The 57397-nt window shown below is 69.4% G+C and carries 52 protein-coding genes; 27 read left to right on the forward strand and 25 right to left on the reverse strand.

The features are described from left to right. The first annotated feature begins 508 nt into the window (after positions 1 to 508). Together ACFY3N_RS07520 and ACFY3N_RS07525 are read left to right on the forward strand one after the other, a co-directional pair. The gene (locus ACFY3N_RS07520) at positions 509 to 1600 is read left to right on the forward strand and encodes a metallophosphoesterase (RefSeq protein WP_390815687.1); all 1092 of its coding nucleotides are present in this window, start codon (positions 509 to 511) and stop codon (positions 1598 to 1600) included. A 183-nt stretch (positions 1601 to 1783) separates the two neighbouring features. Beyond that, complete coding sequence (locus ACFY3N_RS07525; protein WP_390815688.1) at positions 1784 to 2653, forward strand: hypothetical protein; 870 nt, start codon at positions 1784 to 1786, stop codon at positions 2651 to 2653. A gap of 68 nt (positions 2654 to 2721) precedes the next feature. On the opposite strand, the gene ACFY3N_RS07530 is transcribed toward ACFY3N_RS07525, so the two are convergent. After that, a complete protein-coding gene (locus tag ACFY3N_RS07530) occupies positions 2722 to 4137 on the reverse strand; it encodes a VWA domain-containing protein (RefSeq protein WP_390815689.1) in 1416 nt (471 codons plus the stop codon). A 111-nt stretch (positions 4138 to 4248) separates the two neighbouring features. Further along, positions 4249 to 6045: a phosphomethylpyrimidine synthase ThiC gene (gene thiC, locus ACFY3N_RS07535; RefSeq protein WP_390815690.1), complete on the reverse strand. Its 1797-nt coding sequence runs from the start codon at positions 6043 to 6045 to the stop codon at positions 4249 to 4251. A 254-nt stretch (positions 6046 to 6299) separates the two neighbouring features. On the opposite strand from thiC, the gene ACFY3N_RS07540 reads away from it, so the two are divergent. Then, positions 6300 to 7700: a YibE/F family protein gene (locus tag ACFY3N_RS07540; RefSeq protein ID WP_390815691.1), complete on the forward strand. Its 1401-nt coding sequence runs from the start codon at positions 6300 to 6302 to the stop codon at positions 7698 to 7700. Between the two features lie 67 nt (positions 7701 to 7767). Here ACFY3N_RS07540 and ACFY3N_RS07545 read toward each other — a convergent pair whose 3' ends face one another. The 4 genes from ACFY3N_RS07545 to ACFY3N_RS07560 all read right to left on the reverse strand — a co-directional run bounded on the left by ACFY3N_RS07545 (position 7768) and on the right by ACFY3N_RS07560 (position 10004). After that, complete coding sequence (locus ACFY3N_RS07545; RefSeq protein ID WP_390815692.1) at positions 7768 to 8202, reverse strand: SsgA family sporulation/cell division regulator; 435 nt, start codon at positions 8200 to 8202, stop codon at positions 7768 to 7770. Positions 8203 to 8300: 98 nt separating this feature from the next. After that, positions 8301 to 9131 carry an IclR family transcriptional regulator gene (locus ACFY3N_RS07550; protein WP_390815693.1) on the reverse strand — a complete coding sequence of 277 codons (831 nt, stop codon included), beginning with the start codon at positions 9129 to 9131 and terminating at the stop codon, positions 8301 to 8303. Between the two features lie 193 nt (positions 9132 to 9324). Beyond that, positions 9325 to 9537 (reverse strand): DUF5326 family protein, encoded by a 213-nt coding sequence (locus tag ACFY3N_RS07555; protein WP_020271174.1) that lies wholly within the window; start codon positions 9535 to 9537, stop codon positions 9325 to 9327. Positions 9538 to 9686: 149 nt separating this feature from the next. Continuing rightward, positions 9687 to 10004: a cupin domain-containing protein gene (locus tag ACFY3N_RS07560; protein WP_217127460.1), complete on the reverse strand. Its 318-nt coding sequence runs from the start codon at positions 10002 to 10004 to the stop codon at positions 9687 to 9689. A 60-nt stretch (positions 10005 to 10064) separates the two neighbouring features. Here ACFY3N_RS07560 and ACFY3N_RS07565 point away from each other — a divergent pair, with 60 nt between their 5' ends. The 6 genes from ACFY3N_RS07565 (at position 10065) to ACFY3N_RS07590 (ending at position 15162) form a co-directional block, all read left to right on the forward strand. Continuing rightward, positions 10065 to 10442 carry a phage holin family protein gene (locus ACFY3N_RS07565; protein WP_390815694.1) on the forward strand — a complete coding sequence of 126 codons (378 nt, stop codon included), beginning with the start codon at positions 10065 to 10067 and terminating at the stop codon, positions 10440 to 10442. Positions 10443 to 10447: 5 nt separating this feature from the next. After that, positions 10448 to 10939 carry a low molecular weight protein-tyrosine-phosphatase gene (locus ACFY3N_RS07570; protein WP_390815695.1) on the forward strand — a complete coding sequence of 164 codons (492 nt, stop codon included), beginning with the start codon at positions 10448 to 10450 and terminating at the stop codon, positions 10937 to 10939. After that, complete coding sequence (locus ACFY3N_RS07575) at positions 10936 to 12105, forward strand: cystathionine gamma-lyase (protein WP_390815696.1); 1170 nt, start codon at positions 10936 to 10938, stop codon at positions 12103 to 12105. The genes ACFY3N_RS07570 and ACFY3N_RS07575 overlap by 4 nt, the downstream gene beginning before the upstream one ends. A 216-nt stretch (positions 12106 to 12321) precedes the next feature. Next, complete coding sequence (locus tag ACFY3N_RS07580; protein ID WP_390815697.1) at positions 12322 to 13227, forward strand: LysR family transcriptional regulator; 906 nt, start codon at positions 12322 to 12324, stop codon at positions 13225 to 13227. An 86-nt stretch (positions 13228 to 13313) separates the two neighbouring features. Continuing rightward, positions 13314 to 13796: an NUDIX domain-containing protein gene (locus tag ACFY3N_RS07585; protein ID WP_390815698.1), complete on the forward strand. Its 483-nt coding sequence runs from the start codon at positions 13314 to 13316 to the stop codon at positions 13794 to 13796. Positions 13797 to 14295: 499 nt separating this feature from the next. Next, positions 14296 to 15162: a GNAT family N-acetyltransferase gene (locus ACFY3N_RS07590; protein WP_390815699.1), complete on the forward strand. Its 867-nt coding sequence runs from the start codon at positions 14296 to 14298 to the stop codon at positions 15160 to 15162. A 268-nt stretch (positions 15163 to 15430) separates the two neighbouring features. Here the strand turns inward: ACFY3N_RS07590 and ACFY3N_RS07595 are convergent, their stop codons facing one another. Continuing rightward, positions 15431 to 16639: an MFS transporter gene (locus ACFY3N_RS07595; RefSeq protein WP_390815700.1), complete on the reverse strand. Its 1209-nt coding sequence runs from the start codon at positions 16637 to 16639 to the stop codon at positions 15431 to 15433. Between the two features lie 141 nt (positions 16640 to 16780). On the opposite strand from ACFY3N_RS07595, the gene ACFY3N_RS07600 reads away from it, so the two are divergent. Both ACFY3N_RS07600 and ACFY3N_RS07605 read left to right on the forward strand, forming a co-directional pair. Beyond that, on the forward strand, positions 16781 to 17245 hold the full coding sequence (locus ACFY3N_RS07600) for a MarR family winged helix-turn-helix transcriptional regulator (protein WP_390815701.1): 465 nt from the start codon (positions 16781 to 16783) through the stop codon (positions 17243 to 17245). 9 nt (positions 17246 to 17254) lie between these two features. Beyond that, positions 17255 to 17707, forward strand: coding sequence for a GNAT family N-acetyltransferase (locus ACFY3N_RS07605; protein WP_390815702.1), 453 nt, complete (start codon positions 17255 to 17257; stop codon positions 17705 to 17707). Between the two features lie 65 nt (positions 17708 to 17772). Here ACFY3N_RS07605 and ACFY3N_RS07610 read toward each other — a convergent pair whose 3' ends face one another. Then, positions 17773 to 19161 carry a serine hydrolase domain-containing protein gene (locus ACFY3N_RS07610; RefSeq protein WP_390815703.1) on the reverse strand — a complete coding sequence of 463 codons (1389 nt, stop codon included), beginning with the start codon at positions 19159 to 19161 and terminating at the stop codon, positions 17773 to 17775. A gap of 23 nt (positions 19162 to 19184) precedes the next feature. Further along, on the reverse strand, positions 19185 to 20663 hold the full coding sequence (dnaB, locus tag ACFY3N_RS07615) for a replicative DNA helicase (protein WP_390815704.1): 1479 nt from the start codon (positions 20661 to 20663) through the stop codon (positions 19185 to 19187). A gap of 460 nt (positions 20664 to 21123) precedes the next feature. Between dnaB and ACFY3N_RS07620 the strand changes: the two genes are divergently transcribed. Further along, positions 21124 to 22461, forward strand: a complete 1338-nt coding sequence (locus tag ACFY3N_RS07620; RefSeq protein WP_390815705.1) for an MATE family efflux transporter — start codon at positions 21124 to 21126, stop codon at positions 22459 to 22461. Positions 22462 to 22541: 80 nt separating this feature from the next. Here the strand turns inward: ACFY3N_RS07620 and rplI are convergent, their stop codons facing one another. The 4 genes from rplI to rpsF form a co-directional block, all read right to left on the reverse strand. After that, positions 22542 to 22988, reverse strand: coding sequence for a 50S ribosomal protein L9 (gene rplI, locus ACFY3N_RS07625; RefSeq protein ID WP_361750473.1), 447 nt, complete (start codon positions 22986 to 22988; stop codon positions 22542 to 22544). An 18-nt stretch (positions 22989 to 23006) separates the two neighbouring features. Further along, on the reverse strand, positions 23007 to 23243 hold the full coding sequence (gene rpsR / locus ACFY3N_RS07630; protein ID WP_003949403.1) for a 30S ribosomal protein S18: 237 nt from the start codon (positions 23241 to 23243) through the stop codon (positions 23007 to 23009). Between the two features lie 42 nt (positions 23244 to 23285). Continuing rightward, positions 23286 to 23867, reverse strand: coding sequence for a single-stranded DNA-binding protein (locus tag ACFY3N_RS07635; RefSeq protein WP_266474217.1), 582 nt, complete (start codon positions 23865 to 23867; stop codon positions 23286 to 23288). Between the two features lie 76 nt (positions 23868 to 23943). Continuing rightward, entirely contained in the window at positions 23944 to 24234 is a 291-nt protein-coding gene (gene rpsF, locus ACFY3N_RS07640; RefSeq protein WP_019324683.1) for a 30S ribosomal protein S6, read from the reverse strand. A 318-nt stretch (positions 24235 to 24552) separates the two neighbouring features. Between rpsF and ACFY3N_RS07645 the strand changes: the two genes are divergently transcribed. The 3 genes from ACFY3N_RS07645 to ACFY3N_RS07655 all read left to right on the forward strand — a co-directional run bounded on the left by ACFY3N_RS07645 (position 24553) and on the right by ACFY3N_RS07655 (position 27255). Beyond that, the gene (locus ACFY3N_RS07645) at positions 24553 to 24855 is read left to right on the forward strand and encodes a hypothetical protein (RefSeq protein WP_390815706.1); all 303 of its coding nucleotides are present in this window, start codon (positions 24553 to 24555) and stop codon (positions 24853 to 24855) included. Positions 24856 to 25019: 164 nt separating this feature from the next. Then, positions 25020 to 26141 (forward strand): peptidoglycan bridge formation glycyltransferase FemX, encoded by a 1122-nt coding sequence (gene femX / locus ACFY3N_RS07650; RefSeq protein ID WP_390815707.1) that lies wholly within the window; start codon positions 25020 to 25022, stop codon positions 26139 to 26141. Between the two features lie 82 nt (positions 26142 to 26223). After that, positions 26224 to 27255: an alanine racemase gene (locus ACFY3N_RS07655; protein WP_390815708.1), complete on the forward strand. Its 1032-nt coding sequence runs from the start codon at positions 26224 to 26226 to the stop codon at positions 27253 to 27255. Positions 27256 to 27332: 77 nt separating this feature from the next. Here ACFY3N_RS07655 and ACFY3N_RS07660 read toward each other — a convergent pair whose 3' ends face one another. Together ACFY3N_RS07660 and ACFY3N_RS07665 are read right to left on the reverse strand one after the other, a co-directional pair. After that, the gene (locus ACFY3N_RS07660; protein WP_390816054.1) at positions 27333 to 28841 is read right to left on the reverse strand and encodes a glycosyltransferase family 87 protein; all 1509 of its coding nucleotides are present in this window, start codon (positions 28839 to 28841) and stop codon (positions 27333 to 27335) included. Between the two features lie 98 nt (positions 28842 to 28939). Beyond that, positions 28940 to 31561 (reverse strand): transglycosylase domain-containing protein, encoded by a 2622-nt coding sequence (locus ACFY3N_RS07665; protein WP_390815709.1) that lies wholly within the window; start codon positions 31559 to 31561, stop codon positions 28940 to 28942. Positions 31562 to 31957: 396 nt separating this feature from the next. Here ACFY3N_RS07665 and ACFY3N_RS07670 point away from each other — a divergent pair, with 396 nt between their 5' ends. The 4 genes from ACFY3N_RS07670 to ACFY3N_RS07685 all read left to right on the forward strand — a co-directional run bounded on the left by ACFY3N_RS07670 (position 31958) and on the right by ACFY3N_RS07685 (position 35709). Further along, positions 31958 to 32641 (forward strand): PadR family transcriptional regulator, encoded by a 684-nt coding sequence (locus ACFY3N_RS07670; protein WP_390815710.1) that lies wholly within the window; start codon positions 31958 to 31960, stop codon positions 32639 to 32641. Positions 32642 to 32685: 44 nt separating this feature from the next. Further along, complete coding sequence (locus ACFY3N_RS07675) at positions 32686 to 33768, forward strand: inositol-3-phosphate synthase (protein ID WP_030857072.1); 1083 nt, start codon at positions 32686 to 32688, stop codon at positions 33766 to 33768. A 78-nt stretch (positions 33769 to 33846) separates the two neighbouring features. Beyond that, positions 33847 to 35109, forward strand: a complete 1263-nt coding sequence (locus ACFY3N_RS07680; RefSeq protein ID WP_390815711.1) for an MFS transporter — start codon at positions 33847 to 33849, stop codon at positions 35107 to 35109. Positions 35110 to 35232: 123 nt separating this feature from the next. Next, entirely contained in the window at positions 35233 to 35709 is a 477-nt protein-coding gene (locus ACFY3N_RS07685; RefSeq protein ID WP_390815712.1) for a hypothetical protein, read from the forward strand. A 102-nt stretch (positions 35710 to 35811) separates the two neighbouring features. On the opposite strand, the gene ACFY3N_RS07690 is transcribed toward ACFY3N_RS07685, so the two are convergent. Beyond that, positions 35812 to 37278: a CCA tRNA nucleotidyltransferase gene (locus ACFY3N_RS07690; protein ID WP_390815713.1), complete on the reverse strand. Its 1467-nt coding sequence runs from the start codon at positions 37276 to 37278 to the stop codon at positions 35812 to 35814. 198 nt (positions 37279 to 37476) lie between these two features. On the opposite strand from ACFY3N_RS07690, the gene ACFY3N_RS07695 reads away from it, so the two are divergent. From ACFY3N_RS07695 to trxA, 7 genes are all read left to right on the forward strand, one after another. Continuing rightward, a complete protein-coding gene (locus ACFY3N_RS07695; protein ID WP_390815714.1) occupies positions 37477 to 39852 on the forward strand; it encodes a DUF6049 family protein in 2376 nt (791 codons plus the stop codon). Between the two features lie 44 nt (positions 39853 to 39896). After that, a complete protein-coding gene (murJ, locus tag ACFY3N_RS07700; RefSeq protein ID WP_390815715.1) occupies positions 39897 to 42239 on the forward strand; it encodes a murein biosynthesis integral membrane protein MurJ in 2343 nt (780 codons plus the stop codon). A gap of 141 nt (positions 42240 to 42380) precedes the next feature. Further along, positions 42381 to 44102, forward strand: a complete 1722-nt coding sequence (locus tag ACFY3N_RS07705; protein WP_390815716.1) for a protein kinase family protein — start codon at positions 42381 to 42383, stop codon at positions 44100 to 44102. 31 nt (positions 44103 to 44133) lie between these two features. Beyond that, complete coding sequence (gene sigM, locus ACFY3N_RS07710; protein ID WP_390815717.1) at positions 44134 to 44859, forward strand: RNA polymerase sigma factor SigM; 726 nt, start codon at positions 44134 to 44136, stop codon at positions 44857 to 44859. Continuing rightward, positions 44856 to 45773 (forward strand): anti-sigma factor family protein, encoded by a 918-nt coding sequence (locus tag ACFY3N_RS07715; protein WP_390815718.1) that lies wholly within the window; start codon positions 44856 to 44858, stop codon positions 45771 to 45773. Before sigM ends, ACFY3N_RS07715 begins: the two co-directional genes overlap by 4 nt. A gap of 214 nt (positions 45774 to 45987) precedes the next feature. Further along, positions 45988 to 46956, forward strand: a complete 969-nt coding sequence (gene trxB, locus ACFY3N_RS07720; RefSeq protein ID WP_390815719.1) for a thioredoxin-disulfide reductase — start codon at positions 45988 to 45990, stop codon at positions 46954 to 46956. A gap of 44 nt (positions 46957 to 47000) precedes the next feature. Further along, positions 47001 to 47339 (forward strand): thioredoxin, encoded by a 339-nt coding sequence (gene trxA / locus ACFY3N_RS07725; protein WP_390815720.1) that lies wholly within the window; start codon positions 47001 to 47003, stop codon positions 47337 to 47339. Between the two features lie 87 nt (positions 47340 to 47426). Here the strand turns inward: trxA and ACFY3N_RS07730 are convergent, their stop codons facing one another. From ACFY3N_RS07730 to rpmH, 9 genes are all read right to left on the reverse strand, one after another. Continuing rightward, positions 47427 to 48044 (reverse strand): GNAT family N-acetyltransferase, encoded by a 618-nt coding sequence (locus ACFY3N_RS07730; protein WP_390815721.1) that lies wholly within the window; start codon positions 48042 to 48044, stop codon positions 47427 to 47429. Between the two features lie 328 nt (positions 48045 to 48372). Beyond that, positions 48373 to 49455, reverse strand: a complete 1083-nt coding sequence (locus ACFY3N_RS07735; protein WP_390815722.1) for a ParB/RepB/Spo0J family partition protein — start codon at positions 49453 to 49455, stop codon at positions 48373 to 48375. Next, positions 49452 to 50528: a ParA family protein gene (locus ACFY3N_RS07740; protein WP_390816055.1), complete on the reverse strand. Its 1077-nt coding sequence runs from the start codon at positions 50526 to 50528 to the stop codon at positions 49452 to 49454. Before ACFY3N_RS07740 ends, ACFY3N_RS07735 begins: the two co-directional genes overlap by 4 nt. A gap of 347 nt (positions 50529 to 50875) precedes the next feature. Continuing rightward, entirely contained in the window at positions 50876 to 51592 is a 717-nt protein-coding gene (gene rsmG / locus ACFY3N_RS07745; protein ID WP_390815723.1) for a 16S rRNA (guanine(527)-N(7))-methyltransferase RsmG, read from the reverse strand. A gap of 122 nt (positions 51593 to 51714) precedes the next feature. Beyond that, positions 51715 to 52227 carry a protein jag gene (locus tag ACFY3N_RS07750; RefSeq protein WP_390815724.1) on the reverse strand — a complete coding sequence of 171 codons (513 nt, stop codon included), beginning with the start codon at positions 52225 to 52227 and terminating at the stop codon, positions 51715 to 51717. A gap of 15 nt (positions 52228 to 52242) precedes the next feature. Continuing rightward, positions 52243 to 53505 (reverse strand): membrane protein insertase YidC, encoded by a 1263-nt coding sequence (gene yidC, locus ACFY3N_RS07755; RefSeq protein ID WP_390815725.1) that lies wholly within the window; start codon positions 53503 to 53505, stop codon positions 52243 to 52245. Positions 53506 to 53508: 3 nt separating this feature from the next. After that, a complete protein-coding gene (yidD, locus tag ACFY3N_RS07760) occupies positions 53509 to 53883 on the reverse strand; it encodes a membrane protein insertion efficiency factor YidD (RefSeq protein ID WP_390815726.1) in 375 nt (124 codons plus the stop codon). Further along, positions 53880 to 54251: a ribonuclease P protein component gene (rnpA, locus tag ACFY3N_RS07765; protein WP_390815727.1), complete on the reverse strand. Its 372-nt coding sequence runs from the start codon at positions 54249 to 54251 to the stop codon at positions 53880 to 53882. The genes yidD and rnpA overlap by 4 nt, the downstream gene beginning before the upstream one ends. A 21-nt stretch (positions 54252 to 54272) precedes the next feature. Further along, complete coding sequence (gene rpmH / locus ACFY3N_RS07770) at positions 54273 to 54410, reverse strand: 50S ribosomal protein L34 (protein ID WP_003956500.1); 138 nt, start codon at positions 54408 to 54410, stop codon at positions 54273 to 54275. A gap of 378 nt (positions 54411 to 54788) precedes the next feature. On the opposite strand from rpmH, the gene dnaA reads away from it, so the two are divergent. After that, positions 54789 to 56738, forward strand: coding sequence for a chromosomal replication initiator protein DnaA (gene dnaA, locus ACFY3N_RS07775; RefSeq protein ID WP_390815728.1), 1950 nt, complete (start codon positions 54789 to 54791; stop codon positions 56736 to 56738). Positions 56739 to 57397 lie beyond the last annotated feature (659 nt).

Here is a 57397-nt window from a genome sequence, read left to right on the forward strand (position 1 = left end):
AGGGCCCCGCTTCCGGGGAACGCCGGGGCGGTGCAGGGCCCCGCTTCCGGGGAACGCCGGGGCGGTGCAGGGCCCCGCTTCCGGGGAACGCCGGGGCGGTGCAGGGCCCCGCTTCCGGGGAACGCCGGGGCAGTACAGGGCCCCGCTTCCGGGGAACGCCGGGGCGGTGCAGGGCCCCGCTTCCGGGGAGGGGGCCCGTGCGGACAGGGCCGGGCTCCGCGGGGACGGTTCCGTCTCCGGAGGAGGACGCGCGGGTGTCTTCCGGGACACCCTTCCGAGGGAAACGGGCCGGGCTCCCGGAAGAGGGCGGGCCGGCCGGTGGCGGAAGGTGTGCGGCCGGGGCCGTCGAAGACCCGATCAAACAGGGCGAAAGCCGCGGCGAGCCGAAGTCTTGCTCTGATTCACCACCCCTGGGTCATCACACGGCGCGATCCGCATTCCTATGATGGGCCCACGACACCGCGGGCCGCTGCGACCAGGCAGTCCGACGCGGTGCAGAAGCGGCGCGATGGTGGAGGGGTCGATGACTCAGGGGGCCGGTCAGGGACCCGAGGTGGAGCGGACGGCGACGCTGCGCGACTTCCGGGTGCCCGCGTACGTCCACGAGACCGGTCCGTACGCCCAGAGCACGCACCCCGGCGACGTCGTCCCGCCCTCGGAGGAGGCCTACCCGGAGGGATACACACCCACCCAGCGGGACCTCCCCGTCATCAATCGGGGTGACACTGTTCAGGTGACCGTCGACCCCGCGTCCGTCCCCGCCCCGCAGCCCGCCACCGGCCAGGGACCGCTGTACGTGGTCGGCGACGTCCACGGCTACCTCGACGAGCTGGTGGCCGCCCTCCAGGAGCAGGGCCTGCTCGACTCGGCGGGCCAGTGGTGCGCCGGCACCGCGCGGCTGTGGTTCCTCGGCGACTTCACCGACCGCGGCCCGGACGGCATCGGCGTCATCGAACTCGTGATGCGGCTGTCCGCCGAGGCCGCCGCCGCCGGCGGCTACTGCAAGGCCCTGATGGGCAACCACGAGCTGCTGCTGCTCGGCGCCAAGCGGTTCGGCGACACCCCCGTCAACTCCGGCGCGGGCACCGCCACCTTCCAGGCGGCCTGGCTGCTCAACGGCGGGCAGAAGACCGACATGGACCGCCTCCAGGACCACCACCTGCAGTGGATGGCCCGTCTCGACGCCGTCGAGGAGGTCGACGGCCATCTGCTGCTGCACTCCGACACCACCGCCTACCTCGACTACGGCCGCTCCATCGAAGAGGTCAACGACACCGTCCGCGAGACGCTCACCCGCAACGACGCCGACGAGGTCTGGGACCTGTTCCGCAAATTCACCAGGCGGTTCTCCTTCCGCGACGAGGGCGGCGCCGACGCGGTGCGCTCCCTGCTGGATACGTACGGCGGCACCCGGGTCGTTCACGGCCACAGCCCGATTCCTTATCTGACGGGCGAAGTCGGTTCCGAGGACGGCGAGGACGACAGCGGCCCCGTGGTCACCGGACCTCATGTCTACGCCGACGGACTCGCCATCGCGATGGACGGCGGGGTCACCATGGCCGGAAAACTGCTGGTCCAGCAACTGCCGCTGGGCGCTTGAGGTTTCGGCGGGCCGTGACCGTGCGGCCCGCAACCGCACCGTGCACGTGCCAATTTCGGTAAACCCCCTGTCACCGCGCGCCGTCACCGCTCTACCATCGGCTTATCCGTAGCAGGCTCCCCTCCGTTTCTGCCCGACGGCTCGTCAGCATGCCGAGCCCCAAGCCCTACGGAGCATCGGGGGATGCACATGAACAGCGTTCCGCAGCACCTGCTGAGCGAGGACCGCCAGGAATACGAGCGGATTCTCGATGAGGCGCTGCGCTCCGCACCACACCACCCGGAACTGGCCGCGGTCGGACAGCGGCTCAACTCGGAACAACTGCGCACGATGGCGCTCAACGCCACCGCGGTCATCACGGCGGCCGCGGCGACCGAGTACCAGCACTATGTGAAGGTCCGCGAGGAACTGCGCCGGCCGCCGGCGTCGTCCGCCCCGTCCGTCCGCGAGTCCGGTTCCACCGAACCGGGCACGAACGCGGTGGGTCTCGCCGCCACCGTGGGAGAGGTCGCCGAGACCGCCGGGGCCGGCGCCGTCGCCGTCGTCGCCGTCCTGGCACCCGTCCTGGCCGGAACCGCGGCCGCGATCTTCCTGCTCGTCGGTTACGTCCTGCGGATGCTCGATCCCGGCGCCGCGTTCGCCCGGACCATGCTCACCACGGGGTGGGTGTTCGGCGCGGTGACGGCGGTCGCCGTCCTCGTCGCCGCCGTGGGCCTGCTGCTCACCGCGCTGCGCAACAAGCCCTCGGCGCTCGGCGGGCCGTACCGCGAACTCGACGGGGAGGTGACCCGGGCCAGGGACGCCTGGCGCGAGGCCCTGCTGAAGCGGGGGATCCTGCCGTTCCTGCGGGACGCGCTCACCGACCCGGCGACGGTCACCGCGCTGCAGCACACGGCACCGCCCCCGCCGGCCGGCCGCATCCCGCACCTGGGGTACGACCGGCCGGGGTTCTCCAGCCCGCAGGAGGGGGCGGCCCGTGGCACACGGCCGAGCTACTCCAGTCCGGACTACTCGAGCCCGGACTTCGGGGGACCTGAGCACCAGCCGGAGTAGCCGGGCGGCCCGTCCGCCGGCTCGCGCTCTCCGTACCGGGGACGCGAGCCGGGTGGCCGGGCCGGGGCTCAGAGGATCCCCGCCCGTCCCGCGGCCTTGATCCACTGCGGGAACTCGGACAGCAGACGGTCGTACAGCTCCGCGTCCGGCACCGTGCTGATGTCGTCGACGGCGAAGAACCCGACGTTGTCGACGCGGCGTCCCGGCAGTGTGTCGAACCGTTCCAGCACGCCGTAGTTGGACCTGCCCAGCCCCACGAACTGCCAGAAGACGGGTTCCTCCACCGCCTCGCGGAGCTCGTGCTCGATCTCCTTGTTGCGGTAGACGCCGCCGTCGGAGAAGAACAGGACGAGCGTCGGAGCGGACGCGGGATCGTCCCGGACGAACGCCCGCACCTCGGCGATGACCTTCTGCTCCTCGTTCTGGATGCCCACGTCCCGCATGTCGACCTGGCTGGGCTCCAGCCCTTTCTTCCGCCCGCGCCGGAAGAGGCCCATCTCCCCCACGCGCACATGCAGCCGCAGCCACTCGGGAAGCTCCCCGAGCCGCAGGTCCGGCAGTCGGGCCGGGTTCGAGGCGAAGGTCCAGGCCTGCATCTCACCGTCGTCGTCCAGCTGCGCCGCGACCGCCGCCATCCGCTCGACGACATCGGCCACGACGCCCTTGGAGTACAGGAAGGACATGGATCCGGAGGCGTCGAGCACGAGGACGACACGCGCGGTGACCTCGGCGGCCCCGTGCTTGCGCAGACTGACCGCGACCTGCTCCTTGCGCAGCGACAACCGCTTGCGCATGTCGACGGGCAACCGCTCCTCGCCCTTGGTGAGCCGCGGGGCACCGGGGTGGGAGTGGGGCGCGGGGGGCTGCTGGGCGGGCTGGGCGGGAGGAACGGGCGAGGGCGGCGGGGTCGGGGCTGCGGTGGCCGCGGGGGAGGTGGACGGGACCGGGGGCGCGTCGTCCACGGTGATGCCGAAGTCCGTGGCCAGGCCCGCGAGTCCGGAGGCGTACCCCTGCCCCACCGCCCGGAACTTCCACGTCCCCTGCCGCCGGTACAACTCGCCGCCGATGAACGCGGTCTCCGTCCCCGCTGCCATGTCGAACCGGGCCAGTTCGGTCCTCGCCCCGGCGTCGAACAGTCTGAGCACCAGTCCCGGCACCTGCCCGAACGTCCCGCCGTCCGCCGACGCGCACAGCACGATCCGCTCGACCGCCCCCTCCACGGCGCCCAGATCCACCTCCACGGTGTCGGTCGCGTCCCGCGCGCCGCGCTGTTTCCCGAGATGCGTCACGGCGCCGGACGCGTGACGAGGCTGGTTGTAGAAGACGAAGTCCCCGTCGTCCCGCACCCGCCCGGCCTCCGTGAGGAGCAGCGCCGAGGCGTCGATGTCGGGTACACCGGCCCCGGCCACCCACGCGAGCTCCACGCGCACCACGCGGGCAGCGACGGGAAGATTGGACCCCTTGCTCATCGGACTCGCTGTCATGCGGCCAGTCTGCCCACTCGCCCCGGCGAAGGGGAGGGGCGAGCGCACCTGCCGCTCCGCGCGGGCGGCACCCGTCGCGGGCACCGCCCTCGCGCAGCCTGCGGCGAACGCTCAGTCCGCGATCGGCAGGTACACGCGGTTGCCCGCCTCCGCGAACTCCTTCGACTTCCGGGCCATCCCCTCCTCGATCTCGTCCCGGCTTCCGCCGTGCTCACGACGAATGTCCTGAGAGATCTTCATCGAACAGAATTTCGGACCGCACATCGAGCAGAAGTGGGCCGTCTTGGCGGGTTCCGCCGGCAGGGTCTCGTCGTGGAACTCGCGTGCCGTGTCCGGGTCGAGGGCGAGGTTGAACTGGTCCTCCCACCGGAACTCGAAGCGGGCGTCGGACAGCGCGTCGTCCCAGTCCTGGGCGCCCGGGTGTCCCTTGGCGAGGTCGGCGGCATGGGCGGCGATCTTGTAGGTGATGACGCCGGTCTTGACGTCGTCGCGGTTGGGCAGGCCCAGGTGCTCCTTGGGCGTGACGTAGCAGAGCATGGCCGTGCCCCACCAGGCGATCATGGCGGCGCCGATGCCGGACGTGATGTGGTCGTACGCGGGCGCGACGTCCGTCGTCAGCGGGCCGAGCGTATAGAACGGGGCTTCATCGCAGATCTCCTGCTGGAGGTCGATGTTCTCCTTGATCTTGTGCATCGGGACATGTCCCGGGCCCTCGATCATGGTCTGTACGTGGAAACGCTTCGCGACCGTGTTGAGTTCCCCGAGCGTGCGCAACTCCGCGAACTGCGCCTCGTCGTTGGCGTCCGCGATGGACCCGGGCCGCAGGCCGTCGCCGAGCGAGTACGTGACGTCGTACGCGGCGAGGATCTCGCAGAGCTCCTCGAAGTTCTCGTACAGGAAGGACTCCTTGTGGTGCGCCAGGCACCACGCGGCCATGATCGAGCCGCCGCGGGAGACGATGCCGGTCTTGCGGTTGGCGGTGAGCGGCACGTACGCCAGGCGTACGCCCGCGTGGACCGTCATGTAGTCCACGCCCTGCTCGGCCTGCTCGACGACCGTGTCCTTGTAGATCTCCCAGGTCAGTTCCTCGGCCCGGCCGTCGACCTTCTCCAGGGCCTGGTAGAGCGGCACGGTGCCGATGGGGACGGGGGAGTTGCGCAGCACCCACTCGCGGGTGGTGTGGATGTTCCGGCCGGTGGAGAGGTCCATGACCGTGTCGGCGCCCCAGCGGGTCGCCCAGGTCATCTTCTCGACCTCCTCCTCGATGGAGGACGTCACCGCCGAGTTGCCGATGTTGGCGTTGACCTTCACCAGGAACCGCTTGCCGATGATCATCGGCTCGGTCTCCGGGTGGTTGACGTTGGCCGGCAGCACCGCCCGGCCCGCCGCGATCTCCTCACGGACCACTTCGGGGGAGACGTTCTCCCGGAGCGCCACGAACTCCATCTCAGGCGTGATCTCGCCGCGTCGCGCGTATGCCAGCTGCGTGACCGCCCGGCCCGCCCGGCCCCGGCGCGGCAGGCGCGGCCGCCCGGGGAACACGGCGTCCAGATTGCGCAGGCCCCCGCGCGGAGAGGTGTGCTTGATCCCGTCATCCTCGGGACGGACGGGACGGCCCGCGTACTCCTCCGTGTCCCCGCGGGCGGTGATCCAGTTCTCCCGCAGCGGATCCAGGCCCCGGCGGACGTCGGTGTCGACGAGCGGATCGGTGTACGGGCCCGACGTGTCGTACAGCGTGACCGACCGCCCGTTGGTGAGGTGCACCTGGCGGACCGGCACCCGCAGGTCGGGACGGGTGCCCTCGACGTACGCCTTGTGCCAGCCGACGGACTTCCCGGCCTCCCCGTTCGCCGACGTCTCCGTCGGGTTCTGCGTGGAGGCAGGCGTGCGTGCGTCCTTGTTGGTCATGAGACCTATCTCCCTACGCCGGCATTACCCGGTAACAGGTTCGGCGGTCGACGCAGCGGTTTCCGTCTGCCGGCGTTCCGTGTGAAACATCACTCGGCTTCGGTGATGTTTCCCGTGAAACGTCGCTGGGACGGAGGTCAGCGCCCTCTCAGCCCGGTGCTCCGAGCTCCCGCGTGTACAAAAGCGCCTCCACGCTAGCGTCATTTCTGGCGCGGTGAACAGAGGGCCCATCCCGTTCTTGCGATGATCGGGCGGTGAGCCCCACTCAACCTCCTCCGTACCCACCGCCCGAACCATCGCGCGCGCCCGGCGCCGCGGGCGGCGGTGGTCACGGCCACTCGCACGGGCACAGCCACAGTCACGGCCCGGCGGCGCCCGTCTCCCAGCATCTGCGCAAGGTCATCGCGGCGATCCTGATCCCGTTCGCGGCGGCGGTGCTGATCGGACTCGCCGTGCTGTGGCCGGGCGGTGCCCCGGCGCACGAGCGCACCGGCGTCGGCTTCGACCGGCAGACGGAGCACGCCACGGTCGTCAAGGTGGTCGAGCTGAGCTGTCAGTCCGTCAACGCCTCCGGAGGCGTCCCGACCGGCGACACCTCCACCGCCGAGGGCTCGTCCGCCCAGCAGCAGGCGGACGGCACCTGCAAGAGGGCGACGATCCGGGTCGACACCGGTGACGACAAGGGCCGTACGTTCGACGAGATCGTGCAGCCGGACCAGTCCCGGCAGCTGAGCGAGGGCCAGAAGGTCGTGGTCGCCTACGAGCCCTCCGCGCCCGAGGACCTCCAGTACTCGGTCACCGACATCGACCGGCGCTTCCCTCTGGCGCTGCTCGCGGGCATCTTCGCGCTCGCCGTCGTGGCCGTGGGGCGGCTGCGTGGCGTCATGGCGCTGGTCGCGCTGGTGATCAGCTTCCTGGTGCTCAACTTCTTCATCCTGCCCGCGATCCTGCAGGGGTCGAATCCGCTGGTCGTCGCGGTGGTCGGGGCGAGCGCGATCATGCTGGTCGCCCTCTACCTCTGTCACGGGCCGTCGGCGCGCACCTCGGTGGCGGTGCTCGGCACACTGATCTCGCTGCTGTTGATCGGCATCCTGGGCTCGGTGTTCATCGGCTGGGCCGCGCTGACCGGCAACACCGACGACAACACCGGTCTGATCCACGGGCTGTATCCCGAGATCGACATGAGCGGTCTGCTGCTGGCCGGCGTCATCATCGGGTCACTCGGTGTCCTCGACGACGTGACGGTCACGCAGACGTCCGCCGTCTGGGAGCTGCACGAGGCCAATCCGTCGACGGGCTGGCGCGGGCTGTACCGCGCGGGCATCCGCATCGGCCGCGACCACATCGCGTCCGTGGTCAACACGCTGGTCCTCGCCTATGCGGGTGCCGCGCTGCCGCTGCTGCTGCTGTTCTCCATCGCGCAGAGCAGCATGGGGACGGTCGCCAACAGCGAGCTGGTCGCGGAGGAGATCGTGCGTACCCTGATCGGCTCGATCGGCCTGGTGGCCTCGGTGCCGGTGACCACGGCCCTGGCCGCGCTGGTGGTCTCCGCCGACCGCCCGACGGATCAGATCCGAACGCAGGGGAACGGAACGGCACAGGGGACCGGGCAGGCCGCGGGGCGCGGCGGGCGGGGCAGGCGCCGCAAGCGCTGACGTCCCGCGGGGCGGGCGGAGCGCGCTGAAGCGTTCCGCCACCGGCCCACCCGACCGGCGTAACGCTTCAGCCGGCGCCCTGCTCCGCGAGGATGCGGTCCAGCGCGTCGTCGAGGTGGGCGTCGAAGTCGGCGAGCGCCCCCTCCTGCCCCAGCGGCACCAGCTTGTCGGTGCGGTCGAGGAAGGCCACGAGCGGGGCGGTCGACGAACGGAACAGCGCCTGGTCGCTGCCGACCTGAAGCCGGATCAGCACCTCGCCCAGCGCGTCGGGGTCCACCGGCGAGACGCGTACGTCGCCCTCCCCGCACGGCCGGCCGACGCCGTCGATCAGCAGTTCCCGGCCGAACGCCCACGTCACGGGAGCGTCCCCCGGCAAGTGGAAGGTCAGCCGTACGGCGTAGGGATCACAGGTGTCGTAACGGAGCTCCACCGGGATGCGGAAGGACAGTTCCTCCGACACGAGAAAGCTCATCATGACCTCTGCCTGTACGGATTCGCGCATCGCCTACCCCGTCATTCGCCGCGGACTGGCCGGGCATGGACCCTGACACCAGAGGGAATCTTGCTGAACGTACACAGCAGATCACAAGGAGTGAGTTTTCAGATACTGATAGACAGCGTGAGCGACCCGACGAGACGCCCCATCTCGGCCTGGAGTCGCCGTGCCGCGGGGACGAGCCGGTCGGCCTGGTGTGCGGGCAGCGAGATGGCCATCGACGCGGCCGTGTTGCCGACGGTGATGGGGATCGCCGCACAGACCGTCCCCAGGACATACTCCTGGCGCTCCATCACCAGTTCCCTCCGCCGCGTCCGCTCCAGGCGCCTCAGCAGGCTGTGGTCGTCGCGCACGGTGTACGGCGTGACGGGCCGCACGGGATGGCGGTCGAGGTGGTCGCGGCGCGCCTCCTCGTCGAGCTGGGAGAGCAGGCACTGTCCGATCGCGTGGGCGTGCCCGGTCTCCCGGAAGTCGGCCCACTCCGCCACCGCGGGATGGGCGGGGGACTCGGAGACGCAGACGACGTCGATCTCGCCCTCGCGGTACACGGCGTAGTACACGGGAGCGCCGATCGCGTCCCGCCAGCGGGCGAGGGTGTCGACCACCGTGCTGCGACGTTTCTGCGCCGCTGCGCCGCTGCTCAGCCGTTCTGCCGCCTCCCCCAGGAAGAACAGCCCCTTGTCGCGGCGCAGATAGCCCTCGTGCACCAGGGTGCGCAGCAGGTGGTAGGTGGTGGGGAGCGCCAGTCCGGTCTCCCGGGCCAGTTGTTTGGCGGGAGCCCCGTAGTCGTGTCCGGCGACGGTCTCCAGCAGGCGCATGGCCCGCTGGACGGAGCCGATGAGGGTCGCGGTGGGCGGTGGTGCGGTGGGCGCCGGCGAGCGGGGCTGCGGAGGGACCGCGGTCAGCTGCGCGGAGCCGGTGCCAGTCGTGGCCAAGGGTCACTCCCGAAACGCGAGGGGGCAGCCCGTGCGGGGAACACGGGTGGGGGTCGCCGCTCGCGGGGATCGCCCCCGCGTCGAGTTCCGGACTCTAACGGGCTGTCACCGCATGCAGACGGCCCGCCGGAGAAACTTCCCCCGCCCGAGGGAACCGGTGATTCCTGTTACCGCTTCACCGGTCCCCCTGGGCTCACCAGTCGCTGCGCGACGAGGAACTCGATGTGAACTTCCGGACGACGTAGATCAGTCCGCCGACCAGCGCCACGAAGACCAGCACCTTGAAGAGCAGCCCGATCACGAAGCCGACCACGCTCGCTATCAGCCCACCGAACACGACCAGGGCGATGACCGGCACCGCGATCCACTTCACCCACCACGGCAGTCCCGTGAAGATCTCTCGCATCGCCCTCGTCCTTACTTCTCCGCCCGCCGAGTGCCGGGTCGCGTCGATGATGTCCTGCACTCGATGCTAGGGCGGCGGGTGCTCCGGCGGGGGCCTCGGACCCCTCGTCCTCCCCTGACCGATCCCCTAGGGAACCCCGGTCCCGTCCCTCAGCTCTCGGGGGGAGAGAACACCACCAGGACCCGCAGGTCCTCGCTGATGTGGTGGAACTTGTGGGCCACGCCGGCCGGTACGTAGACGACGCTGCCGCGTGCCACCTGGGTGGTCTCCATGCCGACGGTGATCGCCGCGCGGCCGCTGACGACGAAGTACACCTCGTCCTGGCCGTGCGGCTGCTGCGGGTCCTGGGACCCGGCGTCCAGGGCGTAGAGGCCGACCGACATGTTCCGCTCACGCAGGAACTGCAGGTACGCCCCGTCGTTGGCGGCTCGTTCCGCCTCCAGTTCGTCCAGCCGGAATGCCTTCATCGTCCTGTCCCGCCCCTGCCTCGCTGCCCAAGCCCGATCGTGTCTGCCACGATCAGACACATGATGAATTTCCTAGTCAAGACGATCGCCAACGCGGGTGCCCTGGCGGTCGCGGTGTGGCTGCTCGACAAGATCACCCTGACCGGTGACAGCACGGGCAAGGAGATAGGCACTCTGCTGCTGGTCGCACTGATCTTCGGACTGGTGAACTTCCTGGTCAAACCGCTGGTACAGCTTCTGAGCCTCCCCCTGCTGATCCTGACGCTCGGGCTGTTCACCCTGGTGGTGAACGCTCTGATGCTGCTGCTCACCTCCTGGCTCGCCGACCGGCTCGACCTGAGCTTCCACGTGGAGGGCTTCTGGACGGCCGTACTGGGCGGTCTGATCATCTCCGTCGTCTCCTGGGCTCTCCACGTCGTCCTGCCCGACGGGGACTGAGCGCGATGACCTACCGCGTCTGCTTCGTCTGCACCGGCAACATCTGCCGCTCCCCGATGGCCGAGTCCGTCTTCCGCGCCCGGGTGGCGGAGGCCGGACTCGACGATCTGGTCGAGGTGGACAGCGCCGGCACGGACGGCTGGCACGAGGGCGAAGGCGCCGATCCCCGCACGGTGACCGTGCTGCGGGAGAACGGCTATGACACCGGCCACACGGCCCGGCGGTTCGACCCGTCCTGGTACGCCCGCCTCGATCTCGTCATCGCGCTCGATTCCGGCCACCTCAGGGCGCTGCGCCGCCTCGCGCCCACGGACCGGGACGCCGACAAGGTGCGTCTGCTGCGCTCCTACGATCCGGCCGCCGACGACGATCTCGACGTACCGGACCCTTACTACGGGGGCGCGGACGGATTCGACGCGTGTCTTGAGATGGTGGAGGCGGCGAGCACCGGACTGCTCGCCGCGGTACGTGAGCGGGTGGAAGGACAGGCGGCATGAACAATTCGACGACGGGCGCGGGCCACGGGCCGGCGCTGCCGGACGGGGCGGGCGACGGCACCCGCGCGGTACGGGCCGGGCTGCCCGAGCCGGTCAAGCACGAGCCGACCCTGCCCGGACCGGTGTTCGCCGCCCACTTCCATCTGCCGGGTGACCCCACCGGCCCGTACACCTACGGCCGGGACGAGAACCCGACCTGGACACTGCTGGAACGGGCCATCGGCGAGCTGGAGGCACCCGGCCAGGACGACGTCGAGGCCCTGGTGTTCGCCTCGGGCATGGCAGCGATCTCCTCGGTGCTCTTCTCCCAGCTGCGCGCCGGGGACGCGGTCGTCCTGCCGGACGACGGCTACCAGGCCCTGCCCCTGGCGCGGGCCCAGCTGGAGACGTACGGCATCGAGGTGCGGACCGCGCCGACGGGCGGCGACGCCCAGCTCGAGGTCCTCGACGGCGCGAAGCTGCTGTGGATCGAGACGCCCTCGAATCCGGGGCTCGACGTGTGCGACGTGCGACGGCTCGTAGAGGCAGCGCACGCGCAGGGTGCCCTGGTCGCCGTCGACAACACCCTGGCGACGCCGCTCGGCCAGCGCCCGCTGGAGCTCGGCGCCGACTTCGCGGTGGCCAGCGGCACCAAGCAGCTCACCGGGCACGGCGACGTGCTCCTGGGGTACGTCACCGGCCGGAACGCCGAGGCCATGGCCGCCGTCCGCCGCTGGCGCAAGATCGTCGGTGCCATCCCGGGACCCATGGAGGCCTGGCTCGCGCACCGTTCGATCGCCACGCTCCAGCTGCGCGTCGAGCGGCAGAACGCCACCGCGCTGACGCTCGCCCAGGCACTGCGGGAGCGGTCCGAGGTCACGGGGCTGCGGTATCCGGGGCTGCCCGACGATCCCTCGCACAAGATCGCCTCGCGGCAGATGCGACGCTATGGGTGCGTGGTGTCCTTCACGCTGCCCACGCGCGCGCGTGCGGACCGTTTCCTCGACGCGCTGCGGCTCGTGGACGACGCGACCAGCTTCGGCGGCGTGCGGTCCACGGCGGAGCGGCGCGGGCGCTGGGGCGGGGACGCGGTGCCGGAGGGCTTCATCCGCTTCTCCGTGGGTGCCGAGGACCCGGAGGACCTGGTCGCGGACGTCCTGCGGGCCCTGGACGAATCAGCCGGCTGACCGGCCGGGCCGGCCCGCTCCCGGCACACTGCGGCGGACGGTCCGAGCCTCCCCCCTCGTGGCTCGGACCGTCCTCGGTTCCACGCGCGAAGAACCGCCCGACCAAGGCTAGTTGACTCAGTGTCAGTGTCCAATCACAGTAACGACAGCGACCTATCGACTTATTTATGGTTGGGCGTCCGGGCCCGGAGCGGGGCCGGCGAGGGAGGGTGTGGCGTGGATCTGGCCTTGCTACGGACCTTCGTGACCGTGCACCGGGCCGGTTCCTTCACCCGTGCCGCCGCCCTGCTCGGCCTCTCCCAGCCGGCCGTCACCTCGCAGATACGGACGCTGGAACGGCAGCTGGGACGGCCCCTGTTCCTTCGGCAGGCGCGCGGCGTGACACCGACGACCATCGGGGACGAGCTCGCCCACAAGGCGGCGCCGCATCTCGACGCCCTGGTGGAGATAGCCGAGTCCGGGTTGGAGGAGGACTCCTCCTTACGGACGCTGCACCTGGCCGGCCCTCCGGAGTTCACCGCCGGACGGGCCCTTCCCGCGCTCACGGAGCTGACCGGGGAGGACGGCCAGGGCTTCGCCCTGCGCGCCTCCTTCGGCACCGCCGAGGAAGTCCTCGAGGGACTGGCCGCCGGACATCATGATCTGGCCATCAGCACGGTCCGGCCACGCGGCGCCCTGCTCTCGGCGACCGCGCTCTGCGACGAGGAGCACGTTCTGGTCGCCGCCCCGCGCTGGGCCGAGCGAATCGGCCCGGGCACACTCCGCCGCACGGATCCGTCGGCCCTGGAACACGTCCCGGTGGTCGAGGTGCACGAGTCGCTGCCCTTCGTCACCCGTTACTGGGCCTCCGTCTTCGACTCCCGCCCCGTCACCCCGGGCACCGTCGTCGTCCCGGATCTACGCGCGGTGCTGACCTGTGCCGTTGCGGGAGCCGGGCTGGCTGTGCTGCCCCGCTACCTCTGCACGGACGCGCTCGAGCGGGGCGACGTGGTGCCCCTGCACGAGCCGACGGTGTCCCCGCTGCGCACCTACTTCCTGGTGGTCCGTACCGGCACGCTGGCGATGCCGCACATCGCCCGGGCCCACGAATGGCTGGAGCGGGCGGCCACCGGCTGGTGCTGACCCGCCGGGGCGGTGCCCACCGCGGGATGCCGGCCGCCGCCCTCTCACGATGTTTCACGTGGAACCAGCCGGGCCACATTTCCTCCATGACCGTCCGACCCGTGGTCAAGCGCACCGCCCGAGCCGTTCTGCTGGACGGCGAGAACCTGATTCTGATCAAGCGCACCAAACCCGGTATGGATCCCTACTGGCTCACCCCGGGCGGCGGAGTGGAGCCGGGGGACTCCACCGTGGTGGACGCCCTGCACCGGGAGGTGTACGAGGAGCTCGGCGCGAAGATCACCGATGTGGTGCCCTGTTTCGTCGACACCGTGGAGCACATCGGCGAGGACGGCGGCGCCACCGGCGTGAAGGTGCAGCACTTCTTCGTCTGCCGTCTGGAATCCATGGACCCGTCCCTGCGGCACGGCCCGGAGGTCGACGAACCCGTCGGCGAGTACGAGATCGTCCGTGTGCCGTTCACCCGCGTCGGGATCGCCTCCGTCCACCTGGTACCGCTGTCGCTGCGGCACTACCTGGACGGCAACATCGAGGGCGTACGGGCCATGCACGCCCCCGACCTGGGGTGACGCCCGGCCCTTACGCGGCCCGCAACAGATCGCAGGCTTCCCGGAGGTCCTGCCCGTGGAGGAGTGGGTCGCGGAGCCGGTCAGATACCGGTCCGCGTCGACCGTGGCGGAGACCGGCACCACGCCGAACAGGTCCTTGTCCGGCCGCCTGTACGGCGTACTCCGGGGGACCGATGAGGCCGGAGGAGATCATCCGGTCGAGGGCCACCGCCCCGGCTTTCAGTCCCCGTCGCCGCGAGATCTCCGCGGGAACCGAGCCGCCGGGGAGCAGGGCGCCGTCGAGCTCGAAGAGATGAAGTCTCGCCATGAGCGACGAGGTCAAGGGGCCCCGCTCCCCTCGTCTCCCGGCGGAAGGGAACAGCCGCGCGGCGTACTCGCATGTTTCACGTGAAACGTCGCGCGTGCGCGCTCCGCCCGTGACCACGACATGACCAAAAGCTCGCACGAGTCTCCTGAAACGGGTGGACGCCGAAGCCCCCTGTCGGACAGCCTGACCTGCGTGCCGACACCTTCTCTTACCTCTCTGCCCATCCGCCGTCTGACGCTCCGCGACCTCATCGCATGCGCCGACTTGTCCGAGGACCGGGGGTGGCCACGGGAGGAGCACAAGTGGGGCCTCCTCCTTGCGGCCGGGAAGGGGTACGGAATCGACGACCCCGACGGTGGCCTGGTGGCCGCCTGTGTCGTCACCGAGTACGGGCCGCGGGAACAACCCGCTCTCGCGGCCGTCGGCATGGTCCTGGTCGCGGAACGGTACGCCCGCCGGGGCGTGGGACGCCGGCTCATGCGTCACGTCGTCTCCACGATGGGCACCACACCCCTCACCCTGCACGCGACCCCCTACGGCCGGCCGCTCTACGAGGAACTCGGCTTCAAGGTCATCGGCCGTGCCGAGATGCTGCGTGGCCACTTCGTCCCCACGGGTGAGGGGCCGGAGGTCGCCACCCGGGCCGCGACCGCGGAGGATCTCCCTGCGGTCATCCGGCTAGACGAGGAGGTCTTCGGTGCCGACCGGACGCACATCGTCACCCGCCTGCCCGCCTTCGCCGATCAGCTGCGCGTAGCCGAGGAGGACGGACGGATCACCGGTTACGCGGCCGCCTGGCCCAACATGGACACCCATGTCGTGGGCCCGCTCATCGCCCGCGACACGGCGACGGCCGAGGCACTGCTCGCTTCGCTCGCCGCCCGCACCGGCCGCCCGCTGCGCACCGACATCGATGTGCGACAGGAAGAACTGCTGAGCTGGGCGAAGGCACACGGGCTCGCGTCCGTCGCGTTGAACACCGTCATGGCCTACGGGATCACGGAGCTGCCCGGGGACCGGAGCCGGCGGTTCGCCCCGGTGACGGTCGCTGCGGCCTGACGCCCACCGGACCGACGACGCCGGCCCCTGACGGTCCGCTGGCGGGCCTGTGGTGGCCCGGGCCGGCCGGAGCAGCGCGATCCGGGACACCGGTTAGGGCCTGCCGGAGAATAACGTGCAGGCGGCCAGCGCGCTGACCTGCAACGTCAGGCTCAAAAACCCGCAGGTTATTCTCCGGCAGGCCCTTACGGCGCCGGCGTGCGGGGCCCCGCCCCAGCGGAGTGATGTTCGGGGACGGTCCCGGCCCCGTACCTGCCGGTCCTGCGGGTCAGTGGGGGACGGCGGTCCGCCGCTCGGTGGGCACCGGGCCGGTGAGCGCGGTGCCGGGCGGGGTGTCGCGGCGCTCGAGAGCGGCCGAGACGAACGCCAGCACCAGGGCACTCGCCGCGAGAACGGCACCGACCCAGTTGGGTGCGGTGTAGCCGAGGCCGGCCCCGATCACGAGGCCGCCGAGCCAGGCGGACAGCGCGTTGCCGAGGTTGAAGGCGCCGATGTTCAGGGCCGAGGCCAGGGTGGGAGCGCCGTGCGCCTGGTCGAGGACCCGCTTCTGCAGGGGCGGCACCGTGGCGAATCCCAAGGCGCCGATGAGGACGAGGGTGGCGGCAGCGGCGATCTTGTCGTGCGCGGTCAGGGTGAAGAGGGCGAGGACGACGGCGAGGGCGCCCAGGGAGAGGTACAGCATGGGCATCAGGGCGCGGTCCGCGTACCTGCCGCCGATGAGGTTGCCGCCGACCATACCGAGGCCGAAGAGGACCAGCAGCCAGGTCACGGAGCCGTCGGCGAAGCCGGCGACGTGCGTCATCATCGGTGCGATGTAGGTGACGGCCGCGAAGACACCACCGAATCCGAGGACGGTCATCGCCATGGCGAGCAGGACCTGGACGTTCTTCAAGGCGGCCAGTTCGTGACGCAGACGCACGCCCTCGGCCTTGGGCGTGTCGGGGACGAGCCCGGCGATGCCGGCCAGGCCGACGACGCCGAGGGCTGCGACGACGCCGAAGGTGACCCGCCAGCCGATGGACTGGCCGACGAGCGTGCCCAGCGGAACACCGACGACATTGGCGACGGTCAGTCCGGTGAACATCAGGGCGATGGCTCCGGCCTTCCTGTCCGGGGCGACCAAGCCGGCCGCGACCACCGAGCCGATGCCGAAGAAGGCCCCGTGGGCCAGTGAGGCGACCACCCGCCCGGTCAGCATGAGGCCGAAGGACGGGGCCAGCGCGGAGAGCAGGTTCCCCGCGATGAACAGCCCCATCAGCAGCATCAGCATCCGCTTGCGGGAGATCCTGGTGCCGAGCACGGTCATCAGCGGGGCGCCGAACATGACGCCCAGCGCGTAGCCGGTCACCAGGTAGCCGGCGGTGGGGATGGAGACGCCGAAGTCACCCGCGACCTCGGGCAGCAAGCCCATGATCACGAACTCCGTGGTTCCGATCCCGAAGGCCCCGATCGCGAGGGCCAGAAGCGCGAGAGGCATGGAGGACAGACCTTCCCAAACGATTGCAGGAGCGCTTTGCGTTTCTCGACAATAGTTGCAGACGCTGACTATATGCAAACGCCGTATATTGCGTTCTTGCTCTACCCTGGTGTCAGCAGTTCCTGGACGGAGGAAACGCCCATGACAGCCACGGATCCCACGCTCACCGCCCTCGCTCAGGGCTGGTGCGCACTCTCCCTGCTGCACGGGAGGATCGAGGCCCACATCGAGCGCGCCCTTCAGGCCCGGCACGACCTGAGCGTGCGGGAGTACTCCCTGCTCGACGTACTGAGCCGGCAGCACGACGGCGAGGGGGGCCATCTGCAGATGAAGCAGGTGGCCGACGCGGTCGTGCTCAGCCAGAGCGCCACCACGCGCCTGGTCACCCGCCTCGAGGACCGCGGACTACTGGAGCGCTACCTGTGTCCCACCGACCGCCGGGGCATCTACACCAACGTCACCGAAGCCGGTCTCAAGCTGCTGGACGAGGCACGGCCGACCAACGACACGGCCCTGCGCGAGGCCCTCGGCACGGCGGCGGAGAACCCCGACCTCGCTCCCTTGGTCCGGGCCGTGGAAACGCTGAAGGCACCAGTGCCCGCATAGGGTGCCGGCATGGAAGATCTGGAGATACGGACCGCGGTCGCCGACGACGTTCCCGCGATCGTCGGCATGCTCGCGGACGACCCCCTGGGCGCGCAGCGCGAGTCGCCGGACGACCTCGACCCGTACCTGACCGCTCTGGAGCGGCTCAGCGCCGACCCGAACCAGCATCTGGTCGTCGCGGTCCGCGCAGGCCGTGTCGTCGGCACCCTTCAGCTCACGGTCGTCCCCGGACTCTCCCGCCGCGGTGCCACCCGGTCGATCATCGAAGCGGTCCGCGTCCACGCGGACGAGCGCGGCAGCGGCCTGGGGAGCAGGCTCGTCGAATGGGCGATCGACGCCTCCCGCCGCGAGGGCTGCCAACTGGTCCAGCTGACCTCGGACAACACCCGGACCGATGCCCACCGCTTCTACGAGCGGCTCGGCTTCACGGCCTCCCACGTGGGCTTCAAACTGCCGCTGTGACGAAGGAGGCGGGGTCCTGTTCCACGTGAAACCGGACCCCGCGTCCGCTCCCCGGCGGCCGGGAGTTAGCCGATGCCCCGCCACCCCTCCGGGTCCACGCCGCCCGGCACAGGAGCCCCCTCTTCGTACGGCTGACGCGTGAACACGAACGAGCCCAGGTCGAGGTGGCTCAGCGACCCGTCCTTCCGCCTTACGGGCTTCAGGAGTTCTCCGGCGTAGTAGCCCTCCAGGCCGATCCAGGTGCCGTCCCCCGCCGGGCGGAAACGCGAGCGCCGGCCGTGGCCGGACAACGGCTCCAGCGAGACGAGACCGTCGGCCGAGAGCCGGAGCGCGAACGCGGACGTCCCCCAGTACCACTGCCCCACCAGCTCCAGCGCCGCCGGATCCACCTCTCGCAGCGGCTGCCAGGGAGCCGGGAAACGCGGCTCCGCCTCGGCGACGATCCGGACGAGGTCGGCTGCGACCGTGAACGGCGCCGGCCCGGACGTGCAGTTGGCCAGGACCACCGCGCTCACGTCGTCCGCCACGCTGATCGTGAGACAGGCCAGGAAGCCCGGCAGTGAACCCGTGTGTCCGACGAGAGAACGTCCGTGCTGGTGGCGGATCTCCATGCCCAGGCAGTACGCATAACCGCTCGTCACGTCCGCCGCCTCGGCCGGCGCGGCCGGCGTCCTCATCTCCCGCACCGACTCGGCGCTCAGCACCCGTTCGTCGCCCTCGGCCAGAAAGGCGGCGAAGCGCGCCAGATCACCTGCGGTGGACCACAGTTGGCCGGCGGGCGCCATCACCCCGAGGTCCTCCACGGGCTCGGGCAGCATCACATCGGCCCACGGATGCACCGCCCAGCCACCCGCGTACGGCGCTTCCGCGCGCACCGTCGTGCGGCGCAGGTCCAGAGGTACGAGTACGTCACGCCGGAGCACCTCCTCCCACGGGGCACCACGCACCTTCTCGACAAGGGCACCGAGCAGCGCGTATCCGGGGTTCGAGTAGTGGAACCGCCGACCGACGGGGTGTACCAGGGGCCGCTCGCCCAGCACGTCGGTGAGGCCGGGGCGCAGGGACCCGGGGGTCCGTTCCCACCAGGGCCCGGGCGTCTCGGCGGCCAGCCCGCCGCTATGTGCGAGCAGTTCGGCGACGGTCGCCCCGCCCACGCCCGTGCCCGGCAGGTGCTTCTCCAGCGGGTCGGCGAGATCGAGCGCTCCCTCGTCGCGCAGCCGGAGCACCAGAACGGCCGTGAAGGTCTTGGTGATCGAACCGATCCGGTACTGCACGTGCTCGTCCGGAGCGTGTCCTTCCACCGCCGTCCGCGCCCCCGCCCACACGGCCTTCCCGCCCCGCGCCACGGCCGCGACGAGCGACGGCGCGCGTCCTTCGCTCTGGGCGACGGCGATCCTGTGCAGCAACGCCCGCCGCGTGCCGGGCAGCAGTTCTTCCTGATGGGGTGTCGTCATGCCCTCAGTTCAGCAGGAACGGATCAGGTCTGCGCCATGTCCACGAAGCGCGAGTAGTGGCCCTGGAAAGCGACCGTGATGGTGGCCGTCGGACCGTTCCGGTGCTTCGCCACGATCAGGTCCGCCTCACCCGCGCGCGGGGACTCCTTCTCGTAGGCGTCCTCGCGGTGCAGCAGGATGACCATGTCGGCGTCCTGCTCGATGGACCCGGACTCACGCAGGTCGGAGACCATCGGCTTCTTGTCCGTACGCTGTTCGGGTCCGCGGTTGAGCTGGGAGAGCGCGATGACCGGGATCTCCAGCTCCTTGGCGAGCAGCTTGAGGTTACGGGACATGTCCGAGACCTCCTGCTGACGGCTCTCGGACCGCTTGGAGCCGCCGGCCTGCATCAGCTGCAGGTAGTCGATGACGACCAGCTTCAGATCGTTGCGCTGCTTGAGGCGCCGGCACTTGGCGCGGATCTCCATCATCGACAGGTTCGGGGAGTCGTCGATGTAGAGCGGTGCCGCCGAGACGTCCGGCATCCGGCGTGCCAGGCGTGTCCAGTCCTCGTCGGTCATCGTGCCGGAGCGCATGTGGTGCAGGGCGACCCGGGCCTCGGCGGACAGCAGGCGCATCGCGATCTCGTTGCGCCCCATCTCGAGCGAGAAGATGACGCTCGGCAGGTTGTTCTTGATGGACGCGGCCCGCGCGAAGTCCAGGGCGAGCGTCGACTTGCCCATCGCGGGACGCGCGGCGATGACGATCATCTGTCCCGGGTGCAGGCCGTTGGTGAGCGAGTCGAAGTCGGTGAACCCGGTGGGCACCCCGGTCATCTCACCGCTGCGCGACCCGATCGCCTCGATCTCGTCGAGCGCGCCCTCCATGATGTCGCCGAGCGGCAGGTAGTCCTCGCTGGTGCGCTGCTCGGTGACCGCGTAGATCTCCGCCTGCGCGCGGTTGACGATCTCGTCGACGTCGTCGTCGGCCGCGTATCCCATCTGCGTGATGCGCGTGCCGGCCTCGACCAGGCGGCGGAGCACGGCGCGCTCGTGCACGATCTCCGCGTAGTAGGCCGCGTTGGCCGCCGTGGGGACCGTCTGGACGAGGGTGTGCAGATACGAGGCCCCGCCGACCTTGTTGATCTCACCGCGCTTGGTCAGCTCCGCGGCGATGGTGATGGGGTCGGCCGGTTCGCCCTTGGCGTAGACGTCGAGGATGGCCGTGTAGACGGTCTCGTGGGCCGGCTTGTAGAAGTCGTGGCCCTTGAGGATCTCGACGACGTCGGCGATGGCGTCCTTGGACAGCAGCATGCCGCCCAGCACGGACTGCTCGGCCTCGAGGTCCTGCGGCGGCACCCTCTCGAACGCGGAGCCTCCGCCGTCCCACACGCCGTTGTCCCGGCCGCGGTCGTGCTGCTCGTCGCGGCCCCTTCCCCGGTCTTCGCGGCGGCGGGAGGAGGGCAGACGATCACTGGGCCCGCTCTCGGCCCACGGGTCGTCCAAGGGCTCGGAAATGCTCACCGAGCCACCTCCTCCCGTCCGCCGGAACGGACCTCGCCGTGCCCCTCTGTTCTACGGCACGGCACCGACAAATAAGAGGCCCAACTCCAGTTGTTGCGCGCCGGATTTACGGCGTTTGTGAAACCGGTGGACGGAGCGAGCGCCGGACCACCGTAGGCCCGTCGGCAGCGTCAGCCAATCTGGTTATCCACAGGCCTTGTGGACGACTGGCCCAATGCTGTGGAGAACTCCGCGAAACCTGTGCACGAGCCGGTGGACAGCCCTGTGAACAAGCCCGCATCTTCGCCATCAACAAGGCCGTGACCTGCAATTTCATCGTCCACCGGTTGTGCAGAAGAAAAAGTTGCCCGGTCGGATCAAGATCGCTTCATGCGGTGTACGCAAGCCCACACCCAGAGCCACAAGGTAAGGGTCTCCGGGGCTTTGCATCTCTTACCTGTGGACGATTAGATTGGTGCACATGACACAGGCCCCCGCGCGGCCCGGAGCCGCTCGACGACGGCATGACCGCGAGATCGTCATGCTGGCAGTCCCCGCCTTCGGCGCCCTCGTCGCCGAGCCGCTCTTCGTCATGGCGGACAGCGCCATCGTCGGCCATCTGGGCACGGCACAGCTCGCCGGTCTCGGCGTCGCCTCGGCCCTCCTCATGACCGCCGTGAGCGTCTTCGTCTTCCTGGCCTACGCCACCACGGCCGCGGTCGCCCGGCGCGTCGGAGCCGGCGATCTCCCGTCGGCCATCCGCCAGGGCATGGACGGAATCTGGCTGGCCCTCTTCCTCGGCGCCACCGTCATGGCCGTCGTCCTGCCCACGGCACCCGCCCTCGTGGACCTCTTCGGCGCCTCCGACACGGCGGCCCCCTACGCGACCACCTATCTGCGGATCTCCACCCTCGGCATACCGGCCATGCTGATCGTGCTCGCCGCGACCGGTGTCCTGCGCGGACTGCAGAACACCAGGACACCGCTTTACGTCGCCCTCGCCGGCTTCGTCGCCAACGGTGTGCTCAACGTCGCGCTGGTCTACGGCGCCGGCCTCGGCATCGCGGGCTCCGCCTGGGGCACCGTCATCGCGCAGTGCGGCATGGCCGCGGTCTACCTGACCGTGGTGCTGCGCGGCGCGCGCAGGCACGGGGCGTCGCTGCGCCCGGACGCCGCCGGGATCAGGGCGTCCGCCCAGGCGGGTGTTCCGCTGCTGGTGCGTACCCTCTCACTCCGGGCGATCCTGATGATCGCGACAGCCGTCGCCGCCCGTCTCGGCGACTCCGACATCGCGGCCCACCAGATCATCCTCTCCCTGTGGAGCCTGCTCGCCTTCGCGCTGGACGCCATCGCCATCGCCGGGCAGGCCATCATCGGGCGTCATCTGGGTGCCGGAGACGCCCGGGGTGCCCGTGAGGCATGCCGCCGCATGGTCGAGTGGGGTATCGCGGTCGGTGTCGTCCTCGGTGTCCTGGTGGTGCTCGCCCGGCCGGTGTTCCTGCCCCTGTTCACCAGTGACGCCACGGTCACGGACGCGGCCCTGCCCGCCCTGGTGCTGGTGGCGCTGTCCCAGCCGATCTGCGGCATCGTCTTCGTCCTGGACGGGGTCCTGATGGGCGCGGGCGACGGGCCGTACCTGGCGTGGGCGATGCTGCTGACCCTCGCGGTGTTCACTCCCGCCGCCCTGCTGGTGCCCGTGCTCGGGGGCGGGCTCACAGCGCTGTGGGCCACGATGACGCTCATGATGACCGTGCGGATGCTGACCCTGTGGCTCCGTACCCGCTCCGGCCGCTGGATCGTCACGGGTGCCGCGCGCTGACCGTTTCACGTGGAACACGGCGAGGGGGCCGCACCCCGAAGGGTGCGGCCCCCTGCTCACTGCTTCAGCGCGCACGGCACTCAGCCGGCGACGACCTCGATGCTGACCTTGGCGGCCACCTCGGGGTGCAGACGCACGGACGTCTCGTGGGCGCCCAGCGTCTTGATCGGCGAGCCCAGCTCGATGCGGCGCTTGTCGACCTCGGGACCACCGGCGGCCTTGATCGCCGAGGCGATGTCGGCCGGGGTGACGGAACCGAAGAGACGACCGGCGTCGCCGGAGCGGACGGCCAGGCGGACCTTGACGCCCTCGAGCTGGGCCTTCACCTGGTTGGCCTGCTCGATGGTCTGGATCTCGTGGATCTTGCGAGCACGACGGATCTGCTCGACGTCCTTCTCGCCGCCCTTGGTCCAGCGGATCGCGAGCTTCCGCGGGACCAGGTAGTTGCGAGCGTAACCGTCCTTGACGTCGACGACGTCGCCCGCGGCACCGAGGCCGGAGACCTCGTGGGTGAGGATGATCTTCATGAGTCGGTCACCCTTCCCTTATCGCGCGGTGGAGGTGTAGGGCAGCAGCGCCATCTCACGGCTGTTCTTGACGGCCGTGGCGACGTCACGCTGGTGCTGCGTGCAGTTGCCGGTCACGCGGCGGGCACGGATCTTGCCGCGGTCGGAAATGAACTTCCGCAGCATGTTCGTGTCCTTGTAGTCCACGTACGTGACCTTGTCCTTGCAGAATGCACAGACCTTCTTCTTAGGCTTGCGCACAGGCGGCTTCGCCATGATGTTTCTCCTGTGTGATCAAGAAGTGTGGGTACGGCCCGCCTAGAAGGGGGGCTCGTCCGAGTAGCCGCCGCCACTGCCGCCGGAGCCACCGCCCCAGCCGCCGCCACCACCCTGCTGGCCACCGGCGGGAGCGCCGGTCGCCCACGGGTCGTCGGCGGGAGCACCGCCGCCCTGCTGGCCACCGCCGGGGCCGCCGCCCCAGCCGCCGCCACCCTGGCCGCCACCGCCGCCGCCGTAGCCGCCCTGGCCACCGCGGCCGGTGGTCTTGGTGACCTTGGCCGTGGCGTTGCGCAGGCTGGCGCCGACTTCCTCGACGTCCAGCTCGTAGACCGTGCGCTTGACGCCCTCACGGTCCTCGTAGGACCGCTGCTTCAGCCGGCCCTGCACGATGACGCGCATGCCTCGCTGGAGCGACTCGGCGACGTTCTCCGCCGCCTGACGCCAGACCGAGCAGGTCAGGAACAGGCTCTCGCCGTCCTTCCACTCGTTCGTCTGACGGTCGAAGGTGCGGGGGGTCGACGCGACGCGGAACTTCGCGACGGCCGCACCGGACGGGGTGAAGCGCAGCTCGGGGTCGTCGACAAGATTGCCGACGACCGTGATGACGGTCTCGCCTGCCATGGGGAACCTCTCGGCGGGTTTGCTGCTGGCTGCTTGTGCTGCTACTCGAGTCCCGGGATCAGCCGAGCTGAGGAGCTCAGTGGGTCTCGGGGCGGAGGACCTTGGTCCGGAGGACCGACTCGTTCAGGTTCATCTGGCGGTCGAGCTCCTTGACGACCGCAGGCTCGGCCTGCAGGTCGATGACCGAGTAGATGCCCTCGGGCTTCTTCTTGATCTCGTACGAGAGACGACGACGGCCCCAGGTGTCGACCTTCTCGACCTTTCCGCCGCCGTCACGGACGACAGAAAGGAAGTTCTCGATCAGCGGGGAGACAGAACGCTCCTCGAGATCGGGGTCGAGGATGACCATCACCTCGTAGTGACGCATGTGGAACCCACCTCCTTTGGACTCAGCGGCCACGGTCGTTCCGTGGCAGGAGGGTCGTGATGCGTTGCTGCAACGATGCCTGTCAGTAAAACAGCCGCCACTGACAATCGAGGCCGGGCGGCGATCTCCCAGGCCGGCCGGGACGGACCGTGGCCCTTCCCCGCCCTTGCCTGGCTCTGTCCGGACAGACACCGGTGCGGACGGTACAGAGTACCCGCACAGCGGCTTCCGGTTGAAATCCGGCCGTGGGGGCAGCCAATCTGTACACATCGGGTGTGTACGGCGCTACGATCCGCCGCCTTTCGCAGGAGGTGCCCCATGGCACAGGCATTGCGACCCAACACCGCCGGAGGCCTTTTCGCCACGGACGGAAAGCCCCACCCGCTCCAGGACGCCCTGCTGGCGGTGACCCTGGTGCTGGGCATCACGTCCTTCGTCACGGCGATGTTCCACCATCTGCACCTGCTCAGCTCCTGGACCGGCCTGGTGGGGATCCTCACCGGCGCGTACGGCCAGTGGATCTCGGTGACGACCCGTGAGCGCTTCGGCCTCGTCCTGGGCCTCGGTGCCGCGGCGGTCGGGTTCTTCCTGGGCATGGCGCACGGTGGGCTCTTCGACTGACGTCGGACACCCCCTTTCGCACATCGTCGAACGCCCCGGCCGACGACGGGCCGGGGCGAACGTCCCGTGCGCCCAACCGGGGCGCCCCCGAGGCGCAGTAGGCTTCGCGCGAGAGCCGGAGCCCCTGAACCCATGGGGACACACCAGCCCGAGGAGCGCCCCGAATGAGCCTGACCCTGAGGACCATCAGTCGAGAGCAGCATCTGGCCTACATCCAGAGCCTGCCGTCGGCGAGTCACATGCAGGTCCCGGCCTGGGCTGACGTCAAGGCGGAATGGCGTTCGGAGAACCTCGGCTGGTTCGACGACCGGACCGGTGAGCTGGTCGGCGCCGGTCTCGTCCTCTACCGGCAGCTGCCCAAGATCAAGCGCTACCTCGCCTATCTGCCCGAGGGCCCGGTCATCAACTGGTTCGCGCCGAACCTTCAGGAGTGGATCGAGCCGATGCTCGCCCATCTGAAGCAGCAGGGCGCGTTCTCGGTGAAGATGGGTCCGCCGGTGATCATCCGTCGCTGGGAGGCCTCGACCATCAAGAAGGGCATCCAGGACCAGGACGTGAAGCGTCTGCGCGACCTGGAGGCCGACTTCATCGAGCCCCGCGCCTTCGAGGTCGCCGACAAGCTGCGCCGCATGGGCTGGCAGCAGGGCGAGGACGGCGGCGCCGGCTTCGGGGACGTCCAGCCCCGCTACGTCTACCAGGTGCCGCTGGCCAACCGCGCCCTGGAAGACGTCCACAAGAACTTCAACCAGCTGTGGCGCCGCAACATCAAGAAGGCGGAGAAGGCCGGCGTCGAGGTCGTCCAGGGCGGTTACAACGATCTGCCCGAGTGGCAGCGGCTGTACGAGATCACGGCCGTGCGCGACCACTTCCGGCCCCGCCCGCTGTCGTACTTCCAGCGCATGTGGACGGCCCTCAACACCGAGGACCCCAACCGCATGCGGCTGTACTTCGCCCGGCACAACGGCGTGAACCTGTCCGCGGCGACGATGCTGATCGTCGGCGGGCACGTCTGGTACTCCTACGGCGCCTCCGACAACATCGGTCGTGAGGTCCGGCCCTCGAACGCGATGCAGTGGCGGATGCTGCGCGACGCCTACGCGCTCGGCGCGACCGTCTACGACCTGCGGGGCATCTCCGACTCGCTGGACGAGACCGACCACCTCTTCGGTCTGATCCAGTTCAAGGTGGGCACCGGCGGTCAGGCCGCCGAGTACCTCGGCGAGTGGGACTTCCCGCTGAACAAGCTGCTCCACAAGGCGCTCGACATCTACATGTCGCGCCGCTGACCCCTGTCGCGCCGCTTCGACGGCTTCCCGAGCTCTCCCCCTCTGACACACCGCAGCCACGAGAAAGGTTCCAGGTCCGGCCATGGCGCTCACGCTCTACGTCGACACCGCGCGCTGGCGGGCGCATCACAAGCACGTGCAGGAGCAGTTCCCGGGGCTGGTCCCGGTCTGCAAGGGCAACGGCTACGGCTTCGGCCACGAGCGGCTGGCCGAGGAGGCCACCCGGCTGGGCGCGGACGTCCTCGCGGTCGGCACGACGTACGAGGCCGCCCGGATCAAGGACTGGTTCAGCGGCGACCTGCTGGTGCTGACGCCGTACCGGCGTGGCGAGGAGCCGGTGCCGCTGCCCGACCGGGTCATCCGCTCGGTGTCGTCGATCGACGGCGTGTACGGCCTGGTCGGCGCCCGTGTGGTCATCGAGGTGATGTCCTCGATGAAGCGGCACGGCATCAGCGAGCAGGACCTGCCTCAGCTGCACTCGGCGATAGAGAACGTCCGGCTGGAGGGGTTCGCCATCCACCTGCCGCTGGACCGCACCGACGGCTCGGACGCCGTCGAGGAGGTCATCGGCTGGATGGACCGCCTGCGGGCGGCCCGTCTCCCGTTGCACACCATGTTCGTGAGCCATCTCAAGGCCGACGAACTCGCCCGGCTGCAGCAGCAGTTCCCGCAGACCCGCTTCCGCGCCCGGATCGGCACCCGGCTCTGGCTGGGGGACCACGAGGCCACCGAGTACCGGGGCGCGGTCCTGGACGTCACGCGCGTCGCCAAGGGGGACCGGTTCGGCTACCGGCAGCAGAAGGCCGCCTCCGACGGCTATCTGGTGGTCGTGGCGGGCGGTACGTCGCACGGGGTGGGCCTGGAGGCCCCCAAGGCCCTGCACGGCGTCATGCCGCGTGCCAAGGGCGTCGCCCGCGCCGGCCTCGCCACGGTCAACCGGAACCTTTCCCCGTTCGTCTGGGGCGGCAAGCAGCGCTGGTTCGCCGAGCCGCCGCACATGCAGGTGTCGATCCTGTTCGTGCCCGCGGACGCGCCGGAACCGAAGGTGGGCGAGGAACTGGTGGCCCACCTCCGGCACACCACCACGCAGTTCGACCGGCTCCTCGACCGCTGACAGCGAGAAGGCCGTACACGGTTCCGCCGTGTACGGCCTTTCCGTGTCCTGAACGGACGTCACCCCGGACTGTTCGCTCAGAGCGAACCTCCTGTGGCTCCCGTCCTGCCCCATTCGACCGGGGGCCCCTCGAAGTGGACCGCGTGCCGCGCCGGGTGAGCCGCGGGGCCGAGCACGAACACGTCCTCCGCCCCGTCCAGCACTCCGCCCGAGGGGTCGTCGTCACCGGACCGGCGCACCGGGTCCCGCTCCGGCATCAGGATGTCGCGCAGGACCATGGCACACAGGTAGAGCGTCCCCAGCAGATGCACGCCGATCGCCCAGTGGTAGCCGTCGGCGGGCAGTCCCTTGTGGGCGTCCCCGCTGGTCGTGTAGGCGAGGTACATCCAGATGCCCAGGAAGTACGCCACCTCGCAGGCCTGCCAGACGAGGAAGTCCCGCCACTTGGGCCGGGCGAGGGCCGCCAGCGGCACCAGCCACAGGACGTACTGCGGTGAGTAGACCTTGTTGGTGAGGATGAACGCCGCGACGATCAGGAAGGCGAGCTGGGCGAAACGCGGCCGGCGGGGGGCCGTGAGCGCGAGTGCCGCGACGCCCACGCAGCACAGCAGCATCAGTGCCGTGGCGAGCGTGTTGACCGTGTCGGTGCTCAGCGGGTCGTCCGAGTTCTGCGCCAGGATGAGCCAGAAGGAACCGAAGTCGACGCCTCGCTCCTGGCTGAACGTGTAGAACTTCGACCAGCCGTCGAACGCGAAGAGCATCACGGGCCCGTTCACGACGAGCCAGGCGACGGCCGCGCCGCCGAGGGCCGTGCCGTACTCCCGCCACCGTCCCGCGCGCCAGCACAGCACCAGCAGCGGCCCGAGCAGCAGCACGGGGTAGAGCTTGGCGGCCGTGGCGAGCCCCAGGAGGACACCGAAGGCGAGGGAGCGCCCCCGCGACCACATCAGCATCGCGGCGGCCGTCAGAGCGATCGCCAGCAGGTCCCAGTTGATGGTCGCGGTCAGCGCGAAGGCCGGTGCCAGGGCGACCAGCAGGCCGTCCCAGGGCCGCCGCGCGTGCGTACGGGTCACGCAGACGACGATGACGGCCGCGCACGCCATGAGCATCCCGGCGTTGACCATCCAGTACCACTGTTCCTGGTCCTGGATGCTGCCGCTGCCGGGGGTGAGCCAGGCGGCGACCTCCATGAACAGGCCGGTCAGCACCGGGTACTCGAGGTACTCCATGTCCCCGGGGAGCCTGTCGAAGTACGGCACCAGCCCGTCGGCGAAACCGCGCCCCTGGTAGAGGTGCGGGATGTCCGAGTAGCACGCGTGCGTGTACTGGGAGCTGGCACCGAAGAACCAGGCGCCGTTGTAGCAGGGCGCCTTTTGCACCAGGCCGAGGGCGAACATACCGATCGCCACGAGCGCGATCACTCGCACCGGGGTCCACCAGGAGGTCCCGGTCAGAGCGCGCCGCCCGAGCGGACCGCCGATCAGCTCGCTGCCGGCTGCGGCGACCCGGTCCTCCTCGGTCGGCCGCACCGGCTCCGGCTCGTGGACGCTCGCTTGCGTCGATTCTCCACTGGGCATGCCGCACATCCTGCCGTACATACCTGGGGATACGCCGAGGGCCGCCGTACCCGAGGGTACGGCGGCCCGTGTTTCACGTGAAACACCCAAACCGGACGGCAGGCCGGCTAACCGAAGAGACCTCCGTCACTCCCGTTGCCGTTGCCTTTGGTGTCTCCGGTGTCACTGCTGGTCGTGGGATCGGGCGAACTGGTCGCCCCTCCATCCGTGCCGCCGCTGTCCGTGCCGCCCGTGTCGGTGCCGCCCGTTTCCTCTTCACCTTCGCAGTTGAAGTCGAACGGCCTGCACTTGGCGGTCTCGGTGGGCGCCGGCGTGGTCTCGGTCTGCGTGGGCGACACAGGCGCCGTCGGCGTCTCCTTCTCCTCTTCTTCCTCGGTCTCCGTGGCGGTGGGAGTGGGAGACGGCGCTCCGACCCCGTCCGCGATCTCACCGATCTTCTCGGCCTCGGGGAATCCGGGGTCGTCCTCGCCCTCCAGCGCGACCTTCATGTACTCGGTCCAGATCTGCGTGGGAACGTCACCACCGTGGATGGAGTCCTCACCAGCCGTGCCGTTCATGGAGAGCAGCTTGTGGTCCTTGGGGTCCTCGCGGAACATCCCGACCGAGGTCGCGAGCTGCTGGGTGTAGCCGACCCACCACGCGGACTTGTTCTTGTCGGTCGTACCCGTCTTGCCGGCTGCCGTACGCCCCAGCTCCTGCGCCTTGTAACCGGTACCGTTCTCGATCACGTTCTCGAGGATGTCGGTGATGTTGTTGGCCACGTTCTCGGGCATCGCCAGCTTGACCCGCGGCTTCTCGAAGCCGGGCAGCTCCGAGCCCTTGTGCTTGACGGCGGTCACCGAGTAGGGGTCGGCCTGCTTGCCGGACGCCGCGAAGGTTGCGTAGGCGTCGGCCATGCGGATCGCGCTGGGGGTCGACGTACCGAGGGCGAACGACGCGTTGAGGTTGGCGAAGCTGTCCTTCAGGAGGCCTGACTTCTCCGCGAGATCCGCCACGTTCTTCATCCCCACGTCCATGCCGAGCTGCACGAAGGGGGTGTTGACGGACTGCTCCATCGCCTTCCGCAGGGTGATGTAACCCCACGGGTAGTCGCTCTCGTTCTCCTGGTAGAAGGGCGTGTTGTCCTTCTTGAGGACGAGGGAGCCGTCGTTGTTCCTGATCTGCAGGTGGTCGTCGCCGTTGTACTTGCTGAGCGGTGAGACGCCTTCGCCGTTCGTCTTGTACGTGCCGTGCTGCATCGCGGCGGCCAGCACGAACGGCTTCCACGTCGAACCGACGGGGACACCCGAGGTGTCCGCGTTGTTGTTGAAGTGGCCGTTCTCGAAGCCGGCACCGCCGTAGAGGGCGACGATCGCACCGTCGTTGGGCTTCACCGACGCCGCGCCGAACTGGACGTGCTGGTCCTCTTCGCGCTTCTTCGGGTCGAGCTTCTCCTCCTCGACCTTCTTCACGGCCTTGGCCAGCGCCTCGACCTTGTCCTTCTCGAAGGTCGTGTAGATCTGGTAGCCGCCCTGGTCGAACTGCGCCTCGGTGATGTCGGAGTTCTTCAGGACGTAGCGCTTCGCCGTGTCGACGAGATAGCTGACCTGGCCGGTCATGCCCTTGGTCGCCTTGCGGCCCTGCGGCTCGGGGTACTCCTTGATCGCCTTCTGGTACTCGGCGTCCGAGAGGTGCTCGTCCGTGTTCATCTGCTCGAGGATCCAGCCCCAGCGCTCCTCCGAGCGCTCGCGGTTGGCCTCGGGGGTGGCGGAGGAGTCGAGGCTCTGGTTGCCCGCGGGGTCGTAGTACGTCGGGCCCTTGAGCAGCGCGGCGAGGAAGGCGCACTCGCTGGGCGTGAGCTTGACCGCGTCCTTGCCGTAGTAGGTCTGGGCGGCGGCCTGGATGCCGTAGGCGCCACGTCCGTAGTACGAGGTGTTCAGGTAGCCCTGGAGGATCTCGCTCTTGGAGAGCTTGGTGCCCACCTTGATCGAGATGAACATCTCCTTGAACTTCCGGGAGATCGTCTGGTCCTGGCTCAGGTAGGTGTTCTTCACGAACTGCTGGGTGATCGTCGAGCCACCCTGGGTGTCACCGCCCGTGGCCATGTTGCCCAGCGCCCGGGCGATGCCCATGGGGTCGATGCCCGAGTCGTCGTAGAAGCTCTTGTTCTCGGCCGAGATCACCGCCCACTGCATGGCCTCGGGGATCCGGTCGATCGTGACGTTCTGCCGGTTCTGGCCGCTGCCGGTGGCGACCATCTGGGTTCCGTCCGCCCAGTAGTAGACGTTGTTCTCGGACAACGCCATGGCGTTCTCCTCGCTGGGCACGCTCACCATGGCGTACCCGATCCCCGCCACGGCGACCAGACTGCCGAAGAACGCCAGGCACAGCCCGGACACGAGCTTCCAGGACGGCGTCCAGCGGCGCCAGCCGTCCTTGTCGTGGCGCGGATAGTCGATGACCCGCTTCTTTCCGGGCGGGGCCGCGCGTCCCCCGCCCCGGCCGGGACCGGCGGTACCGGCACGACGGCCCCCGCCTCTCTGTGCCGCGCGTCGCGCCTCGGCGCGGCTGCCGTACGTACGTTCCTCACCCCCCGAGCCGCGGGAGCCCGACCCATAGGAATCGGACGGAGACCCGGTGGCGCCTCGCGGTGCCGCGCGGCGGCCGGAGGACGAGCCGGACTGGCCGCGTCGGGCCGCGGCACGTCCGCCTCCCTGCGGCTGCGGCGGTTTGCGACGGTGCTCGCTCATCGAACGACTACTCCTCGGGCAGGCGCACCCTTGCGCGCCTGGAAACGGCGGCTGGTTTCCGGTCCCCCCGAAGTACGGATGCGGCGCTTCGCGCATTCACCCGTACTGCACCGGGGACCAAGACGCCCCCGGGCGTCACTCGGTTCCCGGTGGTGTGCATGGCGCACAGACTACGCACCGTCGAAACCCGCCGAGCACAGAAGTTCACCTCAAATCAGGCAACTTGCTCGCGATGGATCGGCGATGTGATCCCGTTCACTTTTTTCCCCCTTGTCGCACACGGGAGGCCGTTCTATCGTCGTGATGTATCGAGTCGATACATCAGCTCGGCATAAGGGCGGCGCCAAGCCGCACACGAGCCCGTGACGGCACGACCGCGGCAGAGGGGAGGCGACGATGAGCCGGCGTTCCGGGATCCTCGAGTTCGCCGTCCTCGGCCTGCTCCGCGAATCTCCGATGCACGGCTACGAGCTGCGCAAACGACTCAATACGTCACTGGGTGTGTTCCGTGCGTTCAGCTACGGGACGCTCTACCCCTGCCTCAAGACGCTGCTCGCCAACGGCTGGTTGATCGAGGAACCGGGGAACACCACCGAGGACGCCCTCGCCGCTCCGCTCGCGGGGCGCCGCGCCAAGATCGTCTACCGGTTGACGGCGGAGGGTAAGGAGCACTTCGAGCAGCTGCTCTCCCAGACGGGCCCGGACGCGTACGAGGACGAGACCTTCGCCGCGCGGTTCGCCTTCTTCGGGCAGACGTCGCGCGACGTACGCATGCGCGTGCTCGAGGGCCGCCGCAGCCGGCTGGAGGAGCGCCTGGAGAAGATGCGCGCCTCCCTGGCCCGGACCCGGGAGCGCCTCGACGACTACACGCTCGAGCTCCAGCGCCACGGGATGGAGTCCGTGGAGCGCGAAGTGCGCTGGCTGAACGAGCTCATCGAGAGCGAGCGGGCCGGGCGGGACCTGAAGGGATCCGCCGCGGAGGGGCCCGCTCAGCAGGACACCACATCTGGAGCGCCGGGCGGCCTGCCCCGGACCGGGGACGACCCCCGGCCGGATACGCCCGACGACACCGCCACGTGAGACCCGCTGAAGGGCCTCACTCGTACACACAGGGAGCAACCGGAATGGGTTCGGTTCGCGTAGCCATCGTCGGCGTGGGCAACTGCGCCGCATCGCTGGTGCAGGGCGTCGAGTACTACAAGGACGCCGACCCGGCGTCCAAGGTCCCGGGCCTGATGCACGTCCAGTTCGGCGACTACCACGTCCGTGACATCGAGTTCGTCGCCGCCTTCGACGTGGACGCCAAGAAGGTCGGTCTGGACCTCGCGGACGCCATCGGCGCCTCCGAGAACAACACCATCAAGATCTGCGACGTGCCGAACAGCGGCGTCCAGGTCCAGCGCGGCCACACCCTCGACGGTCTCGGCAAGTACTACCGGGAGACCATCGAGGAGTCCGCCGAGGCCCCGGTCGACGTCGTCCAGGTCCTCAAGGACAAGCAGGTCGACGTCCTCGTCTGCTACCTGCCCGTCGGCTCCGAGGACGCGGCGAAGTTCTACGCCCAGTGCGCCATCGACGCCAAGGTCGCCTTCGTCAACGCCCTCCCGGTCTTCATCGCCGGCACCAAGGAGTGGGCGGACAAGTTCACCGAGGCGGGCGTCCCGATCGTCGGTGACGACATCAAGTCCCAGGTCGGCGCCACCATCACGCACCGCGTCATGGCGAAGCTGTTCGAGGACCGGGGCGTCGTCCTGGACCGCACGATGCAGCTGAACGTCGGCGGCAACATGGACTTCAAGAACATGCTCGAGCGCGACCGCCTCGAGTCCAAGAAGATCTCCAAGACGCAGGCCGTCACCTCCCAGATCCCCGACCGGGACCTCGGCGAGAAGAACGTCCACATCGGCCCGTCCGACTACGTGGCCTGGCTGGACGACCGCAAGTGGGCCTACGTCCGCCTGGAGGGCCGTGCCTTCGGTGACGTCCCGCTGAACCTGGAGTACAAGCTCGAGGTCTGGGACTCCCCGAACTCCGCCGGCGTCATCATCGACGCCCTGCGCGCCGCGAAGATCGCCAAGGATCGGGGCATCGGCGGCCCGATCCTCTCCGCGTCCTCGTACTTCATGAAGTCCCCGCCGGTGCAGTACTTCGACGACGAGGCCCGCGAGAACGTCGAGAAGTTCATCCAGGGCGAGGTCGAGCGCTAGGACCTCCCCACTGTGGGCAGTTGAGGGTCTCCGGGTCGCATGGCCCGGAGACCCTCTCCGTATGTGAGGCTGTGCCCCATGGCCGTCGTCCGTGACCTGCGCGTCCTGCTGCGCCTCCAGGGCTTCAGACGCCTGCTCGCCGTCCGGCTGCTCTCCCAGGGCGCCGACGGCGTCTTCCAGGTCGCGCTCGCCGCCTACGTGGTCTTCTCCCCCGAGAAGCAGACGTCGGCCACGGCGATCGCCTCCGCGATGGCGGTTCTGCTCCTCCCGTACTCCGTGGTCGGCCCCTTCGCGGGAGTCCTCCTGGACCGCTGGCGCCGCCGCCAGGTCTTCCTGTACGGCAATCTGCTGCGCGCCCTGATGGCCTCGGTGACCGCCCTGCTGATCCTCGGCAGGGTGCCCGACTGGCTTCTCCTCGTCGCCGCCCTGTGCGTCACGGGCGTCAACCGCTTCGTCCTCGCCGGACTGTCCGCCGCGCTGCCGCGCGTGGTGGACAGTGAGCGGCTGGTCGTCGCCAACTCCCTGTCCCCGACGGCCGGGACACTCGCCGCGACCGCGGGCGGTGGTCTCGCCTTCGTGGTCCGTCTGGTCATCGCCGACTCCGACGCGGCCGTGGTGCTCGTGGGCGCCGGGCTCTACCTGGGCGCGGCCGTGGCATCGCTCCGGATGGCGAAGGAACTGCTCGGTCCCGACCGCGCGTTGATGCATCCCCGGCTGGCCACGGCACTCACCGGGACGGCGCGCGATCTGCTGGCAGGCGTACGGCACCTCGCCGCGCCCCAACGCAGAGAGGCCGCCTGGGCGCTCACGGCGATGTCGCTCATGCGGTTCTGCTACGGCGCGATGCTCGTCATGCTGCTGATGCTCTGCCGGTACGCCCTGACGTCGACCACCGACGAGGGACTCGCCCTGCTGGGGCTGGCGTTGGGTGTGTCCGGCGCCGGCTTCTTCGCCGCTGCCGTCCTCACGCCCTGGACCGCGGGACGGCTCGGCCCCGGCCGCTGGATCGTGGTGTGCGCCGCGGCGGCGGCCGTACTGGAGCCGGCGCTCGGCCTTCCCTTCGCCTCCGGCCCCCTGCTGGCCGGAGCGTTCGTCCTGGGTCTGACCACCCAGGGCGCGAAGATCGCCACGGACACCATCGTCCAGGCCTGTGTCGACGACGACTTCCGCGGCCGGATCTTCTCCGTGTACGACGTCCTGTTCAACGTGGCCTTCGTCGGCGCCGCGGGAGTGGCCGCGCTGATGCTCCCACCGGACGGCCGATCGGTCCCACTGGTGGTAACGATCGCCGTTATCTACGGAGCAGTAGCTGTGGCTATGGCACGTTTTGAGCGTCAGTAAGTGTCACATCAACGCCACAGAGCCTTATTCGGCTACAGCGTTGTCAGTGCGGGCCGGTAGCTTACGTGCGTCTTATCAACGCGTCTTTCGCGCCGCGCACCCACATTCCAGGGGGACTCCAAAGTGACCACTCCGCCGCCCCAGGGCAACCCGTTCGCACAGGGCCAGCAGCCGCAGCCCTACGGCCAGCCCCAGGGGCAGCCCCCCTTCCCGCAGCAGGCGGGCCAGCCGGGTTTCCCCCCGCCGGGTGCCCCCGTCCCGCCCCCCGCTCCCGCCAGGCGCTTCAGCAAGAAGATGCTGCGCATCGTCGGCTTCATCGTCATCGCGGTGCTCATCGCCGTGGGCAAGTGGTTCTTCGGCCAGACCGACGCCGAGACCACCTCCGTGGGAAGCTGCATGCACAACGAGGGCACGCAGATCAGCCCGGACCTCAAGACGGTCGACTGCTCCTCGGGTGATGCCCAGTACGAGGTCGTCGAGAAGTTCGACAACACCAGCGACGACTCGAAGTGCGAGGCCGTCAAGGAGGCGACGATCTCCTACTACCAGACGGGCGACAGCAGCCACAATGTGGTTCTCTGCCTCAAGGAAGTGAAGTAACCCCCGCACGCAGGCTCGAAGGGCGGTGTTTCACGTGAAACACCGCCCTCGCCGTGTCACCGGGCTCATGTTTCACGTGAAACATGAGCCCGTTCCACGCTCTCAGCCCTGCTGGCCGGCCCACCACTCCTTGAGCGCCGCCACCGCCGCGTCATGCTCCATCGGGCCGTTCTCCAGCCGGAGCTCCAGCAGGTGCTTGTACGCCTGACCGACGGCCGGGCCCGGCTTGACGCCGAGGATCTCCATGATCTGGTTGCCGTCGAGATCCGGGCGAATGGCGTCCAGTTCCTCCTGCTCCTGGAGTTGGGCGATGCGCGCCTCCAGGCCGTCGTAGGCACGGGAGAGCGCGGCGGCCTTGCGCCGGTTGCGCGTGGTGCAGTCCGAACGGGTCAGCTTGTGGAGCCGACCGAGAAGCGGTCCGGCGTCACGGACATAACGGCGCACAGCGGAGTCCGTCCACTCTCCCGTGCCGTAGCCATGGAAGCGCAGATGGAGCTCGACGAGACGCGAGACGTCCTTCACCAGCTCATTGGAGTACTTGAGCGCCGTCATGCGCTTCTTGGTCATCTTCGCCCCGACCGCTTCGTGGTGGTGGAACGAGACGCGGCCGTCCTTCTCGAAGCGCCGCGTGCGCGGCTTGCCGATGTCGTGCAGCAGGGCCGCCAGGCGAAGGGTCAGATCGGGGCCGTCCTCCTCCAGCGCCATCGCCTGCTCCAGGACGATCAGCGTGTGGTCGTAGACGTCCTTGTGCCGATGGTGCTCGTCCCGCTCCAGGTGCAGGGCCGGCAGCTCGGGCAGTACGTACTCGGCGATCCCGGTGTCCACGAGCAGGGACAGTCCCTTGCGCGGGTGCGTGGAGAGGATCAGTTTGTTCAGCTCGTCCCGCACCCGTTCGGCGGAGACGATCTCGATGCGCCCGGCCATCTCCTTCATCGCCGTGACGACCTCGGGTGCCACTTCGAAGTCGAGCTGGGCGGCGAAACGGGCGGCCCGCATCATCCGCAGCGGATCGTCCGAGAAGGACTCCTCGGGTGTGCCCGGGGTGCGCAGCACCCGCGCGGCCAGATCGGCGCGACCGCCGTGCGGATCGACGAACCGCTTCTCCGGCAGCGCGACGGCCATCGCGTTCACCGTGAAGTCACGGCGGACCAGGTCCTCCTCGATCGAGTCGCCGTACGACACCTCCGGCTTGCGCGAGGTGCGGTCGTACGCTTCCGAACGATAGGTGGTCACCTCGATCTGGAAGCTCCGGTCGGCGCCCCCGACGCGGGCGGCCTTCTGCGCACCGACCGTGCCGAAGGCGATCCCGACGTCCCAAACGGCGTCCGCCCAGGGGCGCATGATCTTCAGTACGTCCTGTGGGCGGGCGTCGGTCGTGAAGTCCAGATCGTTGCCGAGACGGCCGAGCAGCGCGTCCCGCACCGAGCCGCCCACCAGGGCGAGTGAGAACCCGGCCTCCTGGAAGCGGCGGGCGAGGTCGTCGGCGACAGGGGCGACCCGCAGCAGTTCACTCACGGCGCGGTCCTGCGCCTGGCTCAGGGCACTGGTTTCTTCGTTGGCGTTCGGCACAACAGAAGAGGGTACGTGGCCCGAACGGCCGGGAGCGCCCTCATGATGTGCGTACGGACACCCCCGCCGATACACGGACAAGGACCGCGCCCTTGATCTTGCGGACCGGTCCGCGGCACTTCCTCCCAGCGCACATCGTTACCATGCGTGGACGCACATTCCGACGACCACTGACGAAGACGAGGGACGGGCGAGCGCGTGGCCGAGGCGGCAGACTTCCAGGGAACGAGTCCCTCACCTGCCCGCCGCTGGCTGCGGCGCACCGGAGCCCTGCTCGCCGGAGTGCCCCTGCTGACGGGGCTCGTCCAGTTGCCCGCCGCGCCCTCCGCGGACGCCGCGGGGGCGGACGCGCCGCAGGCCGCTTCCGGCGCGGGCTCGGTCTCCGTCTCGGTCGACACCCTCACCCCCGGCATCCCCGCCGAGGGCGACACCGTCACCGTGTCCGGAACGGTGACCAACAAGGGCAGGCAGACCGTCACCGACGCCCACGTGGGGCTGCGCGTGGGCCCGCTGCTGAACACCCGCTCGGGCATCGACGGCGTCGCCAAGGACAGCACCGACGTACAGGGCGTCCTCGGCACGGAGGTCGGCGACACGTACGCCGAGGAGTTCGCCAGGCTCACTCCGGGTGTCTCGCAGCCCTTCACCCTCTCGGTGCCGGTGGACAAGCTGGACCTCGGGCAGAACGGCGTCTACCAGCTGGCCGTGGCGCTCTCCGGGGAGACCTCCGCCCAGCCGTGGGAGCAGACCCTCGGTGTCCAGCGCACGTTCCTGCCGTGGCAGCCCGACGGCGCCGGCACGAAGACGAAGACGACGTTCATGTGGCCGCTGATCTCCACCGTCCACATGACGGCGGAGACGGGTTCGGACGAGCAGCAGACACCGGTCTTCCACGACGACGACCTCGCCAAGGAGATCTCCCCGGGCGGGCGGCTGGACCGGATGGTGGCGCTGGGCAAGGACCTCGACGTCACCTGGGTGGTCGATCCGGACCTGCTGGCGTCCGTCGAGGCGATGACCGACCGCTACGAGGTTCCCGGCGAGGGTGACGACACCGTCGTCGGCGGCCACCAGGCGATCGCCAAGCGGTGGCTCACCGAGGTGCAGCAGGCCGTGGTGGACAAGGAGGTCGTCGCGCTGCCGTTCGGCGACCCCGACCTGGCCTCCCTCGCGCACACCGGCACGTCCGTCACCGGCTCGCTGAGTCACCTCAAGGAAGCCACCGACGTCGCCTCCAGCACCGTGGAGGCGGTCCTCCACGTCAAGCCCGCCACGGACTTCGCCTGGCCCGTCGACGGCGCCGTCGACCCTTCCATCGTCAAGGTCGCCACATCCGCCGGAGCCGACAAGGTGATCGCCCGCAGCGACACCTTCGAGGAGGCCGGCGGCCTGTCGTACACGCCCTCCGCGCCCCGGCCCATCGGCGGCGGCACCACGGCCGTCGTCGCGGACGCGCGGCTATCCACGGCGTTTCAGGGCGACATGACCAAGGCATCCATCTCCACGCTCGCGGTGCAGCGGTTCCTGGCCCAGAGCCTGACCCTCGGCCTGCAGACGAAGCGGCAGCGCAGCGTCGTCGTCGCGCCGCAGCGCACGCCGTCCGCGAGCCAGGCCCAGACGATGGCCGAGGCGCTCACGATCCTCCAGGACGGAACCTGGTCGGAGCCGCAGGACCTCACGGCGGCCGCCAAGGCCGAACCGGACCCCGCCGCCGCCACCAAGGTCCCGCCGGCCTCCGCGTACCCCTCCTCCTTGCGCAGGCGTGAGCTGCCGCGTGCGACGTTCGAGCAGATCGGGAGGACGCAGGCCAAGCTCGACAAGTTCAAGGTGATCCTCTCCGACCAGTCCCGGGTGGTGACCCCGTTCGGACGTGCCCTGAACCGGGCGATGTCCGTGTCGTGGCGGGACCGGGAATCCGAGGCGGCGATCTACCGGAGCGGCATCGAGTCGTACCTCGACACGCTCATCGGGCGGGTCAGACTGATCGACAAGTCGGAGACGAAACTCTCCGGCCGCAGCGCCACCATCCCCGTGACGGTCCAGAACAACCTGGTGCAGGGAGTCGAGCACCTGGTGCTGCGGCTCACCTCGACCAACCCGACCCGTCTCGAGATCGGGGGGGACACCTACGAGGAGCAGCGCGTCGCGGTCTCCGGAGGCCACAGCCAGTCGGTGAAGTTCACCACGTCCGCCAACGCCAACGGACGGGCCACGGTGATCGCCCAGTTGTACACGCAGGACGGTCAGAAGTACGGCGAACCCGTCACGTTCGACGTGAAGGTCACCGAGATCACCGCCACGGTGATGCTGGTCATCGGCGGTGGCGTACTGCTGCTCGTCCTCGCCGGCTTCCGGATGTACACCCAGCGCAAGCGGGCCGCAGCACGCGAGGCCCAGGAGCGGGATCATGAGGCGGACGAGGACGCCGACGACCCGCAGACCCCGGAAGCCTCCGGGGAGCGTCTCGCCCGGGAGCCCGGGGCGGACGACCCGGAGCAGCCGAGTGACCCGACACCGGACACCGCACCGGAGAACGCCGACCCGTCCGGCACGGGTGAGAGAGTGGACCGTTGAGGATGTCGTGGCCGGTGGGCCCGGGACGATGAGGTGGGGTAACCATGAACGCGCCGTACGACGGTGACCGCGGCCATGCCGCGGGCAACTCGGGCCATCCCGAGTCGGGCCCCCCGCAGGGTCCGCCGCCCGGGCACGACCAGGTGCCGCAGCCGCCCGTCGACCCGTACCTCCAGGACGCCTACGACCAGGATCCCTACCGGGCACAGGACCTCACCGCCCAGGACCCGGTCGCCGAGGCGCTCTACGACCGCGCCGCGCACCCGCCGCCCCCGCCCGGCACCTACCCCCCTCAGCAGCCGCTGTACGGGCAGCCGCCCCAGTCCCCGTACGCTCCCGACCCGCGGGTGTGGGCCCAGACGCCCGCGCCGGAGCCGGACGGGCCGACGCAGTACCTGCCGTACGGCGACGACCCGCGCACCACCCAGTTCGTGGGCGTGGACGACCTGGTCGGCCAGGCCGGCGACCAGCGCCGTGAGCCGGACGCCTTCGCCCACCTGTTCCGCGACCAGCAGCAGAGCGGTGCCTTCCCCGACCAGCAGCAGAGTGGCGGGTACCCCCAGCAGCAGAGTGGCGGGTACCCCCAGCAGCACGGTGGCGTACACCCGGGCCACCCGCCGGTGAGCGGCCAGCAGCCCTACGCGCCCGTGCCGGGACCGGCGTCCTCGACACCCGGCCACTACGCGGGCGCCACACCGCCCCCCGTCGCGGAGGCCCCCGCGCCCGAACCGGCTCCCGCCCCCGTCCCGAAGAAGAGCGGCCGGGCCGGGGGACTGCTGAAGTCGAGCGCCGTGATGGCGGCGGGCACGATGGTGTCCCGCCTCACGGGGTTCGTCCGGTCCGCGATGATCGTCTCGGCGCTCGGCCTCGCCCTGCTGGGCGAGTCGTTCCAGATCGCCTACCAGCTGCCGACCATGATCTACATCCTGACCGTCGGCGGTGGCCTCAACTCCGTCTTCGTGCCACAGCTCGTGCGGGCGATGAAGGACGACGAGGACGGGGGCGAGGCGTACGCCAACCGTCTGCTGACGCTCGTGATGGTCGCCCTGGCCGGGCTCACCGCCCTCGCGTGGCTGGCCGCCCCGCTCCTGGTGCGCGCGCTGTCGGTTCCGGTCGCCACCGACCCCGCGGCCAACGACGTGGCGGTCACCTTCACCCGCTTCTTCCTGCCCTCGATCTTCTTCATGGGCGTGCACGTGGTGATGGGTCAGATCCTGAACGCACGCGGCCGATTCGGCGCGATGATGTGGACCCCGGTCCTGAACAACATCGTCATCATCGTCACGCTCGGCACGTTCATCTGGGTCTACGGCACCGCCGCCGACTCCGGCATGACCGTGAAGACCATCCCGCCGGAGGGTGAGCGGCTGCTCGGTGTGGGCGTCCTCCTCGGCCTGGTGGTCCAGGCCCTGGCGATGATCCCCTACCTCCGCGAAACCGGCTTCCGCATGCGGCTGCGCTTCGACTGGAAGGGCCACGGTCTCGGCAAGGCCGCCATGCTCGCCAAGTGGACGATCCTCTTCGTCCTCGCCAACCAGGCGGGCGCGCTGGTCGTCACCCAGTTGGCCACCGCGTCGGTCAAGGACACGAGCATCCCGGGCACGGGCTTCAGCGCCTACTCCAACGCCCAGCTGATCTGGGGCCTGCCGCAGGCCATCATCACCGTCTCCCTGATGGCCGCCCTTCTGCCCCGTATCTCACGCTCGGCGGCCGAGGACGACGGCGGTGCCGTCCGCGACGACATCTCCCAGGGCCTGCGCACCACCGCGGTCGCGATGGTGCCGATCGCCTTCGGTTTCGTCGCGCTCGGCATCCCGATGTGCACGCTGATCTTCGGCTCCTCGGGCACCGGAGCAGCCACCAACATGGGCTACATGCTGATGGCCTTCGGTCTCGGCCTGATCCCCTACTCCGTGCAGTACGTCGTCCTGCGGGCCTTCTACGCCTACGAGGACACCCGAACCCCCTTCTACAACACGGTCATCGTGGCCTCGGGCAACGCGATCGCCTCGGCGCTGTGCTTCTTCCTGCTGCCGGCCCGCTGGGCCGTGGTCGGCATGGCCGCCTCGTACGGACTGGCCTACGCGATCGGCGTCGGCGTCGCCTGGCGCCGGCTGCGCAAGCGGCTGGGCGGGGACCTGGACGGCGCCCGGGTGCTGCGGACCTACGCGCGGCTGTGCATCGCCTCCGTGCCCGCCGCGCTGCTCAGCGGCGCTGCCTGCTACGGGGTCGTGCAGACGCTCGGCCAGGGCGTTCTGGGCTCGTTCGCAGCGCTGCTGGCCGGTGGGGCCGTACTGTTCGGGGTCTTCTTCGTGGCCGCCCGCCGGATGCGGATCGAGGAAGTCAACTCGCTGGTCGGTATGGTGCGCGGACGCCTTGGACGCTGAGGCGAGGGGTAGGCGCACAACCATCGTCGGCCACTGTGTGTCGTGCATAGCGGCGGACTGTGGGCACAATTGGTCTCGGCGTCGAACGGCGCGCGACGGACGCCGGCCGACGCGCATGGGATGGGGAGGCAGGGAACGACGGTGGCCGAACGGAGCACAGCTGCCGTCGACGTGGCAGACAACAGCGGTGAGCAGCCGCTGACCGCACAGGCGGACCAGTCCACGGCCGACGGGGTGGCCCAGAACCGGGAGCGGGACACGGACAGCGACGAGGCACAGGAGGGCACCGGGACCGACGGTTCCGCGATGACCTCGCCACCCGAACTGCACAGCGGTCACAAGCTCGCCAGGCGCTACCGCCTCGAGGAGTGCGTCACCCGTCTGGACGGGTTCAGCAGTTGGCGTGCCGTGGACGAGAAGCTCCGCCGCGCCGTCGGCGTGCACATCCTGCCCGCGGATCACTCGCGTGCCCGGTCCGTCCTGGCCGCGGCCCGCTCCTCCGCCCTGCTGGGCGACCCCCGCTTCGTCCAGGTGCTGGACGCCGTCGAGGAGAACGACGTCGTCTACGTCGTCCACGAATGGCTCCCCGACGCCACCGAACTGACGACGCTCCTGGCGGCCGGCCCGCTGGAGGTGTACGACGCCTACCAGATGGTCAGTCAGGTCTCGGCCGCCATGGCCGCGGCCCACCGCGAGGGCCTCGCCCATCTGCGCCTGAACCCCAACGCCGTCCTGCGCACCTCGACCGGCCAGTGGCGCATCCGCGGTCTCGCGGTGAACGCGGCGCTGCGCGGCGTCAGCTCCGACACCCCGCAGCGCACCGACACCGAGTCCATCGGCGCCCTGCTCTACGCGGCGCTCACCCAGCGCTGGCCGTACGAGAGCGACGCCTACGGCATGTCAGGACTACCGAAGGACATCGGGCTGATCCCGCCCGACCAGGTGCGCGCCGGTGTCCACCGCGGGCTGTCCGAACTGGCCATGCGCGCGCTTGCCAACGACGGCGCCACCGCCTCGCGCCACGAGGCGGCGTGCACCACGCCCGAGGAACTGGTGAAGGCGATCGGCGAGATGCCCCGCATCCGCCCACCGGAGCCCGCGTTCACGACCCCTCCCGACTACCAGCGCACCACCTACCAGCAGGGCACCTACGGCCGGCCGGCGCCGCACCCCGGCGTCACCCAGCCGGTGCCGGCTCCGCCTCCCCCGCTGCAGAGCCGCACGGGCAAGGCGCTGAAGTGGGCCGTCTCGGCCCTGCTGATCGCCGCGCTGGGCCTGGGCAGCTGGCAGCTCGCGGACGCGCTCCTGGAACAGGACAAGCAGTCCGACGACACCAACCAGACCCAGACGACGGACGGCGACGACAAGAACGACACCAAGCCCGAGCCGGCCAAGCCGCTCGGCATCAAGGGCGCCCAGGAGTACGTGGCCGAGGGTGACGCCCAGCATCCGGAAGACGTGAACCTGACGTATGACGACAGCACGTCGACGGGATGGCGGACCAACAGCTACAAGGACGGTCCGGAAATAGTGATCAAGCCCGGAGTCGGCATCGTCTACGACCTCGGCTCCGACCAGGAGGTGTCGGCCGCGACGCTCTCCTTGCGCTACGGCGGTGACCACACCACCGTCAAGCTGTACGCCACCGACACCCTGGACTCGTCCACACCGCTGAGTTCGATGAAGCAGCTGGGCGAGACGACGACGAACAGCACCTCCGCGAAGGTGACGGTCGACAAGCCGGTGAAGAGCCGCTACGTGCTGGTGTGGCTGACCGCGATGCCTTACTCCGGCGCGGATTCCGTCAACTACAGCCAGCCCGGCTACAAGCAGGCCATCACCGAGCTGAAGTTCGTCGGCTGACAGCCCACCGAATCCCAGGGGAGGGGGTCCGATGGCAGAGGGCGCCGCGCACCGCGACGCAAGCGATCAGGACCTCCTGGCCCTGCATGTGGCCGGCGACCCCGAGGCCTTCGGTGAGCTCGTGCGCCGGCACCGTGACCGGTTGTGGGCCGTGGCCCTCCGGACGCTCGGTGACCGCGAGGAGGCCGCTGACGCCGTCCAGGACGCCCTCGTCTCCGCCTACCGGGCCGCCCACACCTTCCGCGGCCAGTCGGCCGTCACGACATGGCTGCACCGGATCACGGTGAACGCCTGTCTGGACCGTGCCCGCAAGGCGGCCTCCCGCAAGACCGCCCCGGTCGACGACACCGAGCGCCTGGAGCAACTGCTCGAACCCCACGAGTCCGCCTCCGCGCCCGCGGAGCGCAACGATCTGCACCGCCAGCTCATCGAGGCCATGGGCACCCTCCCGCCCGATCAGCGGGCCGCACTCGTCCTCGTGGACATGCAGGGCTATCCGGTCGCCGAAGCCGCCCGCATCCTCGATGTGCCCACCGGCACGGTGAAGAGCCGCTGTGCGCGGGGCAGAGCCAGACTCCTGCCCCTGCTCACCCATCTACGGCCGAACGGCCCCGGTGAGCGCGGGAAACCAGGTGAGGGGCGGAACCGGACGCAGCGGACGCCCGTCCCACCCTCGGCGGGTCCGCGGCAAGCGGATCCACCGGACCCGGCATCGAACGACCCGGCTGCAGTGAAGGGCGGAGGTGGGCGAGCGTGACGTCGACGACAGACATGGCCGAACACCCGGACGTCGCGGAGATCTCCGACCTGACCGAAGGGCTCCTCCCGTCCGCCCGGAGCGCCGACGTACGCCGGCATCTGGACGAGTGCGCGCTCTGCGCGGACGTCCATGCCTCACTCGAGGAGATCCGGGACCTGCTCGGCACGGCGCCGGGCCCGCCCCGCATGCCCGCCGACGTAGCGGGCCGCATCGACGCGGCGCTGGCCGCGGAGGCCCTGCTGCACGCCACGGCACCGGAGCCCGAGGCTGCCGCGGAACCCGCCGATACTTCTCCCGCGTCCTCCGACGGCGAGCCCGCGCATGTTTCACGTGAAACATCGACGCCCCAGGGCCAACCGGGCGGGCGCCCCCGCTCCACCACGACCGGACCGGGACGCAAGGGCCGTCTGCGCGGCGGACGTCGCCGGGTCGCCGTCCTGGGGACCGTGTTCACGGTCGCCGCTCTGGGGATCGGGTCGGTGGTGCTGTCCTCCGTGAACGACGGCACCGGTCAGGACGAGGGTCCCCGGACCGCCGCCTCGGACACCTTCTCCGAAGGAAAGCTGGAGAAGCAGGTCACCGATCTCCTCGCACAGAGCCAGGGGGAGGTGCAGGGCTCCGGCACCGCCCACACACTCGGGTCGCAGTCGGAGTCCGACGCCGTCGGTCCCAGGGTCCTCAAGGAGCCCGTGGTGCCGGAGTGCGTCAGCGACGGCATCGGCCGCAACGACGCCGCACTCGCCACCGAGAAGGGCGTCTACAAGGGGAAGGACGCTCTGCTCGTCGTGCTTCCCGACGTCTCGGACGACACCCGTGTGACCGCCTACATCGTCGAGGCGACCTGTGTGGACAACCCGTCCGAGGCCACCACGGCGAAGGTTCTGCTGAAGCACTCCTACACACGCTCCTGACGCCCGGGTTACACGCCTCTGACGCGCGGCGATCCTTCTCCCTCCTGCGTGGTATCCCGTACGGTGTGCGCTTCTCCGGACCGGCAGCGGGCCGTCGCCCGTGTACCCGGGCACGGCGGGAATGCGCGCCCCTTAGGATCCGTTGGGTGGGGTGAGGGTTCTGAAAGAAGCTCCCCCGGTCGACCGACGCAGACCAGAGACGAGGAATCAAGCCGTGAGCGACGTCCGTAACGTGATCATCATCGGCTCGGGGCCCGCCGGCTACACGGCGGCGCTCTACACCGCCCGTGCGTCGCTGAAGCCCCTGGTGTTCGAGGGCGCTGTCACCGCCGGCGGTGCGCTGATGAACACCACCGAGGTCGAGAACTTCCCCGGTTTCCAGGACGGCATCATGGGCCCCGAGCTCATGGACAACATGCGTGCCCAGGCGGAGCGCTTCGGTGCCGAGCTCGTCCCGGACGACGTGGTCGCCGTCGATCTGACCGGTGAGATCAAGACCGTCACGGACACCGCCGGCACGGTCCACAAGGCGAAGGCCGTCATCGTCACCACCGGCTCGCAGCACCGCAAGCTCGGCCTGCCCAACGAGGACGCCCTCTCCGGCCGTGGTGTCTCGTGGTGCGCCACCTGTGACGGGTTCTTCTTCAAGGATCACGACATCGCCGTGATCGGCGGTGGCGACACCGCGATGGAGGAGGCCACCTTCCTCTCCCGCTTCGCCAAGTCCGTGACGATCGTCCACCGCCGTGACACCCTGCGCGCCTCCAAGGCGATGCAGGAGCGTGCCTTCGCCGACCCGAAGATCTCGTTCGTCTGGGACAGCGAAGTAGCCGAGGTCCAGGGCGACCAGAAGCTCTCGGGCCTGAAGCTGCGCAACCTCAAGACCGGCGAGCTCTCGGACCTGGCGGTGACCGGCCTGTTCATCGCGATCGGCCACGACCCGCGCACCGAGCTCTTCAAGGGCCAGCTGGAGCTGGACGAGGACGGCTACCTGAAGGTCGAGGCCCCCTCGACGCGCACGAACCTCACCGGTGTCTTCGGCGCCGGCGACGTGGTCGACCACACCTACCGCCAGGCGATCACCGCGGCCGGTACGGGATGCTCCGCCGCCCTCGACGCCGAGCGCTTCCTCGCCGCCCTCGCGGACGAGGAGAAGGCCGAACCCGAGAAGACCGCTGTCTGACCCCCATCCGCCCCACGCATCAACCAGTAGTTAAGGAGCCCGCTGTGGCCGGCACCCTGAAGCATGTGACCGACGACTCCTTCGAGCAGGACGTCCTCAAGAGCGACAAGCCCGTCCTGGTGGACTTCTGGGCCGCCTGGTGCGGTCCGTGCCGTCAGATCGCCCCGTCCCTCGAGGCGATCGCCGCCGAGTACGGGGACAAGATCGAGATCGTCAAGCTGAACATCGACGAGAACCCGGCCACGGCCGCCAAGTACGGCGTCATGTCCATCCCGACCCTGAACGTCTACCAGGGTGGCGAGGTCGCCAAGACCATCGTCGGCGCCAAGCCGAAGGCCGCGATCGTCCGCGATCTCGAGGAGTTCATCACCGCCGCCAAGTGATGGCTGCCCGCCTCGTCGACGGTGCATGTTTCACGTGAAACACGAATGGGCCGACCCGAACGGGTCGGCCCATTCGCATGAGGAGCGTCAGAGGGGCCTCAGTGCCGGCTCCTTCTGCACCGCTCCGAGCAACCGGTCCAGCGCCATCTCGACGTCCTCCTTCCAGGAGAGCGTCGTCCTCAGCTCGAGTCTCAGCCGGGGGTAAGTGGGATGCTGTCGGACCGTCTTGAAGCCCACGGCCAGCAGATGGTCGGCGGGCAGGACACAGGCCGGCTCCTTCCAGCGGGCGTCGCCGAACGCCTCGATCGCTTTGAAGCCCCGGCGCAGCAGGTCCTTGGCCACCGTCTGCACCATCACCCGGCCCAGCCCCTGCCCCTGGTACCCCGGCATGATGAACGCCGTCATCAACTGCACCCCGTCAGGTGACACGGGACTGGTGGGAAACGCCGTGGAGCGCGGTACATAGGCGGGCGGAGCATAGAGGACGAAGCCCACGGGGACGTCATCGACGTAGACAATCCTTCCGCAGGATCCCCAGTCCAGGAGGACGGCCGAGATCCATGACTCCTTCTCGACCGCGGAGGTTCCCGCCTTTACCGCTGCCTCGCCGCTGACGGGGTCGAGTTCCCAGAAGACGCACGAGCGGCAGCGCTGGGGGAGATCCGGAAGGTTGTCCAGCGTGAGCGGTACGAGCCGACGGCCCATGAAGGCTGTTCCTCGCTTCCTTCGCCCGCTGCCTCGCGGGCGGCTGTCAGAGCGCTCCGTTCCCTGAGCAGGCTACCGACGAAGCCGCTGACGGCGCCCACCCCCAGCCCCGCGCTCACCAGTCCGGTGCGGCTCGTCATTCGCATGGCCCCTGCCTTGCTCTCAGAGGTACTGCCGGGTGGATGCGCCCTGTCCAAACGCATCGTATCCATGAAGCGATTCCCTCGGCACCGCCGAAAAGCAAAGGGCGGACCGCCTTCCGGTACACACCGGACACGGTCCGCCCCCCTGGTCACCCAGTCGGCCGCCCGGCCGAACCCGCCGAGGATCAGGACTCGGCCTCCACGGAGTCGTCGTCCACCAGGCTCTTCTGCAGAACGGGTCCCTCACCCGGGGCAAGGGTGCCGAGGATGCGCTCGAGGTCCTCCATGGAAGCGAACTCGACCGTGATCTTGCCCTTCTTCTGCCCCAGGTCGACCTTCACCCGCGTCTCGAAGCGATCCGACAGACGCGTCGCCAGATCCGTCAGGGCCGGGGAGACAAGAGATCCGGCGCGTGGTCCCTTGGACCGCTGAGCCTTCTGGGACCGTGAACCCATCAGGGTCACGATCTCCTCGACCGCCCGCACCGAGAGCCCTTCGGCCACGATCCGGTGGGCCAGCCGGTCCTGCTCCTCGGCGTCCTCGACGGACAGCAGCGCGCGTGCGTGTCCGGCGGACAGCACACCGGCGGCGACCTTGCGCTGAACGGTCGGGGAGAGCTTCAGCAGACGCAGTGTGTTGGACACCTGCGGACGGGACCGGCCGATGCGGTCCGCCAGCTGGTCGTGCGTGCAGTTGAAGTCCTTCAGCAACTGGTCGTAGGCGGCGGCCTCTTCCAGTGGGTTCAGCTGGGCACGGTGCAGGTTCTCCAACAGTGCGTCCAGGAGGAGCTTCTCGTCCTCCGTGGCCCGTACGATCGCCGGGATCGCCTCGAGTCCCGCCTCTCGGCAGGCACGCCACCGGCGCTCACCCATGATGAGCTCATAGCGTGCGGGACCCACTTGCCGGACGACGACCGGCTGGAGGAGACCGACCTCCTTGATGGAGGTGATGAGCTCGGACAGCGCGTCCTCGTCGAAGACGTCACGCGGCTGCCGGGGGTTCGGCGTGATGGCGTCGAGGGGGATCTCGGCGAAGTGCGCGCCCATGGGCGGCGCGGGCACGGCCGCAGCATCGTCCGTTTCACGTGGAACGGTCGGCAGCGTGGTCACCTTCGCGGCAGCCACCCCTCGATCGTTCGGCAGTATCGGCGCCACCGGAGACGTGGCGGTGACACCGCCCACCGCGGACGGCGTCACCGTCTTCTCTGTCGGGGCAGCGGGGATCAGTGCGCCGAGACCACGACCCAGCCCTCTCCGTCGCTCGCTCACTGGACGCCCTCCACCATGCTCGGATCGTTCTGCTGTCCACCGAGGTGAGCCTGCGATGCGTCATAGCCGACGCCGACACCCCTCAGCGCAATCTCTCGTGCCGCCTCGAAGTAGGAGAGGGCACCGCTTGATCCAGGATCGTAAGTCAGCACCGTCTGCCCATAACTCGGCGCCTCCGAGATACGGACGGAGCGGGGGATGCTCGTCCGCAGTACCTCGTCGCCGAAGTGGGTGCGCACCTCGTCCGCGACCTGCGACGCGAGGCGCGTCCGGCCGTCGTACATGGTGAGCAGGATCGTCGATACGTGCAGGGTGGGGTTGAGGTGTCCCCGCACCAGGTCGACGTTGCGCAGCAGCTGCCCCAGCCCTTCCAGCGCGTAGTACTCGCACTGGATCGGAATCAGCACCTCCTGACCGGCCACCATCGCGTTGACCGTCAGCAGGCCGAGCGAGGGCGGGCAGTCGATGAGGATGTAGTCCAGCGGCTGCTCATACGCCTGGATCGCCCGCTGCAGCCGGCTCTCCCGCGCCACCAGCGACACCAGCTCGATCTCCGCACCGGCGAGATCGATCGTGGCGGGGGCGCAGAAGAGTCCTTCGACATCGGGGACCGGCTGGACGACCTCCGCGAGCGGCCTGCTCTCCACCAGTACGTCGTAGATGGAGGGGACTTCCGCGTGGTGGTCGATCCCCAGGGCCGTGGACGCGTTGCCCTGGGGGTCGAGGTCGATCACCAGGACACGGCTGCCGTGCAGAGCGAGCGACGCGGCAAGGTTGACGGTGGTCGTCGTCTTACCGACGCCACCCTTCTGGTTGGCGACCACGATGACGCGGGTCTGCTCGGGCCGTGGCAGGCCCTCACCGGCTCGCCCCAGAGCCTCTACCGCCAGTTGGGCAGCACGACCGATGGGAGTGTCGTCCATCGGAGGCGGTGTTTCACGTGAAACATCCACTCCCGTCGACTCGGTACGGGGACCGGGGACCGGATCGGTCATCGGTCCCGCGATGTTGGCGTCGGACCGCAAGGATTCACTCTCCTCGACTTCAGGCTCGCTATGAACAGAGCCTCCCATGCCGTCGGGGTCGTGAACCAGTGAGCCCTGTCGTTCTGTGGAGAAATCCACCTCTGTGGACAACTCCGCACCCCTTGAGGAGGCCGATGCCTTCTCGGGAACAGAAGCCTCTCCGAGTGAACCGAGAGGCTTCCGGTCACGAGGTTCGGCCGCAGCGCGGCCCCGACCGATGATGCCGTGCAGCAGTGAGCGATGTTTCACGTGAAACACGATGCACAGCGGCCGAGGCGCCACTACCGCGACACTCCGGCACATATGGGTTCGGCAGCTTGTGTGGAGTACGTCCGGCTCCCATGACGGACCGCACCCCGACGGACCGGCCGTCGCCGGCTCGGCCCCGCCCGTTCTCAGCGCCGGCGCCGGGCCCGTCCCGTACGGGCGGCCTTCGCGCGCTTCGCCGCGAACCGCACACCCCCCGGGCTCTCCCCGACCTCGACCCGCACCACCGTGGACATCGGATCCACGACACCCTCGCCCACATGCACGATGGACGTCTCCACGGCACCGAGCTTGCTCAGCGCCGTCGCGGAGCTCTTCAGCTCCTCCTCGGCGGTGTCGCCCTTGAGCGCCAGCATCTCGCCGTAGGGCCGCAGCAGAGGAATGCCCCAGGTGGCCAGACGGTCGAGCGGAGCCACGGCACGAGCGGTCACCACGTGCACCGGAGGCAGCTTCCCCATGACCTCCTCGGCCCGGCCGCGCACGACCGTCACATGGTCCAGTCCGAGCAGCTCGACGACCTCGGTCAGAAAGTTGGTACGCCGGAGCAGCGGCTCCAGCAGAGTGATCCTGAGGTCCTCCCGGACCAACGCCAGGGGAATCCCCGGCAGACCCGCACCCGAACCCACATCGCACACCGTCACACCCTCGGGCACCACCTCCGAGAGCACCGCGCAGTTCAGCAGATGCCGCTCCCACAGGCGGGGCACCTCGCGCGGCCCGATCAAGCCGCGCTGCACACCCGCCTCGGCGAGCAGCTCCGCGTACCGGACCGCGTCCTCGAAGCGATCGCCGAACACCTCGCGTGCCTGGTCGGGCGCGGGGGGAAGCTCCGCTGCCTCCGTCACGGGGGACCGTCCTTCCGTACCGTGCCGGCACCGAGCGCCGACACCAGAACCACAGAACTATCAGGCTGACAAAGTTCGGCCCCGTCTGCGCAACAGACGGGGCCGGTGGAACGTAGAACCGATCAGGCGGGAAGCACGACGACGAAGCGCTGCGGCTCCTCGCCCTCGGACTCGCTGCGCAGGCCGGCCGCCTTGATCGCGTCATGCACGACCTTGCGCTCGAACGGCGTCATCGGGTCCAGCTTCACGGCCTCGCCGCTGCTCTTGGCCTCGGCCGCGGCCTTGGCGCCCAGCTCGGACAGCTCGGTCCGCTTCTTGGCCCGGTAGCCGGCGATGTCGAGCATGAGACGGCTGCGGTCCCCGGTCTCCCGGTGCACGGCCAGCCGCGTGAGCTCCTGGAGCGCCTCCAGCACCTCACCGTCACGACCCACCAGCTTCTGCAGACCACGGCTGCCCGTGTCGCTGATGATCGAGACGGAGGCACGGTCGGCCTCGACGTCCATGTCGATGTCGCCGTCGAGGTCGGCGATGTCGAGCAGACCCTCCAGATAGTCCGCCGCGATCTCGCCCTCCTGCTCCAGGCGGGTCAGGGTGTCTGCGCCCTCGGCAGCGGCGGAGGTGGTGCCTTCCGTCACGGGATGGACTCCTTCTTACTTCTTGGACGGGGACTTGGGCCGCTGCGGACCCTTGCGCTGCCCGGACTGGGCCCTGCTGCGGGTGCTGCCCGCAGGCTTGGCGTCGCCCTTCTTGGCGGGGGCGGCGGGCTTGGCGTCCTCGGGCTCGTCGGACTTGGTCAGCGAGGTGGGCTCACCTGCCGCCTTGGCCGTGCCGGACTGGCGCTGGGACTTGGTCTGCCGCTTGGGCTGCTGCCGCTTGGCGGCGGCCCCGGCGGCGACGTCCTCGGCCTGGGCGGCGGCCGTGCTCTCGCTCTTGATCACCGTGCCGTCGGCCTGGGCCGCGAGACCCGCCTTGTTCAGACCGTTGATGAACTTGCGCTCGTACTCGTTGCGGTCCCGGCCCTTGACGACGATGGCCTTGACGATGGCCCGCTCACGCCGGTTGCGGGTCCTGCCGTGCTTGGAGACATGCTTGGAGAGGCGCTCCAGGTAGGCGGCCTGCGCCTTGGAACCCGGCGTGGGGTTGTTGTGGATGACGTACATCTGCTGGCCCATGGTCCACACGTTGGTGGTCAGCCAGTAGACGAGGACACCGACCGGGAAGTTGATGCCGAAGACGGCGAAGATGACGGGGAAGACGTACATCAGCATCTTCTGCTGCTGCATGAACGGCGTCTTCACCGTGGTGTCGACGTTCTTCGTCATCAGCTGGCGCTGCGTGTAGAACTGCGACAGCGACATCAGGACGATCATGATCGCCGTGACGACGCGGACATCGGTCAGCGAGGAGTTGAGCGCCTCGACCTTGTCCGAGCTGTCCGTGAACTTCGCCGCGAGCGGGGCACCGAAGATGTGGGCCTTCTGCGCGCTCTCCAGCAGACGCTCGTTGATCACACCGATGGTGTCGTTCGACGCGATGCTGTTGAGCACGTGGTAGAGGGCGAAGAAGAACGGCGACTGCGCCAGGATGGGAAGGCACGAGGAGAGCGGGTTGGTGCCCGTCTCCTTGTACAGCTTCATCATCTCTTCGGACTGGCGCTGCCGGTCGTTCTTGTAGCGCTCCTGGATCTTCTTCATCTCCGGCTGGAGCGTCTGCATCGCGCGCGTCGCCTTGATCTGCTTCACGAAGAGCGGGATCAGGCAGATACGGATCAGAATCACCAGGGACACGATCGACAGGCCCCAGGCCCACCCGGTGTCAGGGCCGAAGACGGCGCCGTACACCTTGTGGAACTGGACGATGACCCAGGAGACAGGTGTCGTGATGAAGCTGAAGAGGCTGGCAATCGTGTCCACTAATCATGCTCCTTGGGCATGGGACGAGGTCTCTGCGGCCGGGCTCGAAGGACCCGTCGGACCTGTGAGAGAGGTCCGCCCCTCGGTGGCCGGTTCGGCGGCGGAGGTCCCGCCCCTGCGTGCACGCCAGGCGTCACGCAGCATTTCGTGCCACCGCGGACGCTTGCGCGGCGGAACATGGTCCACACCGCCCAGCGACCACGGATTGCACCGGAGGATGCGCCAGGCCGTGAGCGCTGTGCCCTTGATGGCACCATGCCGGTCGATGGCCGTGTAGCCGTAGTGGGAACACGACGGGTAGTACTTGCACACCGGCCCCAGCAGCGGACTGATCGTCCACTGGTAGATCTTGATCAACGCCAGCAGCGGGTACTTCATCGCGCGCCCCCTCCCAGCAACCGCCGCAGGGCGGCATCCAGGTCTCGGGCCAGTAGTGCATGGTCGGCGTCACCCGCACCGGGCAGCGCTCGTACGACTACCAGGCTACCGGGGGGCAATCGGTCGACTCGCTCGCGCATCAGATGACGAAGCCTGCGCTTCACCTTGTTGCGCACCACCGCACCACCCACGGCCTTGCTCACGACGAAACCCGCACGCGACGGGGGAGCACTCTCCCCAGCCGCATGCGGGTCCGTGGCACCGCTACGAAGATGGACGACGAGATGCCGGCTTCCTGCCCGACGTCCTCGTCGTACCGCGGTCGCGAAGTCCTCGCGCCGCCTCAGCCGGTTCTCGGTGGGCAGCACGACGTCATGACCTGACCGGGATCAGGCGGACAGACGGGCGCGACCCTTGCTACGGCGGGACGCGAGAATCGCGCGGCCGGCACGGGTGCGCATACGCAGCCGGAAGCCGTGGGTCTTGGCGCGACGACGGTTGTTCGGCTGGAAGGTGCGCTTGCTCACTCGGGGGCTCCAGAAAGACTCGGTGTTTGCGGGGTGCCGTCCTGGCTGTCACCGTGCGCCCACGAGTAGCTCGCGTTACGCCCGAGTGCACCGCTGACCGATCATCTTGCGCGATCTGTGCCCATCGGAGGCAGGCGGCAGCAGCCATCGACAACTCGACCTGGTCACGGTACGCGCGACTGCGCCATTCGGTCAAACCGGCGACGAGTGGGAGACACTTGTCCACAGCCTGGGGACAACAACTTGAACCGTACCGGCCGCGCTGACTACCGTGGCCGGACTCCGATTATTCGTTCCCTTGACCCTCCACCACCCGATTTACCCCCCGACCCGTCCTTCGCATCACACGATCGAAGGACCTGTGAGAGAGCGTGCCCTGTGGCTGATGTACCTGCCGATCTTGCCGCAGTGTGGCCACGCGTACTGGAACAGCTCCTCGGGGAGGGACGCGGACAGGGAGTCGAGGGCAGGGACGAGCACTGGATCCGGCGCTGCCAGCCGCTGGCACTCGTCGCCGACACCGCACTGCTCGCCGTACCCAACGAATTCGCGAAGGGCGTGCTCGAGGGCCGCCTCGCCCCCGTCGTCAGCGAGAGCCTGAGCCGCGAGTGCGGGCGCCCGATCCGCATCGCGATCACCGTCGACGACACCGCCGGCGAGCCCCCGCCCCCACCGGCACCCCGCCCCCAGCCGCGCTACGAGGAACCCGAGCTCCCGGCCGTCCGCCAGGACCGCCCCGAGCGACCCGACCGGCAGGAACGCGAGCCGTACGAGGGATACGAGGGGTACGACGGCTACGAGGGATACGGCCGCCGCCGCGCCGACCAGCAGCAGAACCCCTCCGGCGACCAGCTGCCCACCGCCCGCCCCGCCTACCCGTCGGAGTACCAGCGCCCGGAGCCCGGAACCTGGCCACGGCCGGCGCAGGAGGAGTACGGCTGGCAGCAGCAGCGCCTCGGCTTCCCCGACCGGGACCCGTACGCCACACCCCCACAGGACACCTACGGCTCGCAGGACCCGTACAGCCCACAGGACGGCTACGGCGGCGGCTCGCCCGTGCAGGACTACCGCCCGCAGCCCGTGGACCGGCCGTCCTACGACCAGCAGCGCTCCGAGTACGACACCTCACGCGGCGACTACGACCAGCGCGACGCCATGCGCCGCGACCTGCCCGACCCCCCCTCCGGCTCCGGGCACGTCCACCGCGGCGGCCCCGTGGGCCCGAACCTGCCCGCCACCGGCGCACCCGGCCCGCTGGCGGCACAGCCGGCACCGGCGGCCGGCCCCGGTGAACCGACCGCGCGGCTGAACCCGAAGTACCTCTTCGACACGTTCGTCATCGGCGCGTCCAACCGCTTCGCGCACGCGGCCGCGGTCGCCGTCGCCGAGGCACCGGCGAAGGCCTACAACCCGCTGTTCATCTACGGGGAGTCCGGGCTCGGCAAGACCCACCTGCTGCACGCGATCGGACACTACGCGCGGAGCCTGTACCCCGGCACGCGCGTGCGGTACGTGAGCTCGGAGGAGTTCACCAACGAGTTCATCAACTCCATCCGCGACGGCAAGGGCGACAGCTTCCGCAAGCGGTACCGCGAGATGGACATCCTGCTCGTCGACGACATCCAGTTCCTCGCGGACAAGGAGTCGACCCAGGAGGAGTTCTTCCACACCTTCAACACGCTCCACAACGCCAACAAGCAGATCGTCCTCTCCAGCGACCGGCCGCCCAAGCAGCTGGTCACCCTGGAGGACCGGCTGCGGAACCGTTTCGAGTGGGGTCTGATCACCGACGTCCAGCCGCCGGAGCTGGAGACGCGCATCGCGATCCTGCGCAAGAAGGCGGTCCAGGAGCAGCTCAACGCCCCACCGGAGGTGCTGGAGTTCATCGCCTCCCGGATCTCGCGGAACATCCGCGAGCTGGAGGGCGCGCTGATCCGGGTGACGGCGTTCGCCTCGCTCAACCGCCAGCCGGTGGACCTGGGCCTGACGGAGATCGTCCTCAAGGACCTGATGCCCGGCGGCGACGACTCGACGCCGGAGATCACCTCGACGGCCATCATGAGCGCCACGGCCGACTACTTCGGCCTCACGGTCGAGGACCTGTGCGGCAGCTCCCGGGGCCGCCAGCTCGTCACCGCCCGCCAGATCGCCATGTACCTGTGCCGCGAGCTGACGGACCTGTCGCTGCCGAAGATCGGCGCGCTGTTCGGCGGCCGCGACCACACCACGGTGATGCACGCCGACCGGAAGATCCGCAATCTGATGGCCGAACGGCGATCCATCTACAACCAGGTCACCGAGCTCACCAACCGCATCAAGGCCGGCTGACCGGCCCGTCGGCCGGACGACTGCGTCGAGGGCGCCCCCGGAGCGATCCGGGGGCGCCCTTCTTCGTGTCCCGGGCACCCCGCCCCTTCGTGGAGCACCCCGGCGCTGTTCGATTCCGAAGCGGGGTCACGGCCTTCCTCCACAGATTCGGCGACTTTTTCCCGTCCACATCCTGGGGACCGGGAAGTTGTCCCGATCTTGTCCACAGGTCAGCCTGCCGAGAGAGCATCGCGCCAGGTCAGTCGGTTGTGGATACGTGGATGAACGATCTCCACAGCCTGTGGACAACGCGGAGCCCCCCAGGCTGTGCATCGAGTTGTCCACGGGCGACCCACAGGCTGGAGGGGGTTGTCCCCAGCGATCGTCCGGTTCTCCACATGGCTGTCCACTGTTCGACAAGGTGACGCGACCTCTCACCGGAACGAGTGAAAGGCGTCACATCAGGCTGCCGCAGGGGCCTGTGGGAAAGGCCCGCAAACCTGGGGACGGAGCTGGGGAGAACTCGCCCCTCCCTGTGTACGGGGTGTGCAGAACTTTCTGTTCTCCACAGAGACGCCCAGTTGTCCACGGTCCCCACCCACAGGACCCGTGGACAAAATCCAGACCCTGACCTGGGGAAACAGGGTTATCCACGGTATCCACAGGCCCTACTACTACTC

Source organism: Streptomyces sp. NPDC000348 (assembly GCF_042898795.1).
Taxonomy (GTDB): domain Bacteria; phylum Actinomycetota; class Actinomycetes; order Streptomycetales; family Streptomycetaceae; genus Streptomyces.

Coding starts and splice junctions, on each gene's coding strand:
- ACFY3N_RS07520 (WP_390815687.1), top strand. CDS start 509: ATGGTGGAGGGGTCGATGACTCAGGGGGCCGGTCAGGGACCCGAGGTG.
- ACFY3N_RS07525 (WP_390815688.1), top strand. CDS start 1,784: ATGCACATGAACAGCGTTCCGCAGCACCTGCTGAGCGAGGACCGCCAG.
- ACFY3N_RS07530 (WP_390815689.1), bottom strand. CDS start 4,137: ATGACAGCGAGTCCGATGAGCAAGGGGTCCAATCTTCCCGTCGCTGCC.
- thiC (WP_390815690.1), bottom strand. CDS start 6,045: ATGACCAACAAGGACGCACGCACGCCTGCCTCCACGCAGAACCCGACG.
- ACFY3N_RS07545 (WP_390815692.1), bottom strand. CDS start 8,202: ATGCGCGAATCCGTACAGGCAGAGGTCATGATGAGCTTTCTCGTGTCG.
- ACFY3N_RS07555 (WP_020271174.1), bottom strand. CDS start 9,537: ATGCGAGAGATCTTCACGGGACTGCCGTGGTGGGTGAAGTGGATCGCG.
- ACFY3N_RS07560 (WP_217127460.1), bottom strand. CDS start 10,004: ATGAAGGCATTCCGGCTGGACGAACTGGAGGCGGAACGAGCCGCCAAC.
- ACFY3N_RS07565 (WP_390815694.1), top strand. CDS start 10,065: ATGATGAATTTCCTAGTCAAGACGATCGCCAACGCGGGTGCCCTGGCG.
- ACFY3N_RS07570 (WP_390815695.1), top strand. CDS start 10,448: ATGACCTACCGCGTCTGCTTCGTCTGCACCGGCAACATCTGCCGCTCC.
- ACFY3N_RS07575 (WP_390815696.1), top strand. CDS start 10,936: ATGAACAATTCGACGACGGGCGCGGGCCACGGGCCGGCGCTGCCGGAC.
- ACFY3N_RS07585 (WP_390815698.1), top strand. CDS start 13,314: ATGACCGTCCGACCCGTGGTCAAGCGCACCGCCCGAGCCGTTCTGCTG.
- ACFY3N_RS07595 (WP_390815700.1), bottom strand. CDS start 16,639: ATGCCTCTCGCGCTTCTGGCCCTCGCGATCGGGGCCTTCGGGATCGGA.
- ACFY3N_RS07600 (WP_390815701.1), top strand. CDS start 16,781: ATGACAGCCACGGATCCCACGCTCACCGCCCTCGCTCAGGGCTGGTGC.
- ACFY3N_RS07605 (WP_390815702.1), top strand. CDS start 17,255: ATGGAAGATCTGGAGATACGGACCGCGGTCGCCGACGACGTTCCCGCG.
- ACFY3N_RS07610 (WP_390815703.1), bottom strand. CDS start 19,161: ATGACGACACCCCATCAGGAAGAACTGCTGCCCGGCACGCGGCGGGCG.
- ACFY3N_RS07620 (WP_390815705.1), top strand. CDS start 21,124: ATGACACAGGCCCCCGCGCGGCCCGGAGCCGCTCGACGACGGCATGAC.
- rplI (WP_361750473.1), bottom strand. CDS start 22,988: ATGAAGATCATCCTCACCCACGAGGTCTCCGGCCTCGGTGCCGCGGGC.
- rpsR (WP_003949403.1), bottom strand. CDS start 23,243: ATGGCGAAGCCGCCTGTGCGCAAGCCTAAGAAGAAGGTCTGTGCATTC.
- ACFY3N_RS07635 (WP_266474217.1), bottom strand. CDS start 23,867: ATGGCAGGCGAGACCGTCATCACGGTCGTCGGCAATCTTGTCGACGAC.
- rpsF (WP_019324683.1), bottom strand. CDS start 24,234: ATGCGTCACTACGAGGTGATGGTCATCCTCGACCCCGATCTCGAGGAG.
- ACFY3N_RS07645 (WP_390815706.1), top strand. CDS start 24,553: ATGGCACAGGCATTGCGACCCAACACCGCCGGAGGCCTTTTCGCCACG.
- femX (WP_390815707.1), top strand. CDS start 25,020: ATGAGCCTGACCCTGAGGACCATCAGTCGAGAGCAGCATCTGGCCTAC.
- ACFY3N_RS07655 (WP_390815708.1), top strand. CDS start 26,224: ATGGCGCTCACGCTCTACGTCGACACCGCGCGCTGGCGGGCGCATCAC.
- ACFY3N_RS07660 (WP_390816054.1), bottom strand. CDS start 28,841: ATGTGCGGCATGCCCAGTGGAGAATCGACGCAAGCGAGCGTCCACGAG.
- ACFY3N_RS07665 (WP_390815709.1), bottom strand. CDS start 31,561: ATGAGCGAGCACCGTCGCAAACCGCCGCAGCCGCAGGGAGGCGGACGT.
- ACFY3N_RS07670 (WP_390815710.1), top strand. CDS start 31,958: ATGAGCCGGCGTTCCGGGATCCTCGAGTTCGCCGTCCTCGGCCTGCTC.
- ACFY3N_RS07675 (WP_030857072.1), top strand. CDS start 32,686: ATGGGTTCGGTTCGCGTAGCCATCGTCGGCGTGGGCAACTGCGCCGCA.
- ACFY3N_RS07680 (WP_390815711.1), top strand. CDS start 33,847: ATGGCCGTCGTCCGTGACCTGCGCGTCCTGCTGCGCCTCCAGGGCTTC.
- murJ (WP_390815715.1), top strand. CDS start 39,897: ATGAACGCGCCGTACGACGGTGACCGCGGCCATGCCGCGGGCAACTCG.
- sigM (WP_390815717.1), top strand. CDS start 44,134: ATGGCAGAGGGCGCCGCGCACCGCGACGCAAGCGATCAGGACCTCCTG.
- ACFY3N_RS07730 (WP_390815721.1), bottom strand. CDS start 48,044: ATGGGCCGTCGGCTCGTACCGCTCACGCTGGACAACCTTCCGGATCTC.
- ACFY3N_RS07740 (WP_390816055.1), bottom strand. CDS start 50,528: ATGGGAGGCTCTGTTCATAGCGAGCCTGAAGTCGAGGAGAGTGAATCC.
- yidD (WP_390815726.1), bottom strand. CDS start 53,883: ATGAAGTACCCGCTGCTGGCGTTGATCAAGATCTACCAGTGGACGATC.